General features: G+C 64.9%; 61 protein-coding genes, 1 tRNA gene, 1 pseudogene and 1 riboswitch (1 of these 64 running past the window's edge). Of the genes and pseudogenes, 18 read left to right on the forward strand and 45 right to left on the reverse strand.

Annotated elements, in window-relative coordinates:
* Positions 1-179 precede the first annotated feature (179 nt).
* The gene (locus tag D573_RS0100965; protein WP_018937334.1) at positions 180-935 is read right to left on the reverse strand and encodes a type IV toxin-antitoxin system AbiEi family antitoxin domain-containing protein; all 756 of its coding nucleotides are present in this window, start codon (positions 933-935) and stop codon (positions 180-182) included.
* 369 nt (positions 936-1,304) lie between these two features.
* Positions 1,305-2,417, reverse strand: coding sequence for a Fic family protein (locus D573_RS0100970; RefSeq protein WP_026287878.1), 1,113 nt, complete (start codon positions 2,415-2,417; stop codon positions 1,305-1,307).
* A gap of 163 nt (positions 2,418-2,580) precedes the next feature.
* Between D573_RS0100970 and D573_RS0100975 the strand changes: the two are divergent.
* Positions 2,581-2,763: pseudogene (locus D573_RS0100975) on the forward strand (BrnT family toxin); the annotation flags it as partial.
* Entirely contained in the window at positions 2,753-3,022 is a 270-nt protein-coding gene (gene brnA, locus D573_RS0100980) for a type II toxin-antitoxin system BrnA family antitoxin (RefSeq protein WP_018937337.1), read from the forward strand. The pseudogene D573_RS0100975 and the gene brnA, both read left to right, overlap by 11 nt.
* Positions 3,023-3,026: 4 nt before the next feature.
* Here the strand turns inward: brnA and D573_RS0100985 are convergent, their stop codons facing one another.
* Positions 3,027-3,254, reverse strand: coding sequence for a hypothetical protein (locus tag D573_RS0100985; RefSeq protein WP_018937338.1), 228 nt, complete (start codon positions 3,252-3,254; stop codon positions 3,027-3,029).
* A 171-nt stretch (positions 3,255-3,425) separates the two neighbouring features.
* Between D573_RS0100985 and D573_RS0100990 the strand changes: the two genes are divergently transcribed.
* On the forward strand, positions 3,426-3,797 hold the full coding sequence (locus tag D573_RS0100990; RefSeq protein WP_018937339.1) for an antitoxin Xre-like helix-turn-helix domain-containing protein: 372 nt from the start codon (positions 3,426-3,428) through the stop codon (positions 3,795-3,797).
* 92 nt (positions 3,798-3,889) lie between these two features.
* Here D573_RS0100990 and D573_RS0100995 read toward each other — a convergent pair whose 3' ends face one another.
* Genes D573_RS0100995 through D573_RS0101005 form a run of 3 tightly spaced genes read right to left on the reverse strand, consistent with a single transcriptional unit; the run spans position 3,890 to position 4,781 of the window.
* Positions 3,890-4,258, reverse strand: a complete 369-nt coding sequence (locus D573_RS0100995; protein WP_231367847.1) for a hypothetical protein — start codon at positions 4,256-4,258, stop codon at positions 3,890-3,892.
* Positions 4,255-4,512 (reverse strand): type II toxin-antitoxin system RelB/DinJ family antitoxin, encoded by a 258-nt coding sequence (locus D573_RS0101000; protein ID WP_018937341.1) that lies wholly within the window; start codon positions 4,510-4,512, stop codon positions 4,255-4,257. Before D573_RS0101000 ends, D573_RS0100995 begins: the two co-directional genes overlap by 4 nt.
* A 29-nt stretch (positions 4,513-4,541) precedes the next feature.
* Positions 4,542-4,781: a MazF family transcriptional regulator gene (locus tag D573_RS0101005; protein ID WP_231362655.1), complete on the reverse strand. Its 240-nt coding sequence runs from the start codon at positions 4,779-4,781 to the stop codon at positions 4,542-4,544.
* A gap of 722 nt (positions 4,782-5,503) precedes the next feature.
* On the opposite strand from D573_RS0101005, the gene D573_RS0101010 reads away from it, so the two are divergent.
* On the forward strand, positions 5,504-6,265 hold the full coding sequence (locus tag D573_RS0101010; RefSeq protein WP_018937343.1) for a SprT-like domain-containing protein: 762 nt from the start codon (positions 5,504-5,506) through the stop codon (positions 6,263-6,265).
* A gap of 16 nt (positions 6,266-6,281) precedes the next feature.
* Here the strand turns inward: D573_RS0101010 and D573_RS0101015 are convergent, their stop codons facing one another.
* The 7 genes from D573_RS0101015 to D573_RS0101045 all read right to left on the reverse strand — a co-directional run bounded on the left by D573_RS0101015 (position 6,282) and on the right by D573_RS0101045 (position 15,177).
* Positions 6,282-9,548 (reverse strand): helicase-related protein, encoded by a 3,267-nt coding sequence (locus D573_RS0101015; protein ID WP_026287879.1) that lies wholly within the window; start codon positions 9,546-9,548, stop codon positions 6,282-6,284.
* A gap of 253 nt (positions 9,549-9,801) precedes the next feature.
* Positions 9,802-10,509 (reverse strand): metallophosphoesterase, encoded by a 708-nt coding sequence (locus D573_RS0101020; protein ID WP_081618714.1) that lies wholly within the window; start codon positions 10,507-10,509, stop codon positions 9,802-9,804.
* Between the two features lie 765 nt (positions 10,510-11,274).
* The gene (locus D573_RS0101025) at positions 11,275-12,264 is read right to left on the reverse strand and encodes an SPFH domain-containing protein (protein WP_018937346.1); all 990 of its coding nucleotides are present in this window, start codon (positions 12,262-12,264) and stop codon (positions 11,275-11,277) included.
* Between the two features lie 29 nt (positions 12,265-12,293).
* Positions 12,294-12,773 carry an NfeD family protein gene (locus D573_RS0101030; protein WP_018937347.1) on the reverse strand — a complete coding sequence of 160 codons (480 nt, stop codon included), beginning with the start codon at positions 12,771-12,773 and terminating at the stop codon, positions 12,294-12,296.
* Positions 12,774-12,818: 45 nt separating this feature from the next.
* Positions 12,819-13,520: a YajG family lipoprotein gene (locus D573_RS0101035; RefSeq protein ID WP_026288002.1), complete on the reverse strand. Its 702-nt coding sequence runs from the start codon at positions 13,518-13,520 to the stop codon at positions 12,819-12,821.
* Between the two features lie 20 nt (positions 13,521-13,540).
* Complete coding sequence (locus D573_RS14920) at positions 13,541-14,149, reverse strand: hypothetical protein (protein ID WP_018939159.1); 609 nt, start codon at positions 14,147-14,149, stop codon at positions 13,541-13,543.
* A complete protein-coding gene (locus D573_RS0101045) occupies positions 14,146-15,177 on the reverse strand; it encodes a YafY family protein (protein ID WP_026287880.1) in 1,032 nt (343 codons plus the stop codon). The genes D573_RS14920 and D573_RS0101045 overlap by 4 nt, the downstream gene beginning before the upstream one ends.
* A gap of 185 nt (positions 15,178-15,362) precedes the next feature.
* On the opposite strand from D573_RS0101045, the gene D573_RS0101050 reads away from it, so the two are divergent.
* Together D573_RS0101050 and D573_RS14650 are read left to right on the forward strand one after the other, a co-directional pair.
* On the forward strand, positions 15,363-15,551 hold the full coding sequence (locus tag D573_RS0101050) for a hypothetical protein (RefSeq protein ID WP_018937351.1): 189 nt from the start codon (positions 15,363-15,365) through the stop codon (positions 15,549-15,551).
* Positions 15,552-15,942: 391 nt separating this feature from the next.
* Entirely contained in the window at positions 15,943-16,107 is a 165-nt protein-coding gene (locus tag D573_RS14650) for a hypothetical protein (RefSeq protein ID WP_018937352.1), read from the forward strand.
* Here the strand turns inward: D573_RS14650 and D573_RS0101060 are convergent.
* A complete protein-coding gene (locus D573_RS0101060) occupies positions 16,085-16,699 on the reverse strand; it encodes a Fic family protein (RefSeq protein WP_018937353.1) in 615 nt (204 codons plus the stop codon). The genes D573_RS14650 and D573_RS0101060 overlap by 23 nt on opposite strands.
* A gap of 618 nt (positions 16,700-17,317) precedes the next feature.
* On the opposite strand from D573_RS0101060, the gene D573_RS0101065 reads away from it, so the two are divergent.
* Positions 17,318-17,554: a type II toxin-antitoxin system HicB family antitoxin gene (locus tag D573_RS0101065; protein WP_018937354.1), complete on the forward strand. Its 237-nt coding sequence runs from the start codon at positions 17,318-17,320 to the stop codon at positions 17,552-17,554.
* Positions 17,555-18,099: 545 nt separating this feature from the next.
* A complete protein-coding gene (locus tag D573_RS0101070; protein ID WP_018937355.1) occupies positions 18,100-19,323 on the forward strand; it encodes a Fic family protein in 1,224 nt (407 codons plus the stop codon).
* A gap of 75 nt (positions 19,324-19,398) precedes the next feature.
* On the opposite strand, the gene D573_RS0101075 is transcribed toward D573_RS0101070, so the two are convergent.
* A complete protein-coding gene (locus D573_RS0101075) occupies positions 19,399-19,653 on the reverse strand; it encodes a type II toxin-antitoxin system RelE/ParE family toxin (protein ID WP_018937356.1) in 255 nt (84 codons plus the stop codon).
* A gap of 26 nt (positions 19,654-19,679) precedes the next feature.
* Positions 19,680-19,952 (reverse strand): CopG family ribbon-helix-helix protein, encoded by a 273-nt coding sequence (locus tag D573_RS0101080; protein WP_019564015.1) that lies wholly within the window; start codon positions 19,950-19,952, stop codon positions 19,680-19,682.
* A gap of 183 nt (positions 19,953-20,135) precedes the next feature.
* On the opposite strand from D573_RS0101080, the gene D573_RS0101085 reads away from it, so the two are divergent.
* Positions 20,136-20,450, forward strand: coding sequence for a helix-turn-helix transcriptional regulator (locus D573_RS0101085; protein WP_018937357.1), 315 nt, complete (start codon positions 20,136-20,138; stop codon positions 20,448-20,450).
* Between the two features lie 3 nt (positions 20,451-20,453).
* On the forward strand, positions 20,454-21,710 hold the full coding sequence (locus tag D573_RS0101090) for a type II toxin-antitoxin system HipA family toxin (protein WP_231367848.1): 1,257 nt from the start codon (positions 20,454-20,456) through the stop codon (positions 21,708-21,710).
* A gap of 226 nt (positions 21,711-21,936) precedes the next feature.
* On the opposite strand, the gene D573_RS0101095 is transcribed toward D573_RS0101090, so the two are convergent.
* From D573_RS0101095 to D573_RS0101115, 5 genes are all read right to left on the reverse strand, one after another.
* A complete protein-coding gene (locus D573_RS0101095) occupies positions 21,937-22,269 on the reverse strand; it encodes an MbcA/ParS/Xre antitoxin family protein (RefSeq protein ID WP_026287882.1) in 333 nt (110 codons plus the stop codon).
* 91 nt (positions 22,270-22,360) lie between these two features.
* The gene (locus tag D573_RS0101100; RefSeq protein WP_018937360.1) at positions 22,361-22,570 is read right to left on the reverse strand and encodes an MbcA/ParS/Xre antitoxin family protein; all 210 of its coding nucleotides are present in this window, start codon (positions 22,568-22,570) and stop codon (positions 22,361-22,363) included.
* Between the two features lie 74 nt (positions 22,571-22,644).
* Positions 22,645-22,953 carry a hypothetical protein gene (locus D573_RS0101105; protein WP_018937361.1) on the reverse strand — a complete coding sequence of 103 codons (309 nt, stop codon included), beginning with the start codon at positions 22,951-22,953 and terminating at the stop codon, positions 22,645-22,647.
* A complete protein-coding gene (locus D573_RS0101110) occupies positions 22,950-24,152 on the reverse strand; it encodes a site-specific integrase (protein ID WP_018937362.1) in 1,203 nt (400 codons plus the stop codon). Before D573_RS0101110 ends, D573_RS0101105 begins: the two co-directional genes overlap by 4 nt.
* Complete coding sequence (locus D573_RS0101115) at positions 24,145-24,372, reverse strand: hypothetical protein (RefSeq protein ID WP_018937363.1); 228 nt, start codon at positions 24,370-24,372, stop codon at positions 24,145-24,147. The genes D573_RS0101110 and D573_RS0101115 overlap by 8 nt, the downstream gene beginning before the upstream one ends.
* A 136-nt stretch (positions 24,373-24,508) precedes the next feature.
* Between D573_RS0101115 and D573_RS0101120 the strand changes: the two genes are divergently transcribed.
* Complete coding sequence (locus D573_RS0101120; RefSeq protein WP_026287883.1) at positions 24,509-24,736, forward strand: helix-turn-helix transcriptional regulator; 228 nt, start codon at positions 24,509-24,511, stop codon at positions 24,734-24,736.
* A gap of 205 nt (positions 24,737-24,941) precedes the next feature.
* Here the strand turns inward: D573_RS0101120 and D573_RS0101125 are convergent.
* The 3 genes from D573_RS0101125 to D573_RS0101135 all read right to left on the reverse strand — a co-directional run bounded on the left by D573_RS0101125 (position 24,942) and on the right by D573_RS0101135 (position 26,209).
* Positions 24,942-25,018: transfer RNA gene (locus D573_RS0101125), tRNA-Met, on the reverse strand.
* A gap of 65 nt (positions 25,019-25,083) precedes the next feature.
* On the reverse strand, positions 25,084-25,389 hold the full coding sequence (locus D573_RS0101130; RefSeq protein WP_018168966.1) for a ferredoxin: 306 nt from the start codon (positions 25,387-25,389) through the stop codon (positions 25,084-25,086).
* An 82-nt stretch (positions 25,390-25,471) separates the two neighbouring features.
* The gene (locus D573_RS0101135) at positions 25,472-26,209 is read right to left on the reverse strand and encodes a YdiY family protein (protein ID WP_018937365.1); all 738 of its coding nucleotides are present in this window, start codon (positions 26,207-26,209) and stop codon (positions 25,472-25,474) included.
* 103 nt (positions 26,210-26,312) lie between these two features.
* On the opposite strand from D573_RS0101135, the gene D573_RS0101140 reads away from it, so the two are divergent.
* Positions 26,313-27,509 carry a (Fe-S)-binding protein gene (locus D573_RS0101140; protein WP_196800517.1) on the forward strand — a complete coding sequence of 399 codons (1,197 nt, stop codon included), beginning with the start codon at positions 26,313-26,315 and terminating at the stop codon, positions 27,507-27,509.
* A 63-nt stretch (positions 27,510-27,572) separates the two neighbouring features.
* Entirely contained in the window at positions 27,573-28,214 is a 642-nt protein-coding gene (coq7, locus tag D573_RS0101145; protein ID WP_018937367.1) for a 2-polyprenyl-3-methyl-6-methoxy-1,4-benzoquinone monooxygenase, read from the forward strand.
* 58 nt (positions 28,215-28,272) lie between these two features.
* On the opposite strand, the gene speD is transcribed toward coq7, so the two are convergent.
* Together speD and D573_RS0101155 are read right to left on the reverse strand one after the other, a co-directional pair.
* Complete coding sequence (gene speD, locus D573_RS0101150; protein ID WP_018937368.1) at positions 28,273-29,082, reverse strand: adenosylmethionine decarboxylase; 810 nt, start codon at positions 29,080-29,082, stop codon at positions 28,273-28,275.
* Between the two features lie 90 nt (positions 29,083-29,172).
* Positions 29,173-29,601: an OsmC family protein gene (locus D573_RS0101155; RefSeq protein ID WP_018145174.1), complete on the reverse strand. Its 429-nt coding sequence runs from the start codon at positions 29,599-29,601 to the stop codon at positions 29,173-29,175.
* A 198-nt stretch (positions 29,602-29,799) separates the two neighbouring features.
* On the opposite strand from D573_RS0101155, the gene crp reads away from it, so the two are divergent.
* Entirely contained in the window at positions 29,800-30,447 is a 648-nt protein-coding gene (gene crp, locus D573_RS0101160) for a cAMP-activated global transcriptional regulator CRP (protein ID WP_018145159.1), read from the forward strand.
* 84 nt (positions 30,448-30,531) lie between these two features.
* On the opposite strand, the gene trpC is transcribed toward crp, so the two are convergent.
* The 13 genes from trpC to purE form a co-directional block, all read right to left on the reverse strand.
* Positions 30,532-31,347, reverse strand: a complete 816-nt coding sequence (gene trpC, locus D573_RS0101165; RefSeq protein WP_018937369.1) for an indole-3-glycerol phosphate synthase TrpC — start codon at positions 31,345-31,347, stop codon at positions 30,532-30,534.
* Positions 31,344-32,378, reverse strand: coding sequence for an anthranilate phosphoribosyltransferase (trpD, locus tag D573_RS0101170; RefSeq protein WP_018145157.1), 1,035 nt, complete (start codon positions 32,376-32,378; stop codon positions 31,344-31,346). Before trpD ends, trpC begins: the two co-directional genes overlap by 4 nt.
* 29 nt (positions 32,379-32,407) lie before the next feature.
* A complete protein-coding gene (locus D573_RS0101175; protein ID WP_018937370.1) occupies positions 32,408-33,637 on the reverse strand; it encodes a multidrug effflux MFS transporter in 1,230 nt (409 codons plus the stop codon).
* A gap of 166 nt (positions 33,638-33,803) precedes the next feature.
* Positions 33,804-34,397, reverse strand: a complete 594-nt coding sequence (locus D573_RS0101180; RefSeq protein WP_018168959.1) for an aminodeoxychorismate/anthranilate synthase component II — start codon at positions 34,395-34,397, stop codon at positions 33,804-33,806.
* Between the two features lie 139 nt (positions 34,398-34,536).
* Positions 34,537-35,340 (reverse strand): triacylglycerol lipase, encoded by an 804-nt coding sequence (locus D573_RS0101185; RefSeq protein WP_018145154.1) that lies wholly within the window; start codon positions 35,338-35,340, stop codon positions 34,537-34,539.
* Positions 35,341-35,349: 9 nt separating this feature from the next.
* Positions 35,350-36,837, reverse strand: a complete 1,488-nt coding sequence (trpE, locus tag D573_RS0101190; protein ID WP_018937371.1) for an anthranilate synthase component I — start codon at positions 36,835-36,837, stop codon at positions 35,350-35,352.
* A 94-nt stretch (positions 36,838-36,931) separates the two neighbouring features.
* Positions 36,932-37,615, reverse strand: a complete 684-nt coding sequence (locus D573_RS0101195) for a phosphoglycolate phosphatase (protein WP_018937372.1) — start codon at positions 37,613-37,615, stop codon at positions 36,932-36,934.
* Between the two features lie 23 nt (positions 37,616-37,638).
* Positions 37,639-38,328 carry a ribulose-phosphate 3-epimerase gene (rpe, locus tag D573_RS0101200; RefSeq protein WP_018145151.1) on the reverse strand — a complete coding sequence of 230 codons (690 nt, stop codon included), beginning with the start codon at positions 38,326-38,328 and terminating at the stop codon, positions 37,639-37,641.
* Positions 38,329-38,521: 193 nt separating this feature from the next.
* Positions 38,522-38,845 carry a c-type cytochrome gene (locus tag D573_RS0101205; protein WP_018937373.1) on the reverse strand — a complete coding sequence of 108 codons (324 nt, stop codon included), beginning with the start codon at positions 38,843-38,845 and terminating at the stop codon, positions 38,522-38,524.
* 170 nt (positions 38,846-39,015) lie between these two features.
* Complete coding sequence (locus tag D573_RS0101210; protein ID WP_018145149.1) at positions 39,016-39,681, reverse strand: energy-coupling factor ABC transporter permease; 666 nt, start codon at positions 39,679-39,681, stop codon at positions 39,016-39,018.
* 2 nt (positions 39,682-39,683) lie between these two features.
* On the reverse strand, positions 39,684-40,301 hold the full coding sequence (locus tag D573_RS0101215) for a class I SAM-dependent methyltransferase (RefSeq protein WP_018937374.1): 618 nt from the start codon (positions 40,299-40,301) through the stop codon (positions 39,684-39,686).
* Positions 40,298-41,479, reverse strand: a complete 1,182-nt coding sequence (locus D573_RS0101220; protein ID WP_018937375.1) for a 5-(carboxyamino)imidazole ribonucleotide synthase — start codon at positions 41,477-41,479, stop codon at positions 40,298-40,300. Before D573_RS0101220 ends, D573_RS0101215 begins: the two co-directional genes overlap by 4 nt.
* Positions 41,476-41,985, reverse strand: coding sequence for a 5-(carboxyamino)imidazole ribonucleotide mutase (gene purE / locus D573_RS0101225; RefSeq protein ID WP_018145146.1), 510 nt, complete (start codon positions 41,983-41,985; stop codon positions 41,476-41,478). The genes D573_RS0101220 and purE overlap by 4 nt, the downstream gene beginning before the upstream one ends.
* Before the next feature lie 289 nt (positions 41,986-42,274).
* Between purE and D573_RS0101230 the strand changes: the two genes are divergently transcribed.
* Together D573_RS0101230 and bioD are read left to right on the forward strand one after the other, a co-directional pair.
* Positions 42,275-43,171, forward strand: coding sequence for a phosphoribosylaminoimidazolesuccinocarboxamide synthase (locus D573_RS0101230; protein WP_018951008.1), 897 nt, complete (start codon positions 42,275-42,277; stop codon positions 43,169-43,171).
* A complete protein-coding gene (gene bioD, locus D573_RS0101235) occupies positions 43,168-43,887 on the forward strand; it encodes a dethiobiotin synthase (RefSeq protein ID WP_018937378.1) in 720 nt (239 codons plus the stop codon). The genes D573_RS0101230 and bioD overlap by 4 nt, the downstream gene beginning before the upstream one ends.
* Here the strand turns inward: bioD and D573_RS0101240 are convergent.
* The 6 genes from D573_RS0101240 to tkt form a co-directional block, all read right to left on the reverse strand.
* On the reverse strand, positions 43,827-44,606 hold the full coding sequence (locus D573_RS0101240; protein WP_018937379.1) for a lipid-binding SYLF domain-containing protein: 780 nt from the start codon (positions 44,604-44,606) through the stop codon (positions 43,827-43,829). The genes bioD and D573_RS0101240 overlap by 61 nt on opposite strands.
* A 131-nt stretch (positions 44,607-44,737) precedes the next feature.
* Positions 44,738-45,802 carry a class II fructose-bisphosphate aldolase gene (gene fba / locus D573_RS0101245; protein WP_018145142.1) on the reverse strand — a complete coding sequence of 355 codons (1,065 nt, stop codon included), beginning with the start codon at positions 45,800-45,802 and terminating at the stop codon, positions 44,738-44,740.
* Positions 45,803-45,881: 79 nt separating this feature from the next.
* Complete coding sequence (pyk, locus tag D573_RS0101250; RefSeq protein WP_018145141.1) at positions 45,882-47,312, reverse strand: pyruvate kinase; 1,431 nt, start codon at positions 47,310-47,312, stop codon at positions 45,882-45,884.
* 37 nt (positions 47,313-47,349) lie between these two features.
* Positions 47,350-48,528, reverse strand: a complete 1,179-nt coding sequence (locus D573_RS0101255; RefSeq protein ID WP_018937380.1) for a phosphoglycerate kinase — start codon at positions 48,526-48,528, stop codon at positions 47,350-47,352.
* 129 nt (positions 48,529-48,657) lie between these two features.
* A complete protein-coding gene (gap, locus tag D573_RS0101260; protein WP_018937381.1) occupies positions 48,658-49,656 on the reverse strand; it encodes a type I glyceraldehyde-3-phosphate dehydrogenase in 999 nt (332 codons plus the stop codon).
* Positions 49,657-49,697: 41 nt separating this feature from the next.
* Positions 49,698-51,698 (reverse strand): transketolase, encoded by a 2,001-nt coding sequence (gene tkt / locus D573_RS0101265; RefSeq protein ID WP_026287884.1) that lies wholly within the window; start codon positions 51,696-51,698, stop codon positions 49,698-49,700.
* Between the two features lie 406 nt (positions 51,699-52,104).
* On the opposite strand from tkt, the gene metK reads away from it, so the two are divergent.
* Entirely contained in the window at positions 52,105-53,277 is a 1,173-nt protein-coding gene (gene metK, locus D573_RS0101270; protein ID WP_018145137.1) for a methionine adenosyltransferase, read from the forward strand.
* A gap of 32 nt (positions 53,278-53,309) precedes the next feature.
* A riboswitch (S-adenosyl-L-homocysteine riboswitch) is annotated at positions 53,310-53,390 on the forward strand.
* Between the two features lie 19 nt (positions 53,391-53,409).
* Positions 53,410-54,424, forward strand: partial view of an adenosylhomocysteinase gene (ahcY, locus tag D573_RS0101275; protein ID WP_018937383.1) — the 5' portion only. 398 nt of this gene lie beyond the right edge of the window; 1,015 of the gene's 1,413 nt are visible here — the first part of the coding sequence; it begins with the start codon at positions 53,410-53,412; the stop codon falls past the right edge of the window.

Genomic DNA, 54,424 nt, shown 5'->3' on the forward strand with positions numbered 1-54,424 from the left:
CGATTGATCGTGACCGCGGATTCCGGGGAAGTGGACACCGCCCCCCTTCGACGCGAAAGTGTCGTCCGCATCTAACGACAATTACTCTGGCCGGCCAAAATAGTTGACGTCAGATACGTCCACGAACACGAAGGGTGCGACCTGTGTCAGCAGGCGCGCCGTTTCAAGGTAGGCCGAGTTCATGGCTTGAGGACCAGCGGATCATCGCCGGCCCCGGATACCCAAGGCCGATCACTGCCGGTTGGGAGCTCGGCCGGATCCAGCTTGGCCGCCCAAGGGAGCGAGAACTCTCGTCCCAACTGCAGAGCCAGACGGACAGTCTTGATGCTCTTCGTCTCGCGCAAGAGCTCGCGAAGGACATCGGCACGCAGACTATAGGCCCCCTCGACGATCTCGCGAGCCTCCTGCAGCGGTTGCCGAACACCGACTTCACTGAGGAGCTCGAGGAGGGCCCGCTCCGGCGCGGCGACATCGGGCGCCCTCGCCTGACGCTCGAAGGGGCCGACATGCAGCATGGCATCAGGTGTTTCATTGAATAGGCGTTTCCGGTGATATGCCGCCGTAAACCGCTCGGAAAACCAGTCCGGCAGCCGCCCAGCGGCCCAGCCATACAACCACAGCGTGGGTTGGTGCAGGACGTAGTGCCGCATGCCGTACCACTCCAGGGCGGATTTGCCACCCACGTGGAGGCCCGGAAGCTTTCGCTGCAACATGACGAGACTGGGCTCCAACTCCAGGTACTCACCCGGGCGGCAATAGACGCCCCGCGCGAGGCGTTCCAGCCACCCCGACCGGACGTAATAGACTGCCAGGTCGGCCGAAATGCCCAGCTCATTGAGGTCGGCCGTGGTCAGCGGCGTTCCCGGAGGCACTCTGGTATAGAGCGCCTTTAGATGGGATCGGATTGTCGTAGACACACTACGACTAAACCACATAAAGCCATCCGGTATCAACCAAGAAAACGCCCGTAATCGTAGCGTGGCTACGATAAATAACAATTTCTCAAACGCGGGCAATGCTGAGCACGAACCATCCAGAAGAAGCCTGAACGGCCAGAACAAGCACACCGCCTACCGATCCGCAGTGAAGCCGTGCACCACTGAGGCGCCCTTACCACCCGATTCAGCGACCGTTTGGAATGAACCGCAAGCTTCAGGGGGACATCGAGGGGGATGTGTCGCTTTAACTCAGCTCACGGATGGGGGCGGCTGGTTCATGATCACATTCTGAAAACCGTAGAGGTTGCTCGCAGCCCCGCAAAGAGGGGGCGCGTTTATCCGAAAGACTTCCGCTTCCGTCGCACGTCAGGGAGTCGCATCCGGCAACGCATAACTTGTGCTGCGACCACCACCAGGATTCTTCTTCAGCGCGCCGCGGTCGAGGAGGTCCGCGATGTCGCGTTGGGCGGTGTCCTGCGAGCACTTCGCCATGCGGGCCCAGCGCGAGGACGTCATTCCGCCCTCGAAACCATCCAGAAGGCGATTGAGTACCTTGATCTGACGCGCGTTAAGCGGCTCCGTCGCGAACCGCTCCCAGAACTGCGCCTTGTACAGCACGGTTTGGAGGGAGCCCTCCGCGTTGTCGAGCGCCCGCAGCAGACACCCCAGGAACCATTCCAACCATGGGGTGACGTCCAGCCCACCCTGCTTCTGGGTCTGCTCGAGCATCCCGTAATAGTCGGCCCGCTCGCGCAGAATCTGCCCGGACATGCTGTAGAAGCGTTGCGGCGACCCGTCCGCCCGCGTCAACGCCATATCCGCGATGGCCCGCGCAATACGGCCGTTGCCGTCCGCGAACGGATGGATCGTCACGAACCAAAGATGGGCCAGCGCCGCGACCAGCAACGGATCCGCATTGCCGGGTGCCTTGAACCAAGCAAGGAAAGCATCCATTTCCGCCGGGACACGCACGGCCGGTGGGCCGGAAAAATGCACCTTCTCCCGTCCCACTGGCCCCGACACCACCTCCATCGGCCCGTCCCCGTCATCGCGCCACTGCGCCACAGGGATCCGAACCATGCCACTGCGCCCTGTGGGGAACAGAGCCGCATGCCAGTCGAACAGTCGGTCCACCGTCAACTCACGATCAAAGTCCCTCGTCGCATCCAGCATCAGTTCCACCATGCCTTCGACATCCCGGGCCGACGCGACTAAACCGCCCGCTTCCAAGCCAAGGCGACGCGCGAGCGAGGAGCGAACCTGGTCCAGCGGCAACCGCTCCCCCTCGATCGCTCCCGAGTCCACGATGTCCGACGACAGCATGCGCAGCCAGGCCTCCTCGCGAAGCGCAAAGCCCACGCCCTGCATCCGCCCGAGCAACCGTCCCTGCTCGCGCGCCGCGGCCGCAAGCGGCTGAGCGATGCGGTCCGAATCCCAGTGCCACTTCGGCCAGTCGGGGTGTTCCCAGATGTATCGCACCACATTCTCCGCATTCAGTGCGGACATTATGCGGCTTTTTTCTCCGCATTGCCCACGTCCTGCATCCGCCCGAGCAACCGTCCCTGCTCGCGCGCCGCGGCCGCCGCGTGACAATAGGCGAAAAAGGTATAAGTTCAGATCATGGATGGGTTCCGGTACGACGCTGTGGGAAGACCCGAATCTGCTGGAAGTCCAGGCTAGGTCGGAGGGGGAACCACGGTTCCTGTTGATCGGGAAGATCGGCGACAGGCATTGGTCCGCTGTCGTCACGTACAGGGAGGGCCATATCCGCCTGATCTCCGTCAGGCGCTCGCGCAAGAAAGAGGTGGACCTCTATGAAAGCTGAAGACTTCGACAAAAAGTTCGACGAAGGGCAAGAAGACATTGTTGGCGATCTCGACCTTGGTTCCGCGCGGCGCGTGAATCAGGACCACAAGCGTATCAACGTCGATTTTCCCGCCTGGGTGGTGGATTCGCTGGATCGGGAGGCAACGCGCATCGGTGTAACGCGCCAGTCCATCATCAAGGTGTGGCTGGTCGAGCGCCTACAGGCGGAAGCGGCGCACAAGCCGCTGAATGACGATGCCGCCGGTGGCACGCATTAGGCCGTTATGGCCCTGCCGCTGCCTTGATCCGGTCCACGTCCTCGAACGCGGCCGGGGTGGCCTCGGTCAGCTTGTCGACCAGCTCCGCAAGCGCGGCCTTGAACGCCTCGTAGCGGTTGTCCTCGATCTCCGGGTGCGGTTCGGCGGCCCGGCCATTTCGGTTGATCTCGAACTGCTGCTCATAACTCGCCGTCGGTGAGAAACCCTTGGGTTCATTGATCGACAGGAACACCCCATCGGTGGTCGTGTCGGCCTTTCAGGAAAAAATATGCGATCGCTTCCTCTGAAAGGCAAACACTAAACGGTCGCTTCTTTTTGGCCGGCGCGACAAGGAGTCTTCCCACACGAAGCGGGGAAGAATACGATTTCCATCGAGAGACTTAATCTCACCCCGGAGGGCGCCATGAAACAATCGGCAAACGCGGAGCAGCGGCAGGTGGTACTCACCCGGGCCGTCGCGCGGGCCGCCGAACGGCTCGGGATGAAACAGTCGGAACTGGCGAGGGCCCTGGGGCTGAGTCCCGCCACGATCAGCCGCATGTACGCCGGCGGTTACTTCTTGGACGAACACACCAAGCACTGGGAGCTTGCGGCCCTGCTGGTCCGCCTCTACCGCGGGCTCGATGCCATTACGGCCGGCGACGAGCGCTCCCTTCGGGCCTGGATGCACAATCCCAATACCGAACTGCACGATGTTCCGGGTCACCTCGTGGGCAACGTGATGGGGCTAGCGCGCGTAGTCGAGTATGTGGACGCACATCGCGCTCGCATCTGAAGCCGGGCCCGCGGCTGGCGAGTGGTGCGGCAGCGAAAGCACCTGCATCCGCGCCGGCCGCGACGAATCCTTCACCTTTCCGGCCTTACCCTTCAATTGAGACGCGGAGACCCGTCAATAAGCCGTTGACGGACGTCCGATGAAACACCGTCTGCACGAATGACACCGGACCGGATGGTCACATTCACGCGTGCGCTCATGATCTGCAGGCCGTCCACGACAACGACCAGCTCCCTCCCATGCGATTTCGCAGTAACCTCTTCCAGGCGGGCCGCTGACGAGGGGGCAAGCTGGATCCACATCACCCCCTGGTGCTCTTCGATCGCCTGGATCTCGGTCGTCTCGACGACAAAGGTCACCGCATTACCGGCCGCTGCAGCGCCGACCATCAGCAATAGACCAACAAGTACCCATGCCTTCCAGATCGCGCCGGCGCGAGGCGTGTAGCGCCAACGGATCAAAGGCCCAGGTCCCGAAACAACTCGTCGGCCGACCCGGACCGCTTCCCCTTGCCATTTCCCAGCTCGGACATCGCGGCCTCGGTGGTGGCATTCGGAATCGGGACAGAAAACGGCAACCGCCCTTCCTCCGCAATGCTCAGCATCAATAGGCGGATGGCATCGGACACGGACAGGCCCATCGCCTCCAGAGCCGCCGTCGCGCGCTCTTTCGTTTCACGGTCCATACGGGCTCGAACCACGGAATCGCTACACATGGCGTCCTCCTCAGGGGCTTCTCGCGCCTCTAGGGCTGGGCCAGCTCATCCGCGTGAGCGCCATGGGGATCAAGGCCCTTCAGCAGATCCGCTTCCGAGAAGGGAAGATTCACCTTGCGTGGAGCCTTATGAACGGCCTCGATCATGATCTTTCCGGCCTTCACCTCGATATGAATCGGGCTGGATACCTCAAGGTTGGCTTGCGCCAAAACCTTGCTGGAAAGTCGCACGGCAGCGCTATTACCCCAGCGTTTGATTTCACTTTGCATGGCACCCTCGCATGATGGTTTAACGCCACTCCAAATAGACCGACATGCGGCTGTCAGAGATGGTCGATCACTCCATCGTACGGCTCTCGCGGACGAATGACGCAGCATTCGGCGTAAAGACGACCGAGATCCCTTGCCCACCCTGCCCAAAGAGCTGCGGCATGGACCAGTGAGAGAGGGTTTTCCGCGGTCATCACCTCGTTGTCCTGGGGCTCACCCATCGCCTTGAGAAAGGCAATCGCGGCGGTATGCCTATTCCGGCACATCGTGACCGCCCATTCCGATTGATCGTGACCGCGGATTCCGGCGCCAGGGCCAAAATCGGTCACGTTCCGACCGGAATACGCACGGAGACGTCCAGTTTCAATGGACCGAATTTACGGGAAGGCGACAGGAACCGACAGGCCCAATTCGCGGGCAAGATCAGCCGCGCGCGCCGGGGCGAATTTCGCAAGCGCCAAGCCGAGCTGCTGGTGCGCCGCTTGTCGCTTGCTCCTCATCCGAACCCGCCCAATTGAAATGATTATTGAGAAGATACTAACCCATTAAGGGTTTGATATATATAGCTTCAAAAGCCCGCCGAAGCATGTACTGAAACAATCCCATGGCCGAAGCGAGCCCTGGCCAGGAGGGGTCCCGACCTGCTGCGTTTGTGACAGGATTTGTGACAAAGGCGGGGCGATACAATCCCGGGGCTCCAAACTCGACCTCGGAAACACACCATGACCGACTGCCCCACCCTGTCGATGTACTCCGCCCTGCAGCAGGCCTTCGATCATTTCAACGAACGGCTGTTCGACAACGAACTGCCGCCCTGCCTGATCACGCTACGAAGCTCCCGCCGGCAACGGGGCTACCACCACGCCGAGCGCTTCATCTCCGGCGACGGCACGATCATCCACGAGCTGGGTGTTCATCCGGGGTACTTCACCCTGAATCCGCTAGAAGTTGCGCTCTCCACCCTGGTACACGAGATGGTGCATCACTGGCAGGAGTGCTTTGGCCAACCGAGCCGGTCGAACCACCACAACCGGGAGTGGGTCGGCAAGATGGAAGCGATCGGTCTGGTGCCGAGCGATACCGGCCTGCCGGATGGCAAACAGACCGGACGCCGAGTCACGCACTACATACAGCCGGCCGGGCCCTTCGCCCGAGCCTGCTCGGACCTGCTGGCCACCGGGTTCGAACTACCCTGGTTCGACCGGCATGCCCCCACCGATCCGGAATCGGTTGCCCAAGTGCAGGAGGCCCTGGCCGAACAGGGCCTGGCCGTGGCCAGCGCCCCCGCACCGGCCGAAACGATCCCCCTGCCCGACAATGCCGAAAAACCCGCGGTGTTCGCGCCACCCGCGCCGCGCCCGGATCCCCGTGTCCGCATGAACTGTCCGACCTGCGACGCGCGAGTCTGGGCGCGACCGGAAACCGAGGTCGTCTGTGGTTCCTGCATGGAGCCCATGAGCCACGCCTCCGAAGACGCAGGGTGACCCTGCCAACATCAGATCAACGCGCGGGCATGCCGAGAATGGCCGCGACCACCCGCTCCTCCGCAGAGCTTTGAAGCGGGAGGCTGGCAAACGCCTCCAGTACCTCGGGGCCAAGCTCCGACTCCGCCTCAATGAGTTCCTTGCGCAGATCCCGCAGGCGAAGGAACCCCCGGCGCTGCTGGGTCAGGCGGCGATACCAGTAGGGACGGATGAGCTCCAGCCAGCGATTGGCAAGCGCCTCCCAATCCGGTTCTCCGCCCGTCAGCGTTTCCGGCTTGCGCTCCAGTAGATTGCGCAGAGCGAGATAGGCGTCAAGGCGCGCCTGCTCCCTCTGGCGGGCCGCCTCCTCGCAAAATCCATTGAGGACCTTGGTCATCTCTTGCAGGGCGCGTTGCTTGCGCAGTGGTAACTGCGCCCGTTCGGCCTCCGGGAGGCGCTCGGAAAAGTGCGCAAGCCACCTCGCGGCCGGATCGTCGATTTCACCATTGGGCGGATCCCGCGCCAGTCGCTCGCGCAGCGCCGCGGCCACCTTGTCCAACGAAGTCGTTGCCTCGGCATCCGGGCCCGAGAAGAAGAACCAGCGCGGCGCCCGGTCCGCACTGCCGGCCAGACAGAAGAAGGCCCAGACCGTGTCGCTGGCCACCACGCTGACCCTTGAGAGCACCCGCACGGAGCGCTCCCGGTAATGCTCGTAAATCTCCGGTTCGACCAGGGCACCCGAACCTTCCACCAGCCCGCGCACCGCGGCAAACGCATCATGCGGTTCCGCTTCCTCGATCGAACGAGCCGTACGCTCGTATTCGCGGATCAGGGTGTCGGCATCAACGCTTTCCCAGGACCGCTGTTGCAGGTCTTCCGGCAACGGGAGATTGGTCCCGAGGAGTTCCGTCACCGCGCCGACTCGATCCAGGAATCGAGCATCGGCACTGAGAGCGAACGCCTCGGCATCCCGGGGCCACCAGACTTCGACCTCGACATGGGGGCTGTCGAGACGATCGACGCGTCCGGTTCGCTGTTCGGCCACGCGTATCACCGAGGGCATGTCGAGATGAACCAGCGCCGAGGCCGCCTGCAGGTTCACCCCTTCGGACAGGCTGTCCGAACACAGCGCCACACCGGTCTGCTGGTCGCCACCCGGCCGAAACGCACGGAGTACCGCCTGGCGGCTTCGCTCATCGCTGCCCGTCGCCTGCCAGATCTCGACGCCCGGCAGCCGCTCTTCGAGTTGGACGCTCAAGGCCGCAATGGTGATCAGACGGCTGTCGAAGGCCAGCACACGCTCGTGGCGCGCCGCCAGTTGCGCCAGATGGGCCACCTTGGCACGTTCTCGCGCGGGGCTCATGGCCCGCACTTCTTCCAGCACCTGCGAGAGGATCCGGTGGTCGTGCGCGTGAGCCGATTCCCAGGCATCGACATCGGTGAGCCACGCGGGCAAGGGCACGCCCAGCCGATTCTCGGGAACACGGCCCGGCTGTTTGAGCTTGCCCAGCACATCTCCTGTATCGGCGGACTTGGCGTAATGCTCCAACCCGAACTCGGCCCGCGCCACCGCCGTTCCGCACAGGTGCTCGACCAATGCCGCACGCGAAGATCGCAGGGCCGCCATGACCCGGTAGCGGACCAGCTTGTGAGCCCCGAGCAGCAGGTAGTCGCGATACTGGGCCTCGGTGAGTCCCTGCTGCCTTTGTACGGCGCTCAGTTCCAGGACCGCCGGAACCTGGACCACGCCGAAGAGCTGATCGAGAAGCTCCCGGATCCGACCGGCGCGTTCACGGTCGGCAGCCGGTTCGTTCAGGGAATAGCTGTACGAGCGGTGCTCCGGGTAGCGGCAGGGCCGGCCCGTGTGATCCCGATAGGCCCCGGGCGCGCGATCAATCAGCGCATTGAACATGCGCTTGGTACGGCGAATGGTGAATGTACGGATCTCATCGCGCAGCTGGGCGGCCTCGTCCTCGCCCAGACCGTGCCAGCGACCGGGACGATTGACCCGTTCCAGGGCCTTCAGCGTGCTCGGCTGCAGGTTGTCGGCACCGAGCAGATCCGCAATCCGGACCAGGTCATCGACATTCCGGTTGATCGGTGTGGCGGTGAAGAGCAGAACGTCATCGGCAAGGTGATTGGTAAACAGCCGCCGTGTCCTGCGCGAGCGGCGATTGTGGAAATTGTGGCACTCGTCCACGGCCAGCAGTCGCGCCCGCCTCAAAGCATCATCCAGCTGCCACGCCTTGCGGCTTCCGTGACTGAGCAGGCCAACCGAAAAGACATCCAGCGCGGTGTCGGCCCGGGATGCCTCCCGCTCCCACTCCTCCACGACGGTCGAGGGTGCAATCATGACCGAGCGGGGCATCCCGCCCGCCCCCTGGATGCGCGCCTGCTGCGCCCGCAGAAGATGCGCACCCATACGCGTCTTGCCCGACCCCGTCGCATCCGCAATCAGCACCGCCCCCTGACGGTCCAGCAGATAGAGCGCCTGTGCGATCCCCTGACGCTGGGCCGGCCACAACGCGCGAAAGGCCTCCCGGTCGACCTGCTGCAGAAAGCCCTTCGCCCACTCACCTTCCAGCAACTCCCCGCAAGCGCGGGCCAGCGCATCGCGCCACCCGACGACATGCAGCAGACGCTCGAGCAGCGCCAGCAACGCATCGGTGTAGTCCTCTCCAAGCGACCAGAACTGTTCGGCCAGCGCCGCGGCCTCGCGGTAACGCCTCGGTTCACCCGTTGCGGTGAACCGCGCGTTCGCCTCGTGCTGACGTTCCAGCCCGTTCCGGCTGAAGTTGCTCGAGCCCAGCGTTACCGCCCCCGCCCCGAGATAGATCTTGGCGTGCAGCGGTCGCTGCGTGTCGGGCCAGTACCGCGCCTCGACGGCGCCCTCGCGGAGTCGCTCCCGAAAATGGATCAGCCGGGCCGACAGGCGCAGGGCGATTCCTCGATCCAGCCAGTACTGTTCGACTTCCTCGGGGAAGCTCGGCGCCTTCAGACTGCGGTGACCTCCCTCCCCCACACTCGGCTCGTTACCCAAGAGAACGCGAAGCGGACGAACCTCCCCCAGATCCCCCTCCAGACGAATAAGCTCCTCAAGCGCCCCGTAGCCCGTCACCACCAACGGCGAGTCCGCAGACACCAGGTCCGCAATCACCCGCTCGCGCACCGTCCGCCCGTCGACGTTCAGCGGGAACCGATCCGGCGGTGGCCAAACACCCTGCCCCTCGCGCGACTCTTCAGGAAAGTCGCTAAAGAGATCAGCGGTGCGCGCCGTATCTGGGAGGGGATCTTCTTGACTCATGAGGCCACCCGTCGACCCAAAACAGGAATTCGACCGACACAGTGCCGGATCCGCGGATGGGAAGGCCACACGCAATGCTTCCCTCCCGTCCATTCGGTCAATGTAGACGCCCACCGAAGTCGGGAAGCACACAGATCACTGTGAGGAATCGAATGCCGGTCCAAGATTGGGCGCTACACCCGGAAACCTCCAGTTATGCGTGGACCTAATCCGAGGAAGTGGACACTGCTCATACCCCCTCCATCATCAGGCGTCAGCGTGCAGCCGAACACAATGGACATATCGTGACCGCGCGGATCTCCGCCAGCCCAAGACCAATCACGAGCAAGCCGTCACCGATGAAGGCTTCGTAGCTTTCGTGCTGGTGCCCATGCACGAGACGAGACACTCCAAGGCAGGAAGCAACGCGGTCGAGTTCCTCAAAACCGTGCCGATGGGTTGAAGGTGCTTCGTGGGAAAAAAGGATATCAGCACTCTCCTGTGCCAAGCGGTCCACATCCTCCGACCAGATGGCCCCGAGCACTCGTAGTGGAGTGCCTTCACGCCAAGTGTCCGGTACACCCGACTTCTTAACGGGGCCAAGCGATGCTTCGTAGACTTCTCGAGACTGGAAGCGGGGAGGCCCAGGCGGGTACCATATCTTGCCCTGAAAATGACCACCAAGCCCCGCCAGACGCATACCACCCATCGTCACCACAACACCATCCAAATTTACAGCGCGGCCGCTGGCCATCATGTAGTCGTAGTAGTCCGGTCGGTCATAGTCATGGTTGCCGGGGATGAAGGCGACCTCCATCGAATCCGGCAGTTCCGAGATAGCGTCGGTTAGTGGCTGATCTAGGGTCAGGTCGCCCAGAAAGATCACAGCACTGGCTGTGGGATGTTGCTCAGCGATTTGCCTGCATAGTTCGGCGACCCTTCCGTGCGGGTCTCCTACCACCACTAAATACGGATCGGACATAGATAAAGCCACCCAAGAATGAGGTAATGCCCTTTATGCTAGCGGACCGGGGTGGCAGGCGGGTTGCTGTCGCCTGTGAACGCGGGCACTTACGAGAAGGCCCATACTTGGGCCGCGAGTGTCGTCGAAGAAACTCAACGACGCAGGACTCATGAATAGCCTGCAAAAAGTTGCCTTGCAATATGCTCTCGAAGCCCCCCCCCCCCCGCGAAACCAGTCAAGATCTGCTAGAAGATCATCTCGACGAGCAACGCCGTCCGCCGGAGTCCGCGAGGACGCGTGATCTCGGTGCAGAGCAGGGGTAAAAGGCAAGGTCTGACCCCATGCCGCGCACAGAACACCGCTGCGCACCCATAGCGAGACACCAGCCCCAGCCGCCTCGATTCACGTCCCTTACCCCGCCCCGGGTCGGACCACGATACCCGGTGCGAGACGTCGAGGTCAGGCTCCATACCGCGCATCATTTTGCCCGGGCAAACTTGCAGCCCTGGACCTTTCTGAGTCGTGCTGTCGCCTTTTCCCCCTGCGGAGTTTGCCCGGGCAAACAAACCGAACGGATCTCTTTCATGCAGGGTTTGCCTGGCCAAAGAGGACTCCAAAGCCAAAGGAGGCCGAGATGCGCAAGAGCCGGTTTACGGAGAGGCCGACCGCCCGATCGAGACACTGACAGGCATCGACCCGGGCACCGCTTGAGGGGCTATACGCCCCACAACCGGCCGTCGAACGGCCATCCAGTCTGACGGCCGTACGCCGCCTCATGAAGCCTTAGTTTCCGCCCGGCGCCGAAACTTGGCTGCCAACGGCATCCACAGAACCCACGGCCCCGGGTCCGAACAGGTCGCGCATGCCACCGAGTGATGAAAGCAGGGCGGTTCCCTCCATCGGCACAAAGACGCGATCCCCATCTTTCGCGAGATCCGGCAACATGCCGATGTAGCGCTGGGCGATCAGGTAATTGACGCCGGCCTTCGGGCCCTCGGGGTGATCGCCCAGACTCGCGATAATGAGCTGAATGGCCTCCTTCTCGCCCTCGGCGCGCAGGACCGATTCCTGTTTATCGCCCTCGGCCCGGGCAATCGCTGCGTCCCGGTCACCCTCAGCGCGACGGATCTCCGCTTCCTTGTAACCCTCAGCCTCACGAACCGTGGCTCGGCGAGTGCGCTCGGCGACCATCTGCTGGTTCATCGCCTGGACAATGTCTTCCGGCATGGAAATATCCCGGATCTCCACGCGATTCACCTTGAGCCCCCACTTCTGTCCAGCCTCGTCCATCACAACCGCCATTTGCTTGTTGATGGTTTCCCGGTTTTCGAAGATATCGTCCAAGTCCATCTTGCCGATCTCAGAGCGAAGCGTGGTCTGGGCGAGCGTCTGGATGGCAAGCACGAGGTTTTCCGCGCCATACACGGCGGATTGCGGATCCATGATCTGGTAATAAATCACCCCATCGATGGTGACGCCCACGTTGTCCTTGGTGACCACCGATTGATCGGGAAAATCGAGCAGTATTTCCCGCATATCGATCTTCGTATCGGTTCGAACAATCTTTTCGGTTCCCTTGAACTGGAGGATCGTGATCGGCCGAGGCTGATCGATAAACGGGATGACCAAATTAAGGCCGGGGTTCAGAACCCGGTGGAACTTACCCAGACGCTCGATCACAACTGCCCGGCGCTGGGGCACCATGGTAATCCCCATACTGAGGAAAATGCCGACGAGAATCGCCAGAACAATAAAGGTTACGAGTCCTTCCATTTCAGAGACTTCCTTTGCGCGTCAGTGCGCTACTGCGAGTGTGGGGTCACCACGGCGGTGATCCCTTCGAAACGGACCACGCGCACGCGATCCCCGATAGCCAGTGACTCGTCACCGGTTTCCGGACGGGCTGGATAGAAATCCCCGAGGAAGGTCACACCAAAACGCCCCCCTTGCTCCTCGACGATCAGGATCTCCCGCCCCACGCGGATATCCTGGGTCCGGAGATTGCCGTCATCCCCGCGAACCCAGTGCCGGCCGATCCAGAACACGAAGGCCGCCATCACGATCATCCCGGCCACGCCCCCGACCACCTGGCCGGACAGATCCGCGCCGAAGGCCGCGGCCACGGCCGCTCCAAAGGCCCCGCCGGCGACGATCAGGGTAATCCCGCCGCCACCGGACATGAGCCCACCCAGGAGCAGCAGGTCCAGGATCAGGATCACCAGTGCGACGACCAGCCAGATTTGCCAGAGGTCGACGCCCCCAAGCCCCGTCAGCAACTCCATTTCACTCGCCCTCCTTTTTATGGCCGAGGCAAACCGCGCGCCCTATCAGTCCACCAACTGCAGTACACGCTCACGATATTCTTCTTCGGATAAGACGCCCCGATCCCGAAGGCGGCGCAGTGCTTCGAGATCCGCCTCCAACTCGCTGGAGGATTGAGTTTCCGAGGGTCCTTCGGCGATGGCCCGGTGCAGACGTTCGTCGTCCAATGCCTCGTCGATCGTCTCCCACAGAGTCCGCGTCAGGAGTTCTTCCAGCTTCTCGATGGACGCAAAAATGCCGCCGCCTGCGCCCCCCTCGACATTGCTTGACCGAACGGAATTCTCATACGCGATGTGGCGAGAGCCACGTTCGACCAGGGTGACATCCAGTTTCGAATGCGCCTCTCGACGCATCACTTGGTTCGAATCCAGTTGCTCGATGTCGACTTCCAGGATGAACGCTCCCTCACCCTCTTCCGCGAGCATTCCCCGCTGTTCAAGTCCCGTATTGAACTGGCTGCGGACCACCTCGGACACCGGCTCCTCGGTTTCCAGCGTCTGCAGGGGATTGCCGAAACCACCCCGAATGGCCCCCAGCCAGTTCGAGCCGTGTTGCCGGCTGTCCGTAACGGAACCCATCTCGACATTCGCCGAACCGACGCCAACCGTGTCACTGCCCTGCGCAGGATCCAGGCTGACAGGCGTCGTGGTGCACCCGACCAGCAACATCCCGCCCAACATCACCCCTGCCAGTTTTCCGCTGATCACCATCTCTTCCCCTGTTGGGTTCAGGCCCTCGCATGCTGCCTGCGACTTGATGGAGAGGCCGAGTCACGACTCGCCCGCCCCCCGAAATAAAGCTCGGTCGCGTGCGCCTCGCTGAACAGGTCATGCCCTCGCACACATCGGGTCTGCGTCGCCCAGACGGTGAAGGCCCCGTCGTGGGTTTTGTCGCCACACACCTCTTCCAGGCCCGTCACGACGTCATCGCATCGCACACAGCGAAGTTCTCCCGCGATCGCCGAAACCATTTGCGTGAATCGGCCACGCAGTTCGGACCGAAAAGCGTCCGGGAGATCGGTGATGGCGTCGACACGATCGTCCGCGGCCTGCAGCCATAACCGAAAGGCCCGACGAGTCCCGTCCGGTCTTGCCGCGACCACAGGCGGGTCACGTTCTTCCAGCCAGTGCTCCAGGTCGCGGGCGGAAACAATCCATTCACAGCCGCCGCCTGACGGCCCCTGCTGGGGTGACAGAAGCCGAACACGGCGGGTGCACCGCGGAAGCTCCAGCAACAGATTGCCCACGGTCCATGCCCGAATGTCCTCGCGCGTTGCCAGGCGCCTGCGACCGGACAAGCACGCCCAGCTGTTGCGCAAGGCACGGAAGGCCCTCATGCGGGATCCTTCGTGCGGTAGGCCAGGCGGGCGGATTCCAATTCCTGGGCAATGGCGTCGCGCAGTGACGGGGGTCCAACGACCTCGACGCCTGCACCCAGCCCCAGCAGCCACCACTTGAGCCGGGCGGTGTCGCGCACGGTGGCCGTCACACGCGAGGTGCCATCGGGACCCCGCTCAATAAGCTGGTCTTCCGCCAGCCGCGCCTCGTGGAGGTGGTAGGCAAGGTCCGCATTTACCCGGAGTTCGAGGGTGATGAGCGCGCCCTCGGGGTAGTCGAAAGCGCCATCCCGGATGATCTGGTTAAGGTCGAACCCACCCTCCGGGTCTCGAGCCGGAACATCCGTCAGTGTTGAAGCCTCGATGCGGTGAGCCGCCAGATGCAGGACATCCTGATGCGGTTCGATCGTGGCCAGCAAGTAGGTGACCGGTTCGCGGAACACGAGTGCCAGCGGATGGATCCGGTGGTCCTTGACCTGCCCCTTCGAACGGGAGCGGTAGGTAATATCGAGGCAGCGGCGTTCCAGCAGGCCCTGCTGCAGAACCGGGAACACCCCGTCCGCCATCTCGGGCGGGGTCAGCGGCGGTCCGTTGGACAGGATGCGAACCCGCTCGGGCCACAGGCTCAGACCGGAGGCATCGCCGGCGGAATCCAGTACTTCCCGGGCGCGGGCCACCTGCGGCTTGAGTCGTGCCCGGGCCGAAGGCGGCAGCAGTTGGGCGGAGTGGGCATGCAGAATCTGCAGCGTCAGGGCCGTTTCCGGATCCATGGCCGGGACATCCTGCAGCGGCGCCTCGTCGGACCAGTACCAGCCGTAGGGGCGCTCGCGGTCGTCGCAGACCAGCGGCAGGAAAGAGGAGAGATTCTCAACATCGCGTTCGACCGTGCGCAACGACACGTCGATACCGCGATAGGCGAGCCGCTCCTTGAGATCCGGGGCGCTAAGCCGCCTCGGGCGACGCGGAATCATCCCCAGCAACAACATCCGGCGCTGCAACGTGGCGCGCATTCCCTGCCCTTCCGGCATCCCTTTCCCTTTCTCGTCCGGTCCGTTAAATGCCGGTGCATTTGCCGCCACCTTATCCCACACCGTCCTCATGGCAAACCGAACCCCTGCCCTGTCGTTCCTCCCAGTACATCGCATCGGAGCGTCAGGTCATGTCGCACAAAGGCCCCAAACTGTCCGAAACATCACCGGATCAGGAGATCGCCATGAGATGGATCGTGAGCGGACTCGCATGCCTGTTGGCAGGATGCGCCGCGACGGCACCCGCCGGATTCGGCAAGCCCTCCATCTATGACGCCGACGGGAACCGCAAGGGCTACCTCACCGAAGGCGCCCTGGGCCAACAGCAGGTCCGCGACACTCGAGGCGTGCTGCTCTATGAGATCCGCGACTGATCGGGCGACGCGGGTCCGGTCGAGCGTCCGGGGCGCCCCAACAGGTCGAGCTGCGCCCCGTCCACCTGCTCTCGTCCAACCAGGGTTGGTCCGCCCGCAGCTCGATCGCCCGAAGCCGTTCCCGGAGCACGGGCACTATCACCCCCTGCGCGAGACTCTCGCGGTAGGTCACACCCGGGCCGTCCACCGAACCGGTCAGGTGTTCCCATCCCAGATCGACCAACTGATCGATCAGGAGTTTTTCAACGTCCGTGTACTCCGCGACCCTGCCATACCGCACTCTGGTGTTCCGTGGGGTCAAATTAGCAAGTCTGCCAGTCGTTTCCTGCGCGGCGCAGGCATCCTGCGGGCGCTGAGGGTATAATCACAGGAGCACTTCCAGGAGCGCGCCATGAACACACCCCATGCAAAAACGAGCCGCAAGCCGGTCAGCCGCGAGGCCATCATCCGGGCCGTGGCGACGTCCACAGCGGTGGAAACCGGCGAATCCAGCAAAGCCATCGAGGCCAAGCTGCGCGCACCCAAGCCCCATCTCAAATCGCTGCGGCTCGCCTGACCCGCTCGACCATCGGCTGATAGTCCCCCTCAAGCCCGGCATGAATCGCCGCGATGTACGCGGACTTGTTCTGGTCCCAGTCGCTGTAGTCCAGTAGCCCGATGCCCGCCTGGTACGCCATGGCGTCCGCCAGAAGTCGCGCAATTCGGCCGGTTCCCTCCCGGAACGGGTGGATTAGGATCAGCTCCACGTGGATTTCCGCGATCGCTCGTAACGCAGCGTCGTCGTCCATGCCGCAACATGGCGTCAGCCTCTGCAGCCACTTCTGGTCCAGCGCCTGTAGCAGGTGCGGGATCTGCTGCGCCGCCGCGAACATAAAACCGCCCTTTTGCAGGTTGACCTGCCGCTCCTCTCCAGCCCAGTCGTAGAGGCTGCCGAGCCAACGGCGATGCCAGTGCTTGAGCAACGCGACATCCAGCGGCCGATCTTCCCGGAGGTCCGCGAATACCGCCTCGTACAGCATGAGCAAAAGCTCGGCCTCTGCCTCGTCCAGACTCTTTTGATCGGTAATGCCGAGCTTGTTGACCAATACCCGACCGTCGGAGCCAGGTTCGGCACCCCCCTGCGGCCCTGTGACGCGATACCGACTCATGCAGGTTCTCCTGTTCGCAGCCGATACCTCACCGGCCCATCGCCTTTAACCTCAGCCGAAAGGCATTGACGAAATGGTTCAGCTCCTGCCCCAACCGTTCCCGGCAAACATTATCACTGGCGAAATCCCCCTCTGTCAGCATAGAAGTCCGATGGGTGGCTGATGTCCACCGCGAGACGGGTGTCTCGGAGCCGACCCTGCATGCCTGGCGCCGAGAGTTCCCGGGGGCCGGGGGCATGCGGTGCCGGCGGATCCTGAGGACCCGGAATCCTGGAGTGGCCAGGACAAGCTCGCGGTGGTAATCGAGACCGCTGCGCTGAACGAACAGGCTCTATCGGAGTACTGCCGGCGCAAGGGCCCGTATCCGGAACAGATCGAGCGCTGGAAGGAGGCGAGACCTTCGAGGCCCTCTTATGGCGGGCCCACATATGATGTCCGTCGCCAAGTGCTTCGGGCGCGACCGCTTGGCCGCCACCTGCTCAAAATTGCCGTTTTTTGAGCAGGTCGTCCGAGACCCTCTCAAAAGCTGGCGGTCTTGAACACAAACAAGCTGGGCAGGGCGTACAGAAAACGGGCGCCGGCGCAATGATGCTGGACAATCGACAAGGAAGCCTCGAGATGGACACTCAGAAATATCCGGTCCGGATTGAACCCGACGCAGATGGACGCTACCTCGCTACCTGCCGCGACGTACCGGAAGCGCTCACTGACGGAGCGGAACGCGACGAAGCCAAGGCCGAGATGGCGGACGCACTCATGGTGGCACTAGAGGGCTACCGGCTGGACGGGCGTCCTCTGCCTCCGCCATCACGCCCCGAACCGGATGAGGTCCTGGTCCGAGTGAAGGCGGGCTGATCGCTCGGACGGAGGCCTAGTGGGCCATGCGGTTAATAAGGTAACGCTCAGAGCCACTGTGCTGGCGCGAATCAAGGCGCGTTTCGCAGGGAATGGCGGCGTCCTTGCCAAGAAACGCAACGCCGAGTCGCGGCCGCACAGTGACTCCCGAAGGGCCGTCGCACAAGCGCCGTGGGCTGCGTTCCGCTCGCTTGAATGGGCGAAGGCCAGTCCTGCGCTTGCGCGCCTTGCCCACAACGCTTGTGCGACGGCTGAGCGTTACCTTATTAACCGCATGGCCCACTAGGTAGGTGTCAGGTCTCACCTGGTCATATACGCGTTTGTCCAAGGCCAGACAGCGGGGCTGTACGATGAGAATGGCCCCGAGGGCAATATCGCGGATGAGCCATCCCTTTCTTGGCAACTTCATCGCCCACGAATTTCGCCCGGATTTGGCCGAGGAGTTTGCCCGGGCAAACTCAACATCCAGAGCGCCCGGCAACCCGGACAGGCTTCCGGACATGCTTTCCGGAAAGGATCGACTAAGTCACTGATCCACCGGTATTATGAGCGATTATAGAGCGGACAATGAAGCGGACATCGACACGGTCGTGGATCGTGGTGAGAACGTTGCGCTGATGGAGCCACTTCAGATTGGCGAGGGGTCTCGTCATCGTGACGAACTGAGCGACCTGGTTGTCGAACTGGTGGGGCGCGCAGCGGGTTTTCGGCGCGGCCTGCCCCAGGGCGTGGAACCTGCGTTGGTGGGCCTTGCTCGTACTGCGAACTGCTACTACAGCAACCTGATCGAGGGGCATTACCTCCATCCCGTGGAGATTGAGCAGGCACTGGAGGGCGAGTACAGCCCGGATTCCCAGCAGCGGGGTCTTCAGCTCGAGGCGAGAGCCCATATAGCCGCTCAGCACTGGATTGATGAAGGCGGACTGACGGGCCGTGCGACGGCGGCGGATGGGCTGCGCGAGCTGCACCGTCGCTTTTGCGAGCCATTGCCGGAGGAGTTGCTATGGGTGGAGCATCCGGCATCCGGGCAGCTTCTGCGGGTGATCCCGGGGGCGTTGCGTGAGCACGAGGTTCAGGTGGGGCCTCATGTGCCGGTGAGCCCGGGCGCACTGGGCCGCTTTCTCGCGCGGTTCGAGGCGGTTTATGCAAGCGGTGGTCGGCTGGATCGGGTGCTTTCAGCAGCGTGTGCCCACCACCGGTTGTTGTGGATTCATCCGTTTCTGGATGGCAACGGTCGGGTGGCGCGACTCATGTCGCACGCGGTCTTGATGGAACATCTGGACACCGGCGGCGTTTGGTCGGTCGCGCGGGGCCTGGCGCGCAACGAGGAGGAATACAGACGCCGACTGATGGCTTGTGATGGGCCGCGCCGGGGTGGCCTGGATGGACGGGGGCAACTAAGTGAGGCGGCGCTGGCAGAGTTTACGGGGTTCTTCTTATGGGTTTGTCTCGATCAGGTCGACTTCATGGAGCGGTTGATGGAGCCGCAGCGGCTTCGGGACCGCATTCTGCGCTGGGCAGAGGAAGAGGTCCGTAACGATGGGTTGCCGCTGCGCTCCGGCCGGGTGCTGGAGGCGGTGCTGTACCGCGGCGCGCTACCGCGCGGGGATGTGGCCGGATTGCTGGATCTCAGCGAGCGCCAGGCACGTCGCATCACGTCGGCTCTGCTGTCGCAGGGGGTGGTGGAATCTCCCAGCTTCCGAGCCCCTTTGCGACTCGCGTTGCCTGCCACGTTGGCGTCGCGGCTGATGCCGGGGCTGTTTCCCTAACCAACCCCCCGAGCCCGTTTGCAGGCCGCCCCGTACACGCCGCGCGGCGCAAGCGGTTAAAGCTCGGGCTCCACATCAGTAGCCCGCCTCTTTCTGGTGTCGGAAGGCCAGGACATACACCGCGTCGTCGGCCGGGTCGCGACGGTACAGGACCACAAATCCGGAGTCGCCGAAGGCAATCAACAGCTCGCGCAGGTCGGGTATTTCAGGGTCCGGCCGGCCAGCATCGGGTACCGTTTCCAGCAGCAGGAATTGCCGCTCGATCGCCTGGCCCGCGCGCCTGGCGGCATCCGGGGCTTTGGTGGCAAGAAAGCCCCGGCATCGTTCCAATCCTTCTGCTGCGCCTGCGGTGACGATTACTCGTGGCACTCGGGCACGGCCTTTTCATCATCAGTGCCCCAGGTGTTCAACCAGGCACGCGCTTCCTGTCCGGTCAGGTGCTGGCCGGTTTCCCGATAGGCCGACCAGGACGCCAGGGCTTCCTGCCTGAAGCTCTCGCGGGCTTCCTCGCGCTCGACGTATTGCCGGATGGCTTCGAGCATGATCCAGTGAGGCGTGCGTCGGCGTTGACCGGCAAGGTGCTGGACGCGACCTTTCAACGTGTCATCAATCTTCAGTGACGTTGCCATAGAGGGCCTCTTATTACGAAGTAATACCTTGTAATATTCTATCCATTCTTTCCCTCTGCATCCACCCCCCGATCGTTCGAGCGCGCCAAAGATACCCAGAGACGCCCGAGGCTATAATGCGTATTAACTTTTACCTAATTCCCATTTAATGCGCCTTATTCTACCCATTCTTGGAATGCACACATGAAGTTTCGCCCCCTCCCGCCCCTCGAGAACGCAATGAAGAGAGTGGGCGAAAACATCGAGATTGCTCGCAAGCGGCGCCAATGGACGGAAGCGATGATGGCAGAGCGCATTGGGGTGAGTCGGAAAACGTATGCAAAGATCGAATCCGGCGATCCTTCCGTGAGCTGGGGTGCGGTCGCATTCGCCCTCTTTGTGCTACAGATGACCGACCAGATCGAAGACCTTGGCGCGCCCGAGAAAGATCCCACCGGACTCCGGCTCAGCGAAGATCATCTCCCTAAACGGGTCCGTAGGCCGCGCAGACGAGATTGAGCCATGACGGAACATGCTGGCGGAATCGAAGTCTGGGTCAATCGTATGGGTCCGGATGTCCGTGTCGGCACGATGCGAACCTCATTTCAACGCGGAACGATTCTGGCGAGCTTTGAGTACCACACCGATTGGCTGCGCTCACCGCTCGCGTTTGCCATTGATCCATCGCTACCGATGCTCGAAGGTCCCCAATACCCGAGCGATGGACATTCGCTCTTCCCAGTCTTTGCCGATGCCGCTCCCGACCGATGGGGGCGCTATCTGATTGCGCGCGCAGAGTGGTACGCAGCCGCCCAGGAACAGCGGACACTTCGTCCACTGTTCGACATCGATTACGTGCTTGGCCTCACCGACCGGTATCGTATGGGCGCGCTGCGCTTTCGTGATCTCCAGGGCGATCAAGCAGAAGCGCCATTTCTTGCGGTGTCAGATGAAAAAACGCCCCCAGTGACCCAGATGCATGAGATTCAGGAAGCGGCCCGACACCTAGAGTCCGGCACGGAAACCGCGCGGGATGTACAGATCCTCCTGGGTCCCGGATCCCCATTGGGGGGAGCACGACCCAAGGCCGTTGTGGTCGATGAATTCGGCTGTGAGTGGATCGCCAAGTTCGAGCGCGATCAAGATCCGCGGCCGGTACCGCGATGGGAAGCATTGACCCTCGCGTTGGCTCACGACGCGGGCATCGTAACGCCCCGCTTCCAATCCATCGCAGTCGATGGCCGCAGCGTATTCCTTTCTCGCCGCTTCGACCGAATGGAGGACGGCAATGGACGCGTTCCGTACGCAAGCGCGATGACGCTTTGCCGAAAGCGTGACGGGGAAGACGCCAGTTATCTGGAGATCGCGGGAGCCATCCTGCAGCACGGCGGGAGCCCCCGGGAGGACCTGCGGCAACTATGGCGACGCATGGTGTTCAGTGTCCTCGTCCGGAATACGGACGACCATCTCCGCAATCACGGGTTCTTGTGGGACCCCGCCTCGGGGTGGCGACTCTCACCCGCATTCGATATCAACCCGACGCCGATCAAGGAGGGGGCAGCCGTGCACGCGCTGGCACTCGATGACCGCGGCGATCGCACCGGCTCGATGGATCTGGTCATGGGCGTCCATGATCACTTCGGCCTCTCGACGCAAGAAGCCCAAACCATCACCCAGGAGGTGACCCGGGCGGTTTCGAACTGGCCGCGAAGGGCCCGCGATTTTGGTTTGAGCGCGGCGGATTGTCGTCGCATGGAAGGAACGCTCCCCGCCCTCTAGGTCTCGATTCCTCCGCGTTAACTCGCCTCAGGTAATCCAGTCCTTCAGGGGTCCCACCCTGCAAGGCTTCAATCATTACGCGCAGGGCGCAGCCAATCCAAACGACGCGGGCGTTGACGGGCCAAGGTGTCGCCTTGCCGTAAAATCGATCCATTGAAAATACGTCGAGCTCGCCCAGAATCCCACGGGCCCAACAGAACGTTCAGGCGTGATTCCAGTGGAATCGTCAGGCGACAACGCGGTCCAGATAGCCCCTGACGCGCAACAGGCCCTGCAACCCCTCCCGACTCACGACTTCGGCCGGAGTGCAGCCATCAAACGCACGGTTGTGCGTCTGCATCCAGCAATAGGCTTTCTCCCGGTCGTGCGGGAATAGCAGACGCAGGTCCTTGTGGATGCCCAAAACATGGCCGGCACGCTCCAGAAGCTCACGATTATCGGCCAGCGGCTCCCCTTGGCGATATGAACACAGCGGATCCGTGTCCTGCGGCCCCAGCCCTAGGATGGCGAGTGATTCGTCCGTATCCAGGCCCCAGTTCTCGAAGGCCTGCGCCACCATCCGCGCCAAGGCGCTGCGTTCATCGACCGAGACCGATGGGGATGCTGCTTCCGTCATGGCTCCTTGCCCCTTCTCTGTTTCCCTTCGTCCCTTACGAGAATACGCCGTGCTCGATCCGGTGCAGGACAGTCTCGACCTTTTCGGTACCCTTTACTGTTTCCAGCAGGTTGATGGGCGCGTCCCCGAGCGCACGATTCCGTGTGCACATCCAGCGGTCAGCAATCTCCGGGTCTTCGAACAGCGCGGTTGCTTTCTCGCGGATGCGGGTAATGCGCTCTTCGACTTCGTTCTGGTCAGCCATGGATGCCGTCCTTTCTGCGTGCCCGCCGCAGGCCTACCCATAAAGGTAGCATCACCCAACTGCCTTGTGGCCGTTCAGGCGGTCGGCTCGATCAAGCCGGGATCGTCTTCAGTCGGACGGTTCACGCGCGTCGAAACCGGGTGATAGATCAATGCATTCGGATTCAACCGGACGGTCCTGGCCCGGATGTCCTCGCGCACCCCTGCTGCCACCGCGGGGTTCCGGGTTTCCCCCTCCCAGCGCTGGCCGGCGTGGTGCAGGACGAGATGGCCAACGCCTGCCCGCTCGAAGTAGTCCCGGACTCGGTAGACGCCAAAGGTTTGCACGGCTTCGTCTACGTGCCCGGGCACCAAGTGCTCGACGGTGGGGACGGATGCCTTCATGACTCACCCCCGAAGCGTTCATCGATCAGGCTCTCGAATGCCGAACCGTCCTGCCGCGTCGCGTTCGGGATGAATCGCGAGTACGTCTTGAACAGCATCTCCGTGGAGGTGTGGCCCAACTGACGAGCGATCCACTCGGGCGACTCGCCCGCGGCCAGCCACAACGTCGCGGCGGTATGCCGCATCGTGTAGGGCCGTCGGTAGGGGATGTCGAGGTAACGCAACAATGGGGCCCAGACCCGCTTGGTCAGGTTTCGATTATCGATCGGCTGCCCCGCCGTGTTCGTGAAGACATAGTCGAGATGTCCGGTCGCCTTGCGCTGATCGAACAGCGCCTCGCGGACGCGGCGGGACATGGCCACCTCACGCTGAGAACCGTCGTTCTTGGTGTACTCGGTCCGGCCATCCAAGTACGTTTCCCGGACCAGGATCTGGTTACGGTCAAGATCGACGTGCTTCCATTTGAGTCCGTGGGCTTCACCGGAGCGCAGCCCCGTGAAGCAGCGCACGGTGAAGTAGTTCCTCAGGTCGGGGCGAACGTGCTTCAGGATCAGCCGCACTTCGTCGAGCGTGAACGGATCGACCTGCGTCTTTCGCTCCTTCAGGAGTTTCACGCCCAGAAACGGGGATCTAAACTGGAATCGGTCGGCGGCCTCACCGAACATCATCCTCAGGATTTTGAGAGTCCTGTTGATGGTGGAAGGCGACAGCTCACGTTTGCGTACGGGGCTACCTTTGGCGAGATGGGCCCGAAATGCGTGGATGTCTTCCTTACTGATGTCGCCGACCTCCCTTCCCCTCCCGAAAAACGAAAACACGTGCGTCTCGAAGGCCGTAGCAACACTTTCCCGGTAGGTCTGGCGCCAGGTCGGCGCCATCTCATCACTCCAGGTTCGATAGAACGACTCGAGCGAGGGCGTTCGCATCGGAGGCTTGGGGGCAAGCGAGGCGCGAGGCATGGCCACCGCCTGCTGTTGCAAGCCCGCGGGCGCCGGTGCTTTCGGACTGTCGGGAAAGAATGCTCCGTAGTCAAAGGTCCCGGCGGCGACTTCCGCCTCCAGTCGGCGCGCCACCTGCTCAAGGCGCTTCCGATTGGCCGGCGTATTCGGGAGCGTGGTCTGTTCCCTGTAGCGTTTCCCTGCATAGCGAAAGTCGAGGAAAAGATACCCAGTATCTTTCCGCGCCCGAACGCTAGCCATTGCAGATACCCCCGTTGGCCATGGGTACTGCAAACGCGCCGGACTTCATCATGTCCTCTTCAATCGTCTCCCAGATGAAGAGAATCTTCCGCCCCCCGAAAGGGCGGATGTAGTGGCGACCTTCAAGCAGGACGCTGTCCTTGAGTCGGTCGCGAATCGTGCGTACTTCGTACTTGATGCGACCGGAGAGTTCGGCAGTAGACAGGTAGGTGTAGCTCATATAGCCTCCAAAGCGACTTTCTGGGTGAAGTTTGTCCACGCAGGGTGAGTTTATGCCCTGCTGAATGACAATTTAGAACCCAGAATGACGCCTGTCAAGGCAAAATGTCATTCAGAATGGAAAAAGGTCGCCTACGATGATCCGATGTCACCTGTCGACCCTTATGGGAAAGCGGAAAATGAAGATCATGGATGTCGCCCGCGCCACCGGGCTACATCGCAATACGGTTTCCCTTCTCTACAAGGAGGAAGCCGTTCGCATCGAGATCGACGCCATGGACAAGCTTTGCGAGCTGTTCAACTGCTCGGTGGGCGAACTCTTCGAATACACCCCGGAAGGGGATGGGGATGGCGAAACACAGTGACCACGTTCCCGGCACCGAAGCGCGGAACAGGTCCTGACGGAAGGGGAGTTATCTCGGCGGTGGCCACGCACGATGGCGCGGCTGCACGAAACGGTGGGAGACCTTCAGCGAACATGCCCTGGGCACCGAATGGGCACGGCGTGGGCACGAGGTGGGCACGGTGCCCAAACGAGAAAGGGGCTGCCGAGGCAACCCCTTGAATTGGTGGTGGCTACGCCCTGATTCGAACAGGGGACCCCATCATTATGAGTGATGTGCTCTAACCAGCTGAGCTACGTAGCCACGCGGGCTGCGAATTCTCCGGAGGCCGGCGCATAAAGTCAAGCCAGCGCGTCGCCCGGCGGGGTTCAGATCTGCAGGCGCTCGACCACGCGGCCGTTCTTGAGGTGTTCTTCCAGGATCTCGTCGATGTCGCGTTCGTCCTGGTAGGTGTACCAGACGCCCTCCGGATAGACGACCGCGACCGGTCCCTCGTTGCAGCGGTCCAGGCAGCCGGCGGTGTTCACCCGCACCTGGCCCTTGCCGTGGATGCCCATGGCCTTGGCCTGGTTCTTTGCATAGGCGCGCATCTCGGTCGCCCCGTGGTCCTCGCAACAGTTGCCGTCCTCGCGGCAGTTGGTGCAGAAAAAGATATGGCGCTGGTAGTAGCCCATGGAAGTCTCCGATGATCCCTGCGGCTCATGATAACGCTGCCACCGGCAAAACGGCGGGTGGCAGCGTGCGCTGTCCGTGCATTCAGCGGAAACGGTAGACCAGGCTGACGTCCGTGATGGTGTCGGTATTCTCCACGCCGGGCTCGACGTCCGTGTTGTGCTTCACGGTGAAGCTGGTACGCAGGGACATCCGGCTGGTGACATCCGCGGTCAGGGCGAGGATGTTCTCGATCTCGGTGTTGTCGCTACCGGTCAGGATCAGCAACTCGTCGGTGAGGCGGGCGCTTTCGCTGATCTCCCAGCGGAAGTTGCCGGCCAGGCGGCCGACCGGTTCGTTGTCGGTCTCCCCGGTCGTGCGGATGCGCACCTGGCGCATACCGGCACCGATCTCGCCGTCCAGCTGCACCCGCTCGCCGTCGATCAGGCGACGACCATAACCAGCCGTGGCCGAACCCTGGTAGTCATAGTTGCTAAAGCGGTCACGCTCGTAACGCAGCGCCCCGAACAAGTAGTCGTGCTCGCCCAGCTTGCGGTCCGCCTGATAACCGGCGATGTAGCGCTCGCCGGTGGTCTCGTCGTCCTCTTCGTGGAAGTACGCGTCCAGGCGGATGCGATTGCGCCAGTCAATGGTCGTGTGCTCGGCGCGGAAACGGCCCGTGGCCGTGGTGGACTCGGTGTTCCCGGTGGTCTTGGAGGCCCCGAGCTCGATCGTCGATTGCCAGCCCTCGGCCTCCCAGGCCAGGGCCTGCGAGACTGGTATGCTCAGCAGGATGAGCGAGGCAAACGCAGACCCGACGGGCCGGAACGAACGCACGAGCATGGGAGACCTCCCGGAATCGAATGAGGGCAAGACCCTAGCAAAGCCGCTCGGCGCATCGGACCAGCCCCTGAGATTCCGGGGACTTTCCGCCGCGGACCAGTGCGTGCACTGCGGGCTGTGCCTGCCGCACTGTCCGACCTACGGCTGGCACGGGGTCGAGGGCGACTCCCCACGCGGGCGGCTGACCCTGATGCAGGGCCTGGCCCAGGGCCAGCTGGAGCCGGAATCCGAACGCCTGCGCAGCCACCTGGAAGGCTGCCTGGGTTGTCGCTCCTGCGAGACGGTGTGCCCGGCCCGCGTGCCCTTCGGGGCACTGATGGACCGCGCCCGCGAGATCCTGACCGAACACCCCACCACGCCGTCGCGCGGGGACCGCTGGCGCCAGGCGCTACAGCACCAGGCCCTGCTACATCCGAGCCTGCGCAGCCTCGGGGGGCTGGCGGCGCGCACTGGCGCCCGCCTGGGTGTAGACCGCCTGCTGCCACGCGGCGGCTGGGAACGCAGTCTCGCCCACACCCGCGACTCCCTGGCACCCGCCCCCCGACTGCACGCGACCGCGAGCCCGAATACGGCCGATGCCTTGCTGTTCACCGGCTGCATGGACCGCTTTTTCACCGGCCCCGATCTCGAAGCCGCTCTGGAGGTCCTCGACGCCCTCGGCGTGCGCATCGCCATCCCGCAGGGCCAGGTTTGCTGCGGAGCGCTGGACCAGCACACCGGCCACCGCGCGGCGGCGCAGGCGCTGCAGGCGCGGAATGGCGAAGCCTTCGGCACCCGCGAGGTGCCGGTGATCGCGCTGGACAGCGGTTGCGAGGCCACGCTGCGCGAATACCCCGAGGACACGCTGGCAGCGTGCAGCCAGAGCCTCACCCGGTTTCTGGCGCAATGGTTGGACGCCGCCGACACCGACGGGGATATCTGGGACGCCACACCGATACGCATCGCGCTGCATCGGCCCTGCACCCTGCGCAACGTCACCCGCGAGGCCCGCGAGCTGCCCGCAATCCTAGGACGCCTGCCCGGGGTCACGCTGGTGCCGGTCGCCGACGCGCCGAACTGTTGCGGCGCCGGCGGCACCGCGATGCTGACACAGGCAGCCATGGCCGACGACCTGGGCACCGAGACCCTGCAGGCCCTAACCGCCGACGCCCCGGACGCGATCATCAGCCCCAATGTCGGTTGCAGTGTGCACCTGCGGGCGCTGGCAAGCGAACAATCGGACCCGCCGGAAATCCTGTCACCCGCCCGCTTTCTGGCCCGGCGTCTGAAAAACCACACCCACCACTCCGCCGGGCGCTGATCCCTGCCCGCGCTTGCGGTACCCTTGAGGGGTACACCACGACGCCCCAACCGGACCGGAACCATGCGCCGACTTTCCCCGCTGGACCACCTGATCAACCAGGCCGACGCCTTCGTGAAGGTCGTCTCCGGACAGGCCCGCTCCACCGGCCGGCCATCCCCGGGTGGGGACGACATCGGGCCGCACCTGGAGGATCACGAACGCGACCTGTCCGCCCGCCTGATGCGGGTCAATCATGCCGGCGAGGTCGCGGCGCAGGGGCTGTACCAGGGCCAGATGCTGACCGCCCGCAACCCGGAGATCCGCGGCCACCTGGACCAGGCCTCGCGCGAGGAGGGCGATCACCTGCACTGGTGCGCCCGCCGGGTACACGACCTGGGCGGCCGCACCAGCCTGCTGGGGCCGTTCTGGTACATGGGTTCGTTCGGGATGGGCGCGCTCGCCGGCCTGACCGGCGATGCCTACAGCCTGGGCTTTATCGACGAGACCGAGCGCCAGGTGGAACGCCACCTGGACCGCCACCTGGAGCGCCTTCCGGCGCACGACGAGGTCTCCGCGCGCATCCTGGCGCAGATGAAGCAGGACGAGGTGGAACACGGCGCGCACGCGATGGCACTGGGCGGCAAGGCGCCCCCGTGGCCGGTGCGCAACCTCCTGATGCCGCTGACGTCCAGCGTGATGACGCGCACCGCCTACTGGATCTGACCCGCAACACGGGACGCCCGAAGATCATCGCCGCGTGCAACACGCGGCGAGCACGGCCTCAGCCCGGACTGCTCATGTTCTTGCCGTAGAAGATCTCCATCATCTCGTGCTTGAGCAGCTTGGAGATGCGCTTGGCCTCCTTGGCCGAGTAATCATCCTTGCCCAGCCCGAACAGGTAGCTGTCCAGGTCGAAGTCCTTCAGCACCATCTTGGTGTGGAACAGGTACTCCTGGTACACGTTCACATCCACCATCTGGTACTTCTCCTGGGTGTCACGCGACAGGAAGTCCTGGATGGAGTTGATCTTGTGATCGATGAAGTGCTTCTTGCCACGCACGTCGCGGGTGAAGCCGCGCACGCGGTAGTCCATGATCACGATGTCGGACTCGAAGCTGTGGATCAGGTAGTTCAGGGCGCGCAGTGGCGAGATACGCCCGCAAGTGGACACGTCGATATCCGCGCGGAAGGTCGCGATCCCGCCCTCCGGGTGCGCCTCCGGGTAGGTGTGCACCGTGATGTGGCTCTTGTCCAGGTGGCCGACCACGGTCTCCGGCAGCGGGCCGGGGCCTTCGGTGTAGCCGATCTTTTCGGTGGCCACCGGCTCTTCCGAGATCAGCATGGTCACCGACGCGCCCTGCGGATCGTAGTCCTGGCGGGAGATATCGAGGATGTTGGCCCCGATCAGGTGGGCCACATCGGACAGGATCTGCGTCAGACGCTGGGCGTTGTACGCCTCGTCGATGTACGCGATGTATTCATCGCGATGCCGGTCACCCGAGGCATAGCAGATATCGTAAATATTGAAGCTCAAGCTCTTGGTCAGGTTATTGAAACCGTGGAGCTTGATCTGCTTCTTGTGACGAGGCATGGCGTGTCCTCTTGGCCCGGGCCGCAGCGAGCGGCGAATTGTAGACGCCCCGGCCCGCAAGTCCAAGGACGGGCCCAGGGAGACGCGGCTTCAGCGCGGCGCCGGCCCCTCGATGATCTCGAAGTCATGGGTCACCTTCGCCGAGGCCCCCAGCATCAGCGAGGCCGAGCAGTACTTCTCGGCCGAGAGCCCCACCGCACGCCCGACCTGCTTCTCTGACAGCTCGTGGCCGTACACGCGAAAATGCACATGGATGTCGGTAAAGACCTTGGGCACGGTCTCCGCCCGCGTGCCCTCCACGGTCACCTCGCAGTCCAGCACCTGCTGGCGCGCCTTCTTCAGCATCGCAATCACATCGAAGCTGGTACAACCGCCCATCCCCAACAGCAGCATCTCCATCGGGCGTGCGCCCAGGTTGCGCCCCCCGGCATCCGGCGCCCCGTCCATCACCACCGCGTGGCCGCTGTCGGTCTCGCCGACAAAGGCCACCTGATCCAGCCATTTCACTTTCACCTGCATCGGGCTTGTCCTTTCACACTGTTGGATGGAGAAATCCACGCCTATACTCGGGTAGAACTCTACTCAGGGCGGACCTGCTGCACAAAACAGGGCCCTGCCGGCAGATTTTGTGAACGGTGCCAGTTACCCCGGGGTGCAGGGCACGGATGCTGCATTACACTGGCGCTCATCCTCAGGAAGCTGATATCGGACGTGACCATGGAAGCCTTGAACAACCCGTTCATTTACCGCCCGGCGCAGCCATCGCCCGCGCTGGAGCGTTTCCTCGGCTACTGCCACCGGCGCCAGTACCGCAAGCGCACCACGATCATTCACTCGGGCACCGTACCCGACACACTGTATTACGTGGTCAGTGGTTCAGTCTCGGTACTGGGCGAGAACAACGGACATGAGCTGGTACTTGCCTACCTGAACAAGGGCGAGTTTTTCGGCGAGCTGGGCATGTTCGAGGACGACCCGCGCAGCGCGACTGTCACCACCCGCGAGGACACCGAGACCGCGGAGATTCCCTACACCCAGTTCCGCGAGATCGCCCAGCGCGACCCCGAGATCCTGATGCTGCTCACCAGCCAGATCGCGGCCCGCCTGCGTCAGACCTCGCGCAAGGTGATGGACCTCGCGTTCGTGGATGTCACCGGCCGCATCGCCCACACCCTGCTGGACCTGGCCCAGCAGCCCGACGCGATGACCCACCCCGACGGCATGCAGCTGCGCATCACCCGGCAGGAGATCGCGCGTATCGTGGGTTGCTCGCGCGAGATGGCCGGACGCGTGCTGAAGGATCTGGAAGAACGCGGCCTGATCACCGCCCACGGCAAGACCATCGTAGTGTTCGGCACCCGCTGACGCTGCATTCCCCGCAGCCTCCGTCGAGATAAAACCCGGGCCAGCCTCCTTCGGCCCGGGCCTTCGCCCCTCCCTTGGGAGAGGCTACTGTTCGCCGCGGAACAGCTGGCCCAGGGCCGCACCCGGGTCCTCGGTGCGCATGAAGGCCTCGCCCACCAGAAAGGCATTCACCCCGGCCGCCTGCATGCGCGCGACATCCTCGCGCGTGTGGATGCCGCTTTCGGTCACCAGCAGGGCCTCCTCCGGCACCTGATCCTTCAACTCCAGCGTCGTCTCCAGCCGCGTCTCGAAGCTGTGCAGATCGCGGTTGTTGATGCCGATCAGGTCGGCCCCGATGCGCTTGGCCCGCTCCAGCTCCTCGGCGTCATGCACCTCCACCAGGGCATCCATGCCCAGCTCGCGGGTCAGGAAGAAGAGCTCGTGCAGCGCCGTGTCATCCAGCGCCGCCGCGATCAGCAGCACGCAATCCGCGCCGAGTACACGGGCCTCGTAGACCTGGTAGAGATCAATCACGAAATCCTTGCGCAGGATCGGGATCGTGCAGGCCACACGCGCGTCGCGCAGGTCGCCGTCGCGTCCCTTGAAGAAGTCCACGTCGGTCAGCACCGACAGACAGGTCGCACCATGCTCCTCGTAGCTGCGCGCAAACGCCTCGGGGTTGAAGTTCGGGCTGATCTGGCCCTGGCTCGGGCTGGCCTTCTTGATCTCCGCGATCACCGCAGGGCGCCCGGCGTCGATATCGCGCTGCAGGGCCGCGCGAAAACCACGCGGCGCCGGGGCGGACCCCATCCAGCCGCGCAACTCGCGCAGTGGCCAGTACACCTCGCGTTCCTTCAGCTCCTCGCGCTTGCGCTCCAGGATGCGCTGCAGGATGTCGGGTACTGCGTTGCCTTCACTCATTGTGCTTCCTTGTTTGCCAGTCTTGCGCTGGTCGCTTGCAGGCGCTCCAGCCGTTCGCGCGCCGCGCCGGAATCGATCGCCCGGGCGGCGGCCTTGATCCCCGCTGCGAGTGTGTCCGCCCCGCCGCCGGCGTAGATCGCCGCCCCGGCATTCAGCAGCACGATGTCGCGTGCCGCACCCGCCTGTCCGTCCAGCACGCCGCGCAGCATGCTGGCCGAGGCCTCCACGCTGTCGACCCGCACCGCATCCAGCGCGGTGGTGGTCAGCCCGAAATCCTCCGGACGGATGGTGTATTCGCGGATCTCGCCATCCTGCAGCTCCGCCACCCGGGTCGGCGAGGCGATGCTGATCTCGTCCAGACCATCCTCGGCATGCACCACCAGGACGTGCTCGCTACCGAGCCCCTTGAGGGCCTCGGCCAGCGGGCGCACCCAATCCTGGGAAAACACGCCGAGCACCTGATTCGGCGCCCCGGCGGGGTTGGTCAGCGGCCCCAGCACATTGAACAGCGTACGCACGCCAAGTTCCTTGCGCGGACCGATCGCGTGCTTCATCGCGCCGTGGTGGGCGGGAGCGAACAGGAAGCCAACACCGACCTCGTCGATACAGGTCCCCACCGCCGCCGGCGACAGGCCCAGCGAGATCCCCAGCGATTCCAGCACGTCGGCACTGCCGGATTTCGACGACACCGAGCGATTGCCGTGCTTGGCGACCCGCACGCCGCCCGCCGCCGCCACCAGCGCCGCGGCGGTGGAGATATTGAAGGTGCCCGAGGCATCGCCGCCGGTTCCGCAGGTATCCACCAGCCCGGTACGCGGCACATCCACGCGCGTGGCCAGCGAGCGCATCACGCCGGCAGCCGCGCGGATCTCCTCGATGGTCTCGCCCTTCATGCGCAGGGCCACCAGGAACGCGCCGATCTGGGCATCCGTGGCCTCGCCGGTCATCACCGCCTGCATCACGGCGGTCATGGTCGCCTCGTCCAAGTCGCGGCGCTCGATGAGGGCCGCTATCGCTTGCTGCACGGTCACGGGCTTGCTCCTGCGGAAATTCGAAGCGGCTAGTGTAACGTCCGCGCGGTGCCCGCACGACCACCGCCCGGCGCGACCAGCCAGGCGGCCAGCGCCAGGGCCCAGAGCAGCAACGCCGCGAGGACCAGACGCCCCATGGCATCGTCCAGCCAGTCGACCAGGAACAGTGCCAGCAACGCACTGAAGCCCAGTTGCACGAAGGCCTGCATGGCCGCGGCCATGCCGCGCGCGCCCGGGTAACAGTCCAGCGCCAGCAGGGTCAGCGACGGCATCGCCGTGGCCAGGGCGAAGCTGTATAGCGCGAACGGCCCGGTGATCGCAGCCACCGGGCCGTCGGCCAGCACCGCCAGGCCCACCAGCGCCAGCGACAGCCCGGACAGCCCGAGCCCGATCGCCACGGCCCGCCGCGGGCTCACCGCCCCGGCAACGCGCCCGGCGACGAAGCCGCCCACCACCAGCCCGGCGACCAGCGGCCCGAACAACCACCAGAAGTCCTGTTCCCCGCCTTGCAGGTGCTCGTAGATGATGGTCGGGGACGCGGCAATGAACAGGAACATCGCCCCGAACATCCCCGCATGGACCGCGACCGGGAACAGGAACGCCGGGTTGTGCAGCGTGCCCAGGTAGCCCCGGATGACCGGACGCGGGTGACTGGAGACGCGGCCGACCGGCGGCAGGGTCTCCGGCATCCAGGCGCGCACCGCCAACAGCAGGAAGACGCCGTAGAGTGTCAGGAAGGCGAACACCGAACGCCAGCCAAACGCCGCCTGCAACCAGCCGCCGATGATCGGCGCGGCGGCCGGCCCGATCGCGAACATCATGGTGACCAGCGCGAACACCCGCCGCGCGTCGGTGGGATCAAAGCGATCGCGGATCAGCGCTCGCCCGACCACCACCCCGGCCGCCGCCGCCAGCCCCTGTCCCATGCGCAACGCCAGCACCTGCCAGTACTCCATCGCGAACACCAGCAGCACCGAGGTCAGCACGTAGGCCAGCAGGGCCCACAACACCACCGGGCGCCGGCCATAGGCATCCGACAGCGGGCCGGCAATCAGGGTGGCCACGGCGAACGCGACCAGATAGGCGGACAGCGTCGCCTGCATCGCCACACCATCGACGGCCAGGGCCTCGGCCATCGCCGGAAACGAGGGCAGATAGGTATCCAGCGAGAACGGCGCCAGCATGGACAGCGGCGCTACCAGCAGGGCGAAGCGCAGCCGCGTGCTGCGTTCCGTGGCGGCGCCCCTCAAGCGAGGCATGCGCGCCGGAATCGAGAGTGAACACCGGTCGGGCACGACCCGCGAGAGGCCGCCGCGCGAGCGGTGCGAGCCGCAATACCGCCAGCAGGCGCGGCCAGGCGAACCCCACCTGCCGTCCAGAACAAGCAGTAAGGGCCGCGTGAAAAGGTGTCTATTGACCTGCGCTTCACGCCGGCTGGGGCAGGCGACTCAGGAAGTTGCCGAGCAGTTCGTGCCCCTGGCGGGTCAGGATGGATTCCGGGTGAAACTGCACGCCCTCGACATCCAGCTCGCGATGACGCAGGCCCATGATCTCGTCGCGCGAGCCGTCTTCGCGCTGGGTCCAGGCAGTGACCTCCAGACATTCCGGGAGGCTTGCGGCCTCGACCACCAGCGAGTGATAGCGCGTGGCCTCCAGCGGATTCTCCAGCCCGGCGAACACCCCGACCCCGGTGTGATGCACCGGCGAGGTCTTGCCGTGCATGATCTCGCGCGCCCGCACCACGCGGCCACCGAAGACCTGGCCGATCGCCTGGTGCCCGAGGCAGACCCCGAGGATCGGGATCTCGCCGGCAAAGCGCCGGATCACCTCCAGCGACACCCCCGCCTCGTTCGGCGTACAGGGGCCGGGGGAGATCACGATACCGGTGGGGTCGAGCTCCGCAATCTGTTCCGGGGTGATGCAGTCATTGCGGTGCACCACCACCTCCGCCCCCAGCTCGCCCAGGTACTGGACCAGGTTGAAGGTGAACGAGTCGTAGTTGTCGAGCATCAGGATCATGGCGAACGCCCCTGGAGGCCGAAAGAAACGGGCAGACGAATAAAACCGAGGTCATGCGCACCCAGGCAGGAACCAAGCATACCCCGGGTCCCGAGTGGTTGCGCCGCAACCGCAATCGCGCTGGCGAAACCGTGCGCCTTCATCGGGGCAGCAATAGCGCCACCAGCAGGGTGCCGTCGGCGGCCTCCAACCGGTGCCCGCCAGGGCTGGGCAGGGTATGCGCCCGTCCGCGCAAGGCCGGGAGACGGTTCATGTCCTGACTGGCGGCATCCACCCACGGGTCGGCCAGCCGCACCACCGATACATAGCGGATGGGCGGATGCTCCCGCGTGTTCAGCCACTCCAGGTGCGTCGCATCCGGCGAGCCGCCCTCCGGCCCCCACAGCCCCTCGCGCCGGTGCAGCCCCTGCATTCCGGCGAACGGGGCGTACAGCCCCAGCGGGGAATCGGCCAGCGCATCCGTCACCGAACGCGCCAGCGCGGACCAGCCGCCCCCCGCATGCGGCGCGGAGAAGGTCACCAGGGTGGAGATGGCCGGGTGCGGCTGACGCACCAGCAGCTCGCGCGCCACGACCCCGCCGGTGGAATGCCCGACCAGCACCAGCTCGCGGCCGGGGTGGCGCCGGGTCAGACCATCGACCACCTGGCCGAGCGCCCGCGCCCGTTCCGGTGGAGCCACAGCGGTCGGCAGATCCACGGTATAGAACTGGCGTGCGGCGGGGTCGGGAGCTCGCTCGAAGTGCGCAGCGCCCACGTTTGCACGGGCACGCCCGCCATCGGCATAGCCGGCGGCGTTCAGGGCCGCGGTGAACCCGGCTTGGCGAAAACCGTCGCCGCGATCCCAGCCCCCGGGTACCAGCACCACGATCTGCGCCGCCGCCAGCCCCGGCAACAGCCAGAGCCCGAGCACCAGCAACAGGATGCGAAGGCCACCGCACCGCATGACCGGCCCTCAGTCGCGGTGGCGCCGGGGCCCCAGACCGCCCAGGGCAGTCTCGGCCGCACGCACCACCGCGCGCCCCTTGTTCAGGGTCTCCTGCCACTCGTTTTCCGGCACCGAGTCGTGGACCACACCGGCCCCGGCCTGGATGTGCAACTCGCCATCGTGCAGCACGGCGGTGCGGATCGCGATCGCGGTGTCCATATTGCCCGACCACGAGAGGTACCCCACCGCACCGGAGTAGGGCCCGCGCTTGACCGGTTCCAGCTCGTCGATAATCTCCAACGCGCGGATCTTCGGTGCCCCCGAGACGGTCCCGGCCGGGAAGGTCGCGCGCAGGACATCCATCGGCGAGTGGCCCGGGGCCAGCCGCCCCTCCACGTTGGAGACGATGTGCATCACATGCGAGTAGCGCTCGATACTCATGGTGTCAGTCACCTCCACCGAGCCGATCTCGCAGACCCGGCCGACGTCGTTGCGCCCCAGATCGATCAGCATCAGGTGCTCGGCACGCTCCTTTGGGTCCGCCAGCAGTTCGGCCTCCAGCGCGCGATCTTCCGCCTCGGTACGCCCACGCGGGCGGGTGCCGGCGATCGGACGCACGGTCACGCAGTCGTCCTCCAGGCGCACCAGGATCTCCGGCGACGCACCGACCACGTGGTGATCGTCCAGGTCGAGGTAGTACATGTAGGGCGACGGGTTCAGCGCCCGCAGGGCACGGTAGAGGTTCAGCGGCGGTGCGGAGAACGGCACGCTCATGCGCTGTGCCAGCACCACCTGCATCACGTCGCCGTCCATGATGTATTCCTGCGCCCGGGCGACTGCGGCCTGATAGCCCTCGGCCGACCAGCCGGACACATACTCCGGCACCGCGTGTGGATGCGGCGGATCCTCCGGCGGTACCAGCGGCTCGCCCAGGCGGGCCTCCAGCTCGTCCAGGCGGGCAGCGGCCACGGCCTGGCCACCGGCCTGGGTCGTATCCGCGTGTACCACCAGGTACAGCCGCCCGGAGAGGTTGTCGTAGACCACGACCTCCTCGGAGACCATCAGCAGGATATCCGGCAACCCCAGGGCATCTGGCTTCTCCGGCCCCTCCAGGCGCGGCTCGATCAGGCGCACGGTCTCGAACCCGAAATAGCCGACCAGGCCACCGGTGAAACGTGGAAGCCCCGGCAGCTCCGCGGCCTTGAAGCGCGCCTGATAGGCCTCGATCCAGGCCAGCGGGTCCGTCTCGGTGGTCTGCTCCATCACCGCGCCGTCGGTCTCCACGGTGATGTCGTGGCCATGCACGCGCACCAGGGTGCGCGCCGGCAGGCCGATGAAGGAATACCGCCCCCAGCGCTCCCCGCCCTGCACGGACTCGAACAGGTAGGAATACGGCCGGTTGGCCAGCTTGAGGAAGATGGACAGCGGGGTCTCGAGATCCGCCAGGACCTCGCGCACCAGCGGGATGCGGTTATAGCCCTCGCGGGCCAGCTGATCGAACTGTTCGGGGGTCATCACAACGGTTCCTGACAAGGGGGATGGATGGCGTGGCGGTTCATTCGCCGTCTCGCCATCGCCCCATTGTCCGGTCCGTTGCCGACATCACGGATCACGCCGCCCGGGCGGGCAGCAGGTCTGGCAGCTCGTCCAGCCGATCGAGCACCGCGTCCGGGCGCTCGTCGCGGATATCCTTGCCGTGGTTGTAGCCGTAGGTCATGCAGACGATCTGGAAGCCAGCGGCACGGGCGGCCTTCACGTCGCTCTTGGAGTCCCCGACCATCAAAGCCTCGGACGGGTCCACGCCGAGCTTGTCGGCCGCGTGCAGCAGCGGGGCCGGATCCGGCTTCTTCTGCGGCAGGGCGTCGCCGGCGACCACGATCTCGAAGTCGTCGAGGATGCCCTTCTCGCGCAGCAGCGGCACGGTGAAGCGCTCGGCCTTGTTGGTCACGCAGCCCAGGCGGTAGCCCGCGGCCTTGAGCTGGTCCAGCCCCTCGCGCACGCCCGGGTAAAGCGGCGAACGCCCGGCGGTGTTCTCCTGGTAGATACGCATGAACACGGGCAGCGCACGTGCGAACTGCTCCGCGTCCGGCTCGCCGTCGAGGTCGTTGACCAGCGCACGCTTAACCAGCCGTTCCACGCCGTTGCCGACCCAGTTGCGCACGGCCGGCTCGCCGCGTTCGGGCAGGCCCAGCTCGCGCATCATCGCATCCACGCTAAAGGCCAGGTCCGGCACGCTGTCAATCAGCGTGCCGTCCAGGTCGATCAGGATCATGCGGGGGCGTTTCAGGGACATCCCGGTCTCCGGTAACCGTCGATTCAGGCCTTGGCCAGCTCGTCGCGCATCTGCTGGATGATGCTGTCGTAGCGGTTCGGGTCGGTGTCGCTGCCGGCGCCGAAGATCGCGGACCCGGCCACAAAGGTATCGGCACCGGCGGCCTTGATCTCGCGGATATTGTCGGCCTTCACACCACCATCGATCTCGAGGCGGATATCACGCCCGGAGTCGTCGATCATCTTGCGCGCGGCGCGCAGCTTGTCCAGCGTATTCGGGATGAACTTCTGGCCACCAAAGCCCGGGTTCACCGACATCAGCAGGATCATGTCGACCTTGTCCATCACGTACTCGAGATAGGACAGCGGGGTTGCCGGATTGAACACCAGCCCGGCCTTGCAGCCCTCGGCGTGGATCAGCTGCAGGGTGCGGTCGATGTGATCGGAGGCCTCCGGATGGAAGGTGATGTAACTGGCACCGGCCTGGGCGAAGTCCGGGATGATGCGATCCACCGGCTTGACCATCAGGTGCACGTCGATCGGCGCGGTCACGCCGTGCTTGCGCAGGGCATCACAGACCAGCGGGCCGATGGTCAGGTTGGGCACGTAGTGGTTGTCCATCACGTCGAAGTGCACGGTGTCGGCACCGGCCGCCAGGACGTTGTCGACTTCCTCGCCCAGGCGGGCGAAGTCGGCGGAGAGGATGGACGGAGCGATGAAATCGGGTTGTGCCATGGAAAGCCTCGCAGGGATCGCTGGTGAAGCAGGGCCGACCGTCGACCGTGCTCTCGGAATCGCCGAACTTTACCGGATGCCGGGATGCCAGGCAAAAGCCAGTGGTCGCAGCGGGCGGCACTCCAACGCCAACGGGCCGGGGAAACCCCCGGCCCGTTGGCTGGCTTCGCTTGCCTCTACCAAGGCGCCCGGATCAGTTGAACTCGGTCGCGATGTAGTTGGACAGGTTGGCGATGTCGTCGTCGCTCAGGCCCTGGGCCTGCGGACGCATCAGCGCGGTATGATCACCGACCTCCTCGCCGGCGCGATAGCGCTCCAGCAGGCTGGCCACGGTTTCCGCGTCCTGGCCGACCAGCGCCGGGAAGATCGCCTGCCCCTTGCCCTGGGCACCGTGACAGCTGGCACAGGTGTTCTGGTACTTGGACTGACCCGCCTGGATATCGACGGCCTGGGCCGCACTGGACAGCATCAGGACACTGCCGGCAATACCGGCCAGCACGAACAGCTTGGTTTTCATTATTGTAGTCTCCTCGTTCAAGTTCCCGGGCGGGGTCGTCGCCCCGTCTTGATGCAAACGTTAGCAGGGCTTTCCTGAATGGTGCATTAACATAGAACCAAACAGGGACATAACCACAGGCCGCTCCATGGAGCCATTCGATCGGTCGGAGAATGCGGGCCGGAGCCTTCCTAGCGTCCGTGGATGTAGCGCTCGTCCGACCAGGTCGCCAGCCACTCGGGACGCACCATGACCAGGCCGGTAATCACGATCCCGTTGATCACCGCCTCGGGCAGCACCAGCAGGGCCAGGTAGCGCAGGTAGTCGCGATGGATATCTGCCCAGGCGAGCTCGGTGAACAACCCGTAGATCGCCGCCGAGGCCAGCACGGTGGCAACCACCGAAAGCGCCCCGCCGAGGAAACCGACCGCGTAGAGGTAGATGAACATGTGCGCGGGCAGACGCGCCTCGGACAGCCGCAGCAGCCCCCAGGTGACCGCGACCGGCAGGATGCCCGCCAGCAGCACCGTCAACGGGAAGGCGGCTAGCGGGAGCACGCCGAACAGGCCGAGGATCGCCACTACCAGGAAGACCATCAGGATCGCCAGCTGCCAACCGAACATCAGGGTCACGGTGGCCATACCCAGAAAATGCAGGGCCAGCCCATCCAGGGCCTGCGCCCGCAGGCTCCAGATCAGCAGCAGGCACAGCGTGGCGATCACGAACAGCTGGGCGCGGCCGGGCACGAAGAAGGTCTCCCAGGGCATGCGCCGCAGCATCACCAGCATGCCGCCACCCAGCAGCACGGCGGACAGCACCCGGAGCGCAACCGGCAGTTCGCCCGCCCCCTCGACCATGCTCAGTCGGGCTCGCGCACCGCGGCCGCGACAGTGTACTCGCGGCCCTGCTTGACCTTGTCGTAGTTGCCGAACACTTCCTTGAACCCCTTCTCGATGAACCGCCGCAACCCGGTAATGGTTACGACATAGATGCGTCCATCCGGGTTCATCTGCTCGTGGGCGTCCAGCAGGTAGGTGTAGAGCATCTCGCGCCCCACCTTGGCCGGCAGGTTGGAGGTGACCAGATCGAAACGCCGGTCACGGATCTGTGCGAAGCCATTACTGGTCACGCAGTCCACATTGGTGATGCCGTTCAGCTCGGCGTTACGCCGGCTGTACTCCACCGCCAGGAAGTTGGTGTCCACCAGCGTGCAGTGGCCCTGCGGCGCCTTGCGCGCCAGCGTCAGGCCGATCGGGCCATAGCCACAGCCCAGATCCAGGCAGGCATCGGTTGGCTCCACCTCGATGCGCTCCAGCAACATCCGCGTGCCATCGTCGATGCGGCGCGGCGAGAACAGGCCCCAGGTCGTGCGGAACCGCAGGTGTTCTCCGGCCAGCGTGTCCTCGAATTCCAGGTCGCGCTTCAGCTCCGCCTGACGGGTACGCCGCGCCTGGATCGTGGGGAAGTCCTCCTTCATGCCACCCCTCCGTCCGCAGTCCGCTCCACAGCCTCGGCCAGGCCCTGCCACAGGGCCTCGGCGGTGGAGGCCGCGGCGCCGGCGTCATCCTCGCCCGGCAGACCGAGCACGTTGACGTGCCCCATCTTGCGGCCGGACCGGGCCTCGGCCTTGCCATACAGATGCAGCCGCGCGCGGCCGGCAGCCAGCACGCCCTGCCAGTCGGGGTCCCCTGCGGCGGGCCACAGGTCACCCAGCAGGTTGACCATCGCCACCGGCGTGGTCAGCAACGCCGGGGCCAGCCCCAGCCCGCAGACCGCGCGCACCTGCTGCTCGAACTGGCTGACGGTGCAGGCATCCTGGGTGTAGTGCCCGGAGTTGTGCGGACGCGGCGCGATCTCGTTGACCAGCAATTCACCCTCCACCGTGAGGAAGAACTCCACCGCCAGTATCCCCTGGTAGTCGAGCTGCTCGGCGATGTGCCGCGCGATCGCCGTGGCGCGTTCGCGCGGCTCGTCGCCGACCCGCGCCGGCACCCGCGTCAGGTGCAGGATGCCCTCGTGATGGGTGTTTTCCGCCACCGGAAAGGCCTCGTTCGCGCCGTCCGCGGTTCGCGCCACCAGCACCGAGAGCTCGCGCTCCAGCTCAACCTGGGCCTCCAGCACGCAGTCCACCAGCCCCAGCTCGGCATGCGCCGCGGGCAACTCGCCGGCCTGCGCCAGCCGGACCTGGCCCTTGCCGTCATAACCCAGGCGCGCGGTCTTCAGGATCGCGGGGAACGTCGGCCCTCCCGCGTCCGTTCGCACTTCGGGCGTCTGGCCGGCCAGGACCGCCTGCCAGGGGGCTACCGCCACACCGATCTCGCCGAGGAAGGCCTTCTCCTCCAGGCGATCCTGGGCAATGCTCAGGGCGCGCGGCCCCGGGCGCAGACAGGCATGCGCATCCAGCCACTCCACGGCCGGGCGCGGGATGTTCTCGAACTCGGTGGTAATGACCGCGCAGGCCCCGGCCAGGGCCTGCAGCGCATCGGGGTCGTCGAAGGCCTGGCACAGGTGGCGCGCCGCCACTCGCCCGGCCGGGCTGGCCGGGTCCGGGTCCAGGACCCATACGGGATAGCCCATGCCCTGTGCGGCCTCCACGAAATAGCGGCCGAGCTGCCCGCCACCGAGCAGCCCGAGGGTCGCAGGGGGCTGGATCATGACGGGTCCGGTGGCAGGGTCTGCCCCAGCACGGCCTGACTCTGGGACTGACGAAAGGCATCCAGACGCTCACGCAGATCGGGATCGTGGTTCGCCAGCATCGCGGCGGCGAACAAGGCGGCGTTGGCCGCGCCCGCCTCGCCGATCGCGAAGGTCGCCACGGGGATGCCGCGCGGCATCTGCACGATGGACAGCAGCGAGTCCTGCCCCTTCAGGTGGCGCGAGGCAACCGGCACCCCGAGCACCGGTACCGGCGTCTTGGATGCCAGCATCCCCGGCAGGTGCGCCGCCCCCCCGGCCCCGGCGATGATCGCCTGTAGACCACGCTCGCGTGCCTGCTCGGCGTACTCGAACAGGAGATCCGGTGTTCGGTGAGCCGACACCACCCGGGCCTCGAACGGGACCCCGAGTTCGTCCAGCACATCCACCGCCCGCTCCATGGTCGCCCAGTCGGAGGTGCTCCCCATCACGACGCCCACGCGAGGCGCCGCCGAATTGCCTGCCATCTCAGTCATGGCCCGAACGATAGCGACCCCGGCCCCACCCGACAAGCCATGCGCACCACGAAGCCCACCAAGGCACGAAGAAAAGGCCGGTCAAGGGCGACCCACAGGGAGACGCAGAGGCCGGAAGGCCTTACTGGTGAGAGCGAAGCGGGGGCGTGAATGGCCGGTGGATAAGGCGCGACGCGCCCATGCGCTTGCTGCCGATCGTCGCGTCTCCTTGTGGATCGCTTTTCTTCGTGGCTTCGTCCGCTTCGTGGTGCGCAAGGCCCGCGCCCGGTAGAATCGCGGCATGACTGACACCCTGCTTGAAAGCCACCTCCCCGACCTGGAACTCGTGCATCGCGGCAAGGTGCGCGATCTCTATGCGGTGGACGCCGACCACTGGCTGATGGTCACCACCGACCGCCTGTCCGCCTTTGACGTGATCCTGCCCACGGCCGTGCCCGAGAAGGGCCGAGTGCTGACGGAGATCACGCAGTTCTGGATGCACAAGGTGGAGCGCGAGCTGGGCATTCCCAACCAGCTGACCGATATCCCGCTGGAACAGGTGATCCCGGACCCGGCCGTTCGCGCCCCGCTGGAAGGACGCAGCCTGGTGATCCGCCGGCTCGAAGCCCTGCCGGTGGAGGCGGTGGTACGCGGCTACCTGATCGGCTCTGGCTGGAAGGACTACCAGGCCAGCGGCGCGGTCTGCGGTATCCCGCTCCCGGCCGGCCTGGAGCTCGCCTCGAAGCTCCCCGAGGCGATCTTCACCCCCAGCACCAAGGCCGACGTCGGCGACCACGACGCCAATATCGACTTTGATGCCGTCGTGGCGACCATCGGCGAGGACCGGGCGCGGCAGGTGCGCGACGCGGCACTCTCGATCTACGCGATGGCGCGCGACTACGCGGCCGAGCGCGGCATCATCATCGCCGACACCAAGTTCGAGTTCGGCGTCGATGCCGCCGGCACCCTGCATCTGATCGACGAGGTCCTGACCCCGGACTCCTCGCGCTTCTGGCCCGCCGACCGCTACGCGCCGGGCACCAGCCCCGAGTCCTTCGACAAGCAATACGTACGCGACTACCTGGAGACCCTGGACTGGGACAAGCAGCCGCCCGGCCCCGAGCTGCCCGCGGAAGTGGTGGAACAGACCGCGGCGCGCTATCGCGAGGCCCTGGAGCGCCTGACCCGCGACGCATGAGCCCGGCACAGACAGGAGCGCCCCCGCAGGGCCTGTTCGTCACCGGCACCGACACCGGCGTCGGCAAGACCTTCGTCAGCTGCGCGCTGCTGGAACTCTGGCGGGATCGTGGGCTGCGGCCGCAACCGCGCAAACCGGTGGAATCCGGCTGCCCGCCGAGCCCGGATGGGCTGCGGCCCGAGGACGGGATGAACCTGACCCACGCGGCGGGCCTTCCGGACGCCGCCATCGAGCGGGTCACGCCCTGGCGCTTCCCCGATGCCATCGCCCCGGACCAGGCCGCCGCGAACCAGGGCGTGCGCCTGACGATCGCGGAGCTGGCCGCGGCCTGCGCAGCCGACGGCACGGGCCCGCGGCTGGTGGAGGGTGCGGGGGGCTTCTACTCGCCGCTCTGCGCGGATGGCCTGAACGCGGACCTCGCCGAGGCCCTCGGGCTGCCGGTCCTGCTGGTGGCCGAGGACCGGCTGGGCACACTGAACACCTGCCTGCTGACCCTGGAGGCCCTGGAACGACGCGGCCTGCAACTGGCCGGGATCGTGCTGAACCGGCGCCGGGTGGATGCCGACCCGCGCCTCGACAATGCCGCCGCGCTGCGTTCACGCACGAGCGCCCCGATCATCGAGTCAGCGGAAGGCATCACCCGCGCGGCGCTGGTTCAGAAGCTCTCCACCTCGAAGTTGTCCGGGCGCACGCCGCCGGAGGACTCGCGCTCCTGACCGCGGGACTCGGAGGCCGCAGGGGCTTCCTCTTCGTCAACCCGGAACCCGGCCAGGGTCTCGCGCAGGGCACGGGTCCCCTCGCGGTCGACGCGCCGGGTCTCGATGATATGCACCGGGCGCTGGGACTCGCCGTAGTACGCCTCATTGAAGTCGTCGCGCACCGTCATGCGCGAGCCGGACAAACTCATGCCCAGGTAGGCACCCCGCGCCCGCGAGTAGGACAGGAAGTCGGCCGTCGGGGTGGCACTCCGGCCCGCACCCACCGGACCGGCAGCCACCGAGGCATCGCCCCCCAGGCGGATGGCGGATCCGAACATCGAGTCCACCGCATCCTGGGTGCGCGCGACCATCACCACCTCGGCGGCATCACCACCGAACTGCATGCCGAAACTGACCGAACCGAGGGAGTAGAACGCCACCGGCGAATAATCGCCGCGCTCGTCGTCCCAGGCCAGGAACACGCCGATGCCGCCGGAGCCTCCGATCAGGAAGGCCCCGCGAGCCACGCGCGGGAAGATCACCACGCCGCGGGCGTCGCGCAGGTCCTCCTTAAGGGACTCGTATTCGGGGTGGGTGGCCATGTTCTCCACCGTCGCCTGGGCGCGATCGATGATGTCCTGCGGATCGATCTCGCGGCTGAACGGGTTCGCGTGAGCGCTCCCCACCATGGCGGCAAACACCAGCGTCGTCAGGCAGAAAAGGATCAGTCGTTGCATCGTGGAAACCTCCAGAAAGGCCAAGGGAGACGCAGCCGCGCGAATGCGTCGGCGTCTCCCTAACGAATACATTCATCATGGCACAAAAAAAGGGGGCCGAAGCCCCCTTTTTCGTGCTGCAATCCGCAGGATCAGTTGACCTTGGGATCCAGCTCGCCGGACAGGTAGCGCTTGACCATGTCGTCCAGGGAGATCGGCTTGATCTTGGACGCCATGCCGGCGCAACCGAAGGCCTCGTAACGGGCCTGGCAGAGGTCCTTCATCGCGGCAGTCGAGGCCTTCAGGAACTTGCGCGGATCGAATTCCTTCGGGTTCTCGGCCAGGAACTTGCGCACCGCACCGGTGGAGGCCATGCGCAGGTCGGTGTCGATGTTGACCTTGCGCACGCCGTGCTTGATGCCTTCCTGGATCTCTTCGACCGGCACGCCGTAGGTCTCGCCCATGTCGCCGCCGTACTTGTTGATGATCTGCAGCCACTCCTGCGGAACGGAGGAGGAGCCGTGCATGACCAGATGGGTATCCGGGATGCGGGCGTGGATCTCCTTCACGCGCTGGATGGCCAGGATGTCACCGGTCGGCGGACGGGTGAACTTGTAGGCGCCGTGGGAGGTACCGATGGCGATCGCCAGGGCGTCGCACTTGGTGTTCTTCACGAAGTCGGCGGCCTCGTCCGGGTCGGTCAGCAGCTGGTCGTGGGACAGCTGGCCCTCGGCGCCGGAACCGTCTTCCTCGCCGGCCATGCCGGTTTCCAGGGAGCCCAGGCAACCCAGCTCGCCTTCCACGGACACGCCACAGGCGTGAGCGATCTCGGAGACCTTGGCGGTCACGTCACGGTTGTAGTCGTACGAGGCCGGGGTCTTCATGTCAGGCATCAGGGAGCCGTCCATCATCACCGAGCTGAAGCCGGACTGGATGGAGCGCAGGCAGACTGCCGGCTCGGAGCCGTGATCCTGGTGCAGCACAACCGGGATGTCCGGGTACTGCTCGATGGCGGCGATGATGTTGTGGCGCAGGAAGGGCTCGCCGGCGTACTTGCGGGCACCGGCGGAGGCCTGAATGATCACCGGGGAGTCGACCGCAGCGGCCGCTTCCATGATCGAATGGACCTGTTCCATGTTGTTGGCGTTGTACGCCGGCATGCCATAGCCATGTTCGGCGGCATGGTCCAGAAGCTGGCGAAGTGAGATTAGAGCCATGGATTCCTCCTTACGGGATTCGGACTGAGGTAGTGAAAAAGTCGATTGATCTGGTTGGCGACTGCGGGCGGTGCGCGGTTCAGGCCAGTTCGCCGACGCGCACGATCTTCATGGCGTTGGTGCCGCCATGCTCGCCCTGCAGGTCGCCCTTGGTAATGATGACCAACTCGCCATCCTGCACGACGCCCTCGGCCTTGAGCAAGTTCACCGCCTCACGGTTCACGCTTTCGTGGCTCTCGGGGATCGGCTTCAGGGTCACCGGATAGACGCCGCGATAAAGCGTCATGCGGCGGCTGGTGGATTCGTGCTGGGTGAGCGCGTAGATCGGGATGCCCGAGCTGATGCGCGACATCCACAGCGCCGTGGAACCGGACTCGGTCAGCGCGGCGATCGCGGAGACATCGAGATGGTTGGCGGTATACATGGTGGCCATCGCGATGGCCTCGTCGACCCGGCCGAAGGTCGAATCCATGCGATGGTCCGACTGGCGTGCGGCGCGCTGGCGCTCGGCGGCCTCGCAGATCCGGTCCATGCTGGTGACCACGCGCGCAGGATAACGCCCGGTCGCGGTCTCGCCGGAGAGCATCACCGCATCCGTGCCGTCCAGCACCGCGTTGGCCACGTCGAACACCTCGGCGCGGGTCGGGATGGGGTTCTGGATCATGGTCTCCATCATCTGGGTCGCGGTGATGACCAGACGATTGAGGCTGCGCGCGCGCGTGATCAGGGTCTTCTGCACCCCCGGGAGCTCGGCGTCACCGATCTCCACACCCAGATCGCCGCGGGCGATCATGATGACCTCCGAGGCGGCGATGATCTCGTCGATCACCTCCAGGGCCTCGGAGCGCTCGATCTTGGCGCAGATCCCGGCCTCCCAGCCGGCATCCTTCAACAGGCCCCGCGCCAGGTGCAGGTCCTGGGCGGAACGCGGGAACGAGACGGCCAGGTAGTCCACCTGCAGCTCGGCCGCCAGGCGGATATCGTCGCGGTCCTTGTCCGTAATCGCGGGCGCAGACAGGCCGCCACCCTGACGATTGATGCCCTTGTTGTTGGACAGCTCGCCGCCGACCTCGACGGTGGTCTCGATCCGGCTGCCATTGACCGCCGTGACCTTGAGCACGATACGGCCGTCATCCAGCAGCAGGATGTCGTCCGTGCGCACGTCGTCCGGGAGGTCCTTGTAGGTCAGGCCGACCTGGGTGGCATCGCCCGCGTCGCGATCCAGCTCGGCATCCAGCGCGAAGGGTGCGCCCTCTTCCAGCTGCACCTTGCCCTGCTGGAAGCGGTCGATGCGGATCTTGGGGCCCTGCAGGTCGCCCAGGACACCGACGCAACGGCCGGCGCGCTCGGAGGCGGCCCGCAGCCGCGCCAGGCGCTGGCGGTGGTCATCCGGATCGCCATGCGAGAAGTTCAACCGGACCACATCCACACCGGCCCGGATGATGGCCTCCATGGCCTCGTCGCTGTCCGTTGCCGGCCCCAGCGTGGCTACGATCTTGGTACGTCTCATCCGCGCGTGTCTCCGTCAGCGGGGAAGGACAAGGGCCTCAGCCCTTGGCCCGTTCTTCCAGGATGGCGACGGCCGGCAGGGTCTTGCCCTCGAGGAACTCGAGGAAGGCGCCGCCGCCGGTGGAGATGTAGCTGATGCGATCCGCCAGGTTGTACTTGTCGATCGCGGCCAGGGTGTCGCCACCCCCGGCGATGGAGAACGCATTGCTCTCGGCGATCGCCTCGCCCAGGGCCTTGGTGCCACCGGCGAACTGATCGAACTCGAACACGCCCACCGGGCCGTTCCAGACGATGGTGCCGGCATTGCGCAGAGCCTCGGCATAGGTGGCCGCGGTCTCGGGGCCCACATCGAAGATCATGTCGTCGGCCGCAACGGCGTCCACGGCCTTGGTCTCGGCCGGGGTGGATTCGGAAAACTCCTTGCCCACGGTCACGTCGGTCGGGACCGGGATCTCGCCGCCCTTGGCGCGGGCGGCCTCCATCAGGCGCTTGGACTCATCGACCAGATCCGCCTCGTACAGCGACTTGCCGACACCATGGCCCTGGGCCGCGATAAAGGTGTTGGCGATGCCGCCACCGACGATCAGCTGATCGACAACTTTGGACAGCGACTCCAGCACGGTCAGCTTGGTCGAGACCTTGGACCCACCGACGATCGCCACCAGCGGGCGCTTCGGGGTCTCCAGGGCCTGCCCCAGAGCCTCCAGCTCCTTGGCCAGCAACGGGCCGGCGCAGGCCTGCGGGGCGAATTTGGCCACGCCATGGGTGGAGGCCTGGGCGCGGTGGGAGGTACCGAAGGCGTCCATCACGAACACGTCGCACAGCGCAGCGTACTTCTTGGCCAGCGCCTCGTCGTCCTTCTTCTCGCCGGCGTTGAAGCGCACGTTCTCGAGCAGGATCACCTCGCCCGGCTTGGCATCCACGCCGTCGAGGTAATCCCGAACCAGGCGCACTTCGCGCCCGAGCAGGCCACCCATATGCTCGGCGACCGGGGCCAGAGAGTCCTCCTCGGAGAACTCGCCCTCGGTCGGGCGGCCCAGATGCGACATCAGCATCACGGCCGCGCCGGCGTCCAGGGCCTTCTGCACAGTCTCGAGGCTCGCGCGGATACGGGCGTCGGAGGTGACCTTGCCGCCCTTCACCGGGACGTTGAGATCCTGACGCACCAGCACACGGCGACCCTGCAGGTCGAGATCGGTCATCTTGATGACAGACATGGGAGTACCTCTCGAAATACGGTTGGAAAGAGAAAAGGCTTCGGGCGAGCCCCCGCAGGGACTGGCCCCAGGCCTCTTGGACCCAGGCAATGCAAATGGCCGGACCCCGAGGGGCCCGGCCATCCGGCCTTACTTGGCGACGTGCTCCACCATGCGCAGCATGTTGCAGGTGTAGCCGTACTCGTTGTCGTACCAAGCGACGACCTTCACGAAGGTCGGGTCCAGCTGGATGCCGGCACCGGCGTCAAACACGGACGGGGCGGTGTAACCACGGAAGTCGGTGGAGACCACCAGGTCTTCGGTGTAGCCCAGCACGCCCTTCAGCTCGCCTTCGGAGGCCTTCTTCATGGCGGCGCAGACGTCGTCGTAGTTGGCGTCGCTGTTGAGCTCCACGGTCAGGTCGACCACCGACACGTCGGAGGTCGGCACACGGAAGGCCATGCCGGTAAGCTTGCCGTTCAGTTCCGGCAGCACCTTGCCCACGGCCTTGGCGGCACCGGTGGAGGACGGGATGATGTTCTCCAGGATGCCGCGGCCCCCGCGCCAGTCCTTCATGGACGGGCCATCGACGGTCTTCTGGGTCGCCGTGGCGGCGTGCACGGTGGTCATCAGACCACGCTTGATGCCGAACTTGTCGTTCAGCACCTTGGCCACCGGGGCCAAGGCGTTGGTGGTGCAGGACGCGGCGGAGACCATGTTCTGGCCGGCGTACTCACCATGGTTCACGCCAAAGACGAACATCGGGGTGTCGTCCTTGGACGGCGCGGACATCACGACCTTCTTGGCGCCGGCGTCCAGATGCTTCTGGGCGGTCTCGGCGGTCAGGAACAGACCGGTGGATTCGATCACGATGTCGGCGTCGATATCGCCCCACTTCAGCGCGGCCGGATCCTTCTCGGCGGTCAGGCGGATGCGGTTGCCATTGACCACCAGGTCGTTGCCGTCGACGCTGACGTCGCCTTCGAAGCGGCCATGGACCGAGTCATAACGCAGCATGTAGGCCAGGTATTCCGGATCCAGCAGGTCGTTGATGCCGACCACCTGGAGGTTCGGGAAATCCTTGGCGATGGCACGGAAAGCCATGCGGCCGATACGACCGAAGCCGTTGATACCAACCTTGATAGACATGAGAGTCTCCTCTTTATTGCTTAAGCGAAATCGATTCGGGCTCAGCCGTTCATCACGTCACGCGCGACCTGGGCGACGTTCTCCGGCTTGAAACCGAAGTAATCGAGCAGGGCACCACCGGGGGCGGATTCGCCGAAGCGATCCAGGCCAAACACCGCGCCGTCGAGGCCGGTGAACTTGTGCCAGGTCGTGGTCGCGCCGGCCTCGATGGCGACACGGGCGCGCACGGCCTTCGGCAGCACGGCCTCGCGGTAAGCCGGATCCTGCTGGTCGAACAGCTCGACACAGGGCATGGAGACCACGCGGACCTTCTTGCCCTCGCCGCTCAGCACGTCGGCGGCCTGCACGGCCAGTTCAATCTCGGAACCGGTGGCGATGAAGATCAGGTCCGGGGTGCCGTCGCAATCCTTCAGCACGTAACCGCCGCGGGCGATGTTGGCGAGCTGCTCGCCGTCACGCTCCATGTGCGGCAGGCCCTGACGCGACAGGATGAACGCGGACGGGCCGTCGGTACGCTCGATGCCGGCCTTCCAGGCGACCGCGGTCTCGACCGCGTCGCAGGGGCGCCAGACGTTCAGGTTCGGGATCAGACGCAGGCTCGGGGTCTGCTCGATGGGCTGGTGGGTCGGGCCGTCTTCGCCGAGACCGATGGAATCGTGGGTCAGCACGTACATCACGCGCTGCTTCATCAGCGCGGACATGCGGATGCCGTTACGGGCATAGTCGGAGAAGATCAGGAAGGTACCGCCGTACGGGATGAACCCGCCGTGCAGGGCGATACCGTTCATGATTGCGGCCATGCCGAACTCGCGCACGCCGTAGAACACGTAGTTGCCGGCGGCGTCGTCACGGGTGACGCCCTTGGACCCGCCATACATGGTCAGGTTGGAGCCGGCCAGGTCGGCGGAACCGCCCAGCAGTTCCGGAACGGCCGGGGCCATGCCGGCGATCGCGTTCTGCGAGGCCTTGCGCGAGGCGACCTTTTCGGCCTTCTCGATGGTCTGCTTGATATAGGCGTTGGCCTTCTCGCTCCAGTCGGCCGGCAGATCACCGGCAATCCGGCGCTCGAACTCGGCGGCCAGTTCCGGATGGGCGGCCTTGTAGGCGGCGAAGCGTTCCTTCCACTCGGTCTCGGCCTTGGCACCCTTGTCCTTCGCGCTCCAGCCCTCGTAGATGTCGCCCGGGATCTCGAACGGGCCGTGCTCCCAGCCCAGTTCCTTGCGGGTCAGGGCGACCTCGTCGTCGCCCAGGGCGGCGCCGTGGCACTCTTCCTTGCCACACTTGTTCGGGGAACCGAAGCCGATCACGGTCTTGCAGCAGATCAGGCTCGGCTTGTCGCTGTTCTGGCGCGCCTCTTCGATCGCGGCCTTGACCGCGTTGGCGTCGTGGCCATCCACACCGCGCACGACGTGCCAGCCATAGGCCTCGAAACGGGCCGGGGTATCGTCGGTGAACCAGCCCTCGACCTCGCCGTCGATGGAGATGCCGTTGTCATCCCAGAACGCGACCAGCTTGCCCAGGCCCAGGGTGCCGGCCAGCGCGCAGGTCTCGTGGGAGATCCCTTCCATCATGCAGCCGTCGCCGAGGAAGGCGTAGGTGTTGTGGTCGACGATGTCGTGACCGGGCTGGTTGAAGTGGGCGGCCATCATCTTCTCGGCCAGCGCCATGCCGACCGCGTTGGAGATGCCCTGGCCGAGCGGACCGGTGGTGGTCTCGACACCGGCGGTGTAGCCGTATTCCGGGTGGCCCGGGGTCTTGGAGTGCAGCTGACGGAACTGCTTGATCTCGTCCATCGGCAGGTCGTAGCCGCTCAGATGCAGCAGCGAGTAGACCAGCATGGAGCCGTGACCGTTGGACATCACGAAGCGGTCGCGATCCGGCCAGCTCGGGTTCGCCGGGTTGTGCTGCATGTAGTCGTTCCACAGCACCTCGGCGATGTCCGCCATCCCCATCGGCGCTCCCGGGTGACCGGAATTGGCCTTCTGAACTGCGTCCATCGAAAGGGCGCGGATGGCGTTTGCAAGCTCTCTACGGGTCGGCATGCTGATCTCCTGCTCTAAGTAGTATTGGGTTCGGCTGATGGCGGGCGGCGGCGCGAGGCGCCAGCGGCGGCAGACCCGGACGAGTCGACCGAACGAGGGCTCACCAGTACCGGCCGGCGCGCCAGCGCACGGCGGTGGCCCGAGCAGCCTGCGGGAGCGGGCCCTTACTCGGCCACGCGAACGCGCGGCGGGCAGCACTCCCCATCAAAGGCGGTGCATTTTGGCCACTTTCGGGCACCGGGGCAAGTCGGCCCCAAACCGCGCCACGCTGCGCCCTCGCCGCCGGCCGGGACACCGATGCCCTGACTGTCGCGGGGGAGGGGCTTAGAAAAATCCTGCGAGTCGCGTTACACTAGAGGTCGTTTTGCGCAAAACTAAATCGAAACGACCCCAAAAGGAACGCTTAATGTCCAACGACTATATCTTTACTTCGGAATCTGTCTCTGCCGGTCACCCCGACAAAATGGCCGACCTGGTGTCCGACACCATCGTCGACGCCATCATCGAGCAGGACCCGCATGCACGCATCGCCTGCGAGACCGCCACCAAGACCGGCATGGTCATGCTGCTGGGCGAAATCACCACTGGCGCGCAGATCGACTACGAGCGCCTGGTGCGCGACACCGTCGTCGAGATCGGCTACAACGATTCCGACGTCGGCTTCGACGGCAAGACCTGTGCCGTGCTGAACGTGCTGGGCGAGCAGTCCCAGGACATCGCCATGGGTGTGGACCGCGACGTCTCCGACCGCGCCACCCAGGGCGCTGGCGACCAGGGCCTGATGTTCGGCTACGCTGCCCGCGAGACCGACACCCTGATGCCCGCCCCGATCTTCTACGCCCACAAGATGGTGCGCATCCAGTCCGAACTGATGAAGAGCGGCAAGCTGCCGTGGCTGCGTCCAGACGCCAAGAGCCAGGTCTCCCTGCGCTATGAAAATGGCAAGCCGGCCGGTCTGGACGCCGTGGTCCTGTCGACCCAGCACAGCCCGGACATCTCGCAGAAGGATCTGAAGGAAGCGATCTACGAAGAGATCTTCAAGAAGGTCCTGCCGGCTGAATGGCTGAGCCAGGTCGCCGACGACAAGCTCCACATCAACCCGACCGGCAAGTTCGAGATTGGCGGCCCGGTGGGCGACGCTGGCCTGACCGGCCGCAAGATCATCGTCGACACCTACGGCGGCATGGCCCGTCACGGTGGTGGCGCGTTCTCCGGCAAGGACCCGTCCAAGGTGGACCGTTCCGCAGCCTACGCCGGTCGCTATGTGGCCAAGAACATCGTTGCCGCCGGCCTGGCCGAGAAGTGCGAGATCCAGGTCTCCTACGCCATCGGCGTGGCCGAACCGACCTCGATCACGATCGACACCTTCGGCACCGGCAAGCTGGACGATCGCAAGATCGAAGGCTTTGTGCGCGAAGTGTTTGATCTGCGCCCGTGGGGCCTGATCCAGATGATGGATCTGCTGCGTCCGATCTACAAGGCGACTGCCGCCTACGGTCACTTCGGCCGCGAAGATGTCGACCTCCCCTGGGAGCGTACCGACAAGGCCGAGGAACTTAAGAAGATGGCGGGCCTCTAAGAGCCCCGACATTTCTTGAAAGAAATACCCATCCGGCTGAGGAGCGCTGCAGCGGTTTTACCGTCAGGCTCAGCCGGATGCACCCTGAAACATGAACACGGCGCTCATCCAGATAAACGGAGAAGTTGATCCATGAATGCTGTGATGAACGACAAAAAGACCACCGATTACGTCGTCAAGGACATTAACCTTGCCGAATTCGGCCGCAAGGAAATTGCGATTGCCGAGACCGAAATGCCCGGTCTGGTCCAGACTCGCGAAGAGTACGCGGCCTCCAAGCCGCTGAAGGGCGCCAAGATTGCCGGCTCCCTGCACATGACCATCCAGACCGCGGTGCTGATCCAGACCCTGGAAGCCCTGGGTGCCGACGTGCGCTGGGCCTCCTGCAACATCTACTCCACCCAGGACCACGCCGCGGCCGCGATTGCCGACGCCGGCACCCCGGTCTTCGCCGTGAAGGGCGAGACCCTGGAAGAGTACTGGGACTACTGCCACCGGATCTTCGAATTCGACGGCGGCGCCAACATGATCCTGGACGATGGCGGTGACGCCACGCTGCTCCTGCACATCGGCGCCAAGGCCGAGAAGGACCAGTCGGTCATCTCCAACCCGGAGAACGAAGAAGAAGTCGCCCTGTTTGCCTCGATCAAGGATCGCCTGGCCAAGCAGCCGACCTGGTACTCCGAACAGCTCGCCAAGATCAAGGGCGTGACCGAAGAGACCACCACCGGTGTGCATCGCCTGTACCAGATGGCGAAAGACGGCGAACTGGCCTTCCCGGCGATCAACGTCAATGACTCGGTCACCAAGTCCAAGTTCGACAACCTGTACGGCTGCCGCGAGTCCACCGTGGACTCCATCAAGCGCGCCACCGACGTCATGATCGCCGGCAAGATCGCCGTGGTCTGCGGCTACGGTGACGTCGGCAAGGGTGCCGCCCAGTCGCTGGCCGGCCTCGGTGCCACCGTGTGGATCACCGAAATCGACCCGATCTGCGCCCTGCAGGCCGCGATGGAAGGTTTCCGCGTCGTCACGATGGAAGACGCGGCCGACAAGGCCGAGATCTTTGTCACCGCGACCGGTAACAAGGACGTGATCACCGAAGATCACATGACCCGCATGAAGAACCAGGCCATCGTCTGCAACA

The organism is Thioalkalivibrio sp. AKL9 (assembly GCF_000377825.1).
GTDB classification, from domain to species: Bacteria; Pseudomonadota; Gammaproteobacteria; order Ectothiorhodospirales; family Ectothiorhodospiraceae; genus Thioalkalivibrio; species Thioalkalivibrio versutus.

Bases quoted from the DNA above. Each gene is read 5' to 3' on its own strand.
- D573_RS0100965 (WP_018937334.1), bottom strand. From the start codon at position 935: ATGTGGTTTAGTCGTAGTGTGTCTACGACAATCCGATCCCATCTAAAG.
- brnA (WP_018937337.1), top strand. From the start codon at position 2,753: ATGAAAGCTGAAGACTTCGACAAAAAGTTCGACGAAGGGCAAGAAGAC.
- D573_RS0100990 (WP_018937339.1), top strand. From the start codon at position 3,426: ATGAAACAATCGGCAAACGCGGAGCAGCGGCAGGTGGTACTCACCCGG.
- D573_RS0101000 (WP_018937341.1), bottom strand. From the start codon at position 4,512: ATGTGTAGCGATTCCGTGGTTCGAGCCCGTATGGACCGTGAAACGAAA.
- D573_RS0101005 (WP_231362655.1), bottom strand. From the start codon at position 4,781: ATGCAAAGTGAAATCAAACGCTGGGGTAATAGCGCTGCCGTGCGACTT.
- D573_RS0101010 (WP_018937343.1), top strand. From the start codon at position 5,504: ATGACCGACTGCCCCACCCTGTCGATGTACTCCGCCCTGCAGCAGGCC.
- D573_RS0101015 (WP_026287879.1), bottom strand. From the start codon at position 9,548: ATGAGTCAAGAAGATCCCCTCCCAGATACGGCGCGCACCGCTGATCTC.
- D573_RS0101020 (WP_081618714.1), bottom strand. From the start codon at position 10,509: ATGTCCGATCCGTATTTAGTGGTGGTAGGAGACCCGCACGGAAGGGTC.
- D573_RS0101025 (WP_018937346.1), bottom strand. From the start codon at position 12,264: ATGGAAGGACTCGTAACCTTTATTGTTCTGGCGATTCTCGTCGGCATT.
- D573_RS0101030 (WP_018937347.1), bottom strand. From the start codon at position 12,773: ATGGAGTTGCTGACGGGGCTTGGGGGCGTCGACCTCTGGCAAATCTGG.
- D573_RS14920 (WP_018939159.1), bottom strand. From the start codon at position 14,149: ATGAGGGCCTTCCGTGCCTTGCGCAACAGCTGGGCGTGCTTGTCCGGT.
- D573_RS0101045 (WP_026287880.1), bottom strand. From the start codon at position 15,177: ATGCCGGAAGGGCAGGGAATGCGCGCCACGTTGCAGCGCCGGATGTTG.
- D573_RS0101050 (WP_018937351.1), top strand. From the start codon at position 15,363: ATGAGATGGATCGTGAGCGGACTCGCATGCCTGTTGGCAGGATGCGCC.
- D573_RS14650 (WP_018937352.1), top strand. From the start codon at position 15,943: ATGAACACACCCCATGCAAAAACGAGCCGCAAGCCGGTCAGCCGCGAG.
- D573_RS0101060 (WP_018937353.1), bottom strand. From the start codon at position 16,699: ATGAGTCGGTATCGCGTCACAGGGCCGCAGGGGGGTGCCGAACCTGGC.
- D573_RS0101065 (WP_018937354.1), top strand. From the start codon at position 17,318: ATGGACACTCAGAAATATCCGGTCCGGATTGAACCCGACGCAGATGGA.
- D573_RS0101070 (WP_018937355.1), top strand. From the start codon at position 18,100: ATGAGCGATTATAGAGCGGACAATGAAGCGGACATCGACACGGTCGTG.
- D573_RS0101080 (WP_019564015.1), bottom strand. From the start codon at position 19,952: ATGGCAACGTCACTGAAGATTGATGACACGTTGAAAGGTCGCGTCCAG.
- D573_RS0101085 (WP_018937357.1), top strand. From the start codon at position 20,136: ATGAAGTTTCGCCCCCTCCCGCCCCTCGAGAACGCAATGAAGAGAGTG.
- D573_RS0101090 (WP_231367848.1), top strand. From the start codon at position 20,454: ATGACGGAACATGCTGGCGGAATCGAAGTCTGGGTCAATCGTATGGGT.
- D573_RS0101095 (WP_026287882.1), bottom strand. From the start codon at position 22,269: ATGGTGGCGCAGGCCTTCGAGAACTGGGGCCTGGATACGGACGAATCA.
- D573_RS0101100 (WP_018937360.1), bottom strand. From the start codon at position 22,570: ATGGCTGACCAGAACGAAGTCGAAGAGCGCATTACCCGCATCCGCGAG.
- D573_RS0101105 (WP_018937361.1), bottom strand. From the start codon at position 22,953: ATGAAGGCATCCGTCCCCACCGTCGAGCACTTGGTGCCCGGGCACGTA.
- D573_RS0101110 (WP_018937362.1), bottom strand. From the start codon at position 24,152: ATGGCTAGCGTTCGGGCGCGGAAAGATACTGGGTATCTTTTCCTCGAC.
- D573_RS0101115 (WP_018937363.1), bottom strand. From the start codon at position 24,372: ATGAGCTACACCTACCTGTCTACTGCCGAACTCTCCGGTCGCATCAAG.
- D573_RS0101120 (WP_026287883.1), top strand. From the start codon at position 24,509: ATGATCCGATGTCACCTGTCGACCCTTATGGGAAAGCGGAAAATGAAG.
- D573_RS0101130 (WP_018168966.1), bottom strand. From the start codon at position 25,389: ATGGGCTACTACCAGCGCCATATCTTTTTCTGCACCAACTGCCGCGAG.
- D573_RS0101135 (WP_018937365.1), bottom strand. From the start codon at position 26,209: ATGCTCGTGCGTTCGTTCCGGCCCGTCGGGTCTGCGTTTGCCTCGCTC.
- coq7 (WP_018937367.1), top strand. From the start codon at position 27,573: ATGCGCCGACTTTCCCCGCTGGACCACCTGATCAACCAGGCCGACGCC.
- speD (WP_018937368.1), bottom strand. From the start codon at position 29,082: ATGCCTCGTCACAAGAAGCAGATCAAGCTCCACGGTTTCAATAACCTG.
- D573_RS0101155 (WP_018145174.1), bottom strand. From the start codon at position 29,601: ATGCAGGTGAAAGTGAAATGGCTGGATCAGGTGGCCTTTGTCGGCGAG.
- crp (WP_018145159.1), top strand. From the start codon at position 29,800: ATGGAAGCCTTGAACAACCCGTTCATTTACCGCCCGGCGCAGCCATCG.
- trpC (WP_018937369.1), bottom strand. From the start codon at position 31,347: ATGAGTGAAGGCAACGCAGTACCCGACATCCTGCAGCGCATCCTGGAG.
- D573_RS0101175 (WP_018937370.1), bottom strand. From the start codon at position 33,637: ATGCCTCGCTTGAGGGGCGCCGCCACGGAACGCAGCACGCGGCTGCGC.
- D573_RS0101180 (WP_018168959.1), bottom strand. From the start codon at position 34,397: ATGATCCTGATGCTCGACAACTACGACTCGTTCACCTTCAACCTGGTC.
- D573_RS0101185 (WP_018145154.1), bottom strand. From the start codon at position 35,340: ATGCGGTGCGGTGGCCTTCGCATCCTGTTGCTGGTGCTCGGGCTCTGG.
- trpE (WP_018937371.1), bottom strand. From the start codon at position 36,837: ATGACCCCCGAACAGTTCGATCAGCTGGCCCGCGAGGGCTATAACCGC.
- D573_RS0101195 (WP_018937372.1), bottom strand. From the start codon at position 37,615: ATGTCCCTGAAACGCCCCCGCATGATCCTGATCGACCTGGACGGCACG.
- rpe (WP_018145151.1), bottom strand. From the start codon at position 38,328: ATGGCACAACCCGATTTCATCGCTCCGTCCATCCTCTCCGCCGACTTC.
- D573_RS0101205 (WP_018937373.1), bottom strand. From the start codon at position 38,845: ATGAAAACCAAGCTGTTCGTGCTGGCCGGTATTGCCGGCAGTGTCCTG.
- D573_RS0101210 (WP_018145149.1), bottom strand. From the start codon at position 39,681: ATGGTCGAGGGGGCGGGCGAACTGCCGGTTGCGCTCCGGGTGCTGTCC.
- D573_RS0101215 (WP_018937374.1), bottom strand. From the start codon at position 40,301: ATGAAGGAGGACTTCCCCACGATCCAGGCGCGGCGTACCCGTCAGGCG.
- D573_RS0101220 (WP_018937375.1), bottom strand. From the start codon at position 41,479: ATGATCCAGCCCCCTGCGACCCTCGGGCTGCTCGGTGGCGGGCAGCTC.
- purE (WP_018145146.1), bottom strand. From the start codon at position 41,985: ATGGCAGGCAATTCGGCGGCGCCTCGCGTGGGCGTCGTGATGGGGAGC.
- D573_RS0101230 (WP_018951008.1), top strand. From the start codon at position 42,275: ATGACTGACACCCTGCTTGAAAGCCACCTCCCCGACCTGGAACTCGTG.
- bioD (WP_018937378.1), top strand. From the start codon at position 43,168: ATGAGCCCGGCACAGACAGGAGCGCCCCCGCAGGGCCTGTTCGTCACC.
- D573_RS0101240 (WP_018937379.1), bottom strand. From the start codon at position 44,606: ATGCAACGACTGATCCTTTTCTGCCTGACGACGCTGGTGTTTGCCGCC.
- fba (WP_018145142.1), bottom strand. From the start codon at position 45,802: ATGGCTCTAATCTCACTTCGCCAGCTTCTGGACCATGCCGCCGAACAT.
- pyk (WP_018145141.1), bottom strand. From the start codon at position 47,312: ATGAGACGTACCAAGATCGTAGCCACGCTGGGGCCGGCAACGGACAGC.
- D573_RS0101255 (WP_018937380.1), bottom strand. From the start codon at position 48,528: ATGTCTGTCATCAAGATGACCGATCTCGACCTGCAGGGTCGCCGTGTG.
- gap (WP_018937381.1), bottom strand. From the start codon at position 49,656: ATGTCTATCAAGGTTGGTATCAACGGCTTCGGTCGTATCGGCCGCATG.
- tkt (WP_026287884.1), bottom strand. From the start codon at position 51,698: ATGCCGACCCGTAGAGAGCTTGCAAACGCCATCCGCGCCCTTTCGATG.
- metK (WP_018145137.1), top strand. From the start codon at position 52,105: ATGTCCAACGACTATATCTTTACTTCGGAATCTGTCTCTGCCGGTCAC.